38 protein-coding genes are annotated in these 42234 nt (G+C 71.1%); 22 read left to right on the forward strand and 16 right to left on the reverse strand.

Going from position 1 to position 42234, the window contains the following annotated elements; translation table 11 throughout:
• The first annotated feature begins 76 nt into the window (after positions 1 to 76).
• From pstC to ACK4UM_RS15440, 10 genes are all read left to right on the forward strand, one after another.
• Complete coding sequence (gene pstC / locus ACK4UM_RS15395) at positions 77 to 1459, forward strand: phosphate ABC transporter permease subunit PstC (RefSeq protein ID WP_409800747.1); 1383 nt, start codon at positions 77 to 79, stop codon at positions 1457 to 1459.
• Positions 1452 to 2735, forward strand: coding sequence for a phosphate ABC transporter permease PstA (gene pstA / locus ACK4UM_RS15400; RefSeq protein ID WP_409800749.1), 1284 nt, complete (start codon positions 1452 to 1454; stop codon positions 2733 to 2735). Before pstC ends, pstA begins: the two co-directional genes overlap by 8 nt.
• Positions 2736 to 2764: 29 nt before the next feature.
• The gene (pstB, locus tag ACK4UM_RS15405; protein ID WP_409800750.1) at positions 2765 to 3628 is read left to right on the forward strand and encodes a phosphate ABC transporter ATP-binding protein PstB; all 864 of its coding nucleotides are present in this window, start codon (positions 2765 to 2767) and stop codon (positions 3626 to 3628) included.
• 13 nt (positions 3629 to 3641) lie between these two features.
• The gene (phoU, locus tag ACK4UM_RS15410; protein ID WP_409800752.1) at positions 3642 to 4346 is read left to right on the forward strand and encodes a phosphate signaling complex protein PhoU; all 705 of its coding nucleotides are present in this window, start codon (positions 3642 to 3644) and stop codon (positions 4344 to 4346) included.
• Between the two features lie 312 nt (positions 4347 to 4658).
• Entirely contained in the window at positions 4659 to 5189 is a 531-nt protein-coding gene (gene nikR, locus ACK4UM_RS15415) for a nickel-responsive transcriptional regulator NikR (RefSeq protein ID WP_409800753.1), read from the forward strand.
• Positions 5190 to 5280: 91 nt separating this feature from the next.
• A complete protein-coding gene (locus tag ACK4UM_RS15420) occupies positions 5281 to 6000 on the forward strand; it encodes a hypothetical protein (protein ID WP_409800755.1) in 720 nt (239 codons plus the stop codon).
• Positions 5984 to 6511, forward strand: a complete 528-nt coding sequence (locus ACK4UM_RS15425) for a hypothetical protein (protein ID WP_409800756.1) — start codon at positions 5984 to 5986, stop codon at positions 6509 to 6511. The genes ACK4UM_RS15420 and ACK4UM_RS15425 overlap by 17 nt, the downstream gene beginning before the upstream one ends.
• Positions 6498 to 7121, forward strand: a complete 624-nt coding sequence (gene cbiM, locus ACK4UM_RS15430) for a cobalt transporter CbiM (protein WP_409800758.1) — start codon at positions 6498 to 6500, stop codon at positions 7119 to 7121. The genes ACK4UM_RS15425 and cbiM overlap by 14 nt, the downstream gene beginning before the upstream one ends.
• Positions 7114 to 7836, forward strand: coding sequence for an energy-coupling factor transporter transmembrane component T family protein (locus tag ACK4UM_RS15435; RefSeq protein ID WP_409800760.1), 723 nt, complete (start codon positions 7114 to 7116; stop codon positions 7834 to 7836). The genes cbiM and ACK4UM_RS15435 overlap by 8 nt, the downstream gene beginning before the upstream one ends.
• On the forward strand, positions 7833 to 8600 hold the full coding sequence (locus ACK4UM_RS15440; protein WP_409800762.1) for an energy-coupling factor ABC transporter ATP-binding protein: 768 nt from the start codon (positions 7833 to 7835) through the stop codon (positions 8598 to 8600). The genes ACK4UM_RS15435 and ACK4UM_RS15440 overlap by 4 nt, the downstream gene beginning before the upstream one ends.
• A 494-nt stretch (positions 8601 to 9094) precedes the next feature.
• Here ACK4UM_RS15440 and ACK4UM_RS15445 read toward each other — a convergent pair whose 3' ends face one another.
• From ACK4UM_RS15445 to ACK4UM_RS15470, 6 genes are all read right to left on the reverse strand, one after another.
• Positions 9095 to 10405 (reverse strand): putative bifunctional diguanylate cyclase/phosphodiesterase, encoded by a 1311-nt coding sequence (locus ACK4UM_RS15445; protein ID WP_409800814.1) that lies wholly within the window; start codon positions 10403 to 10405, stop codon positions 9095 to 9097.
• Positions 10406 to 10408: 3 nt separating this feature from the next.
• Positions 10409 to 11617: a PAS domain-containing protein gene (locus ACK4UM_RS15450; RefSeq protein ID WP_409800763.1), complete on the reverse strand. Its 1209-nt coding sequence runs from the start codon at positions 11615 to 11617 to the stop codon at positions 10409 to 10411.
• Between the two features lie 220 nt (positions 11618 to 11837).
• Positions 11838 to 12638, reverse strand: a complete 801-nt coding sequence (gene fliP / locus ACK4UM_RS15455; protein ID WP_409800765.1) for a flagellar type III secretion system pore protein FliP — start codon at positions 12636 to 12638, stop codon at positions 11838 to 11840.
• Positions 12635 to 13126, reverse strand: coding sequence for a flagellar basal body-associated FliL family protein (locus ACK4UM_RS15460; protein WP_409800766.1), 492 nt, complete (start codon positions 13124 to 13126; stop codon positions 12635 to 12637). The genes fliP and ACK4UM_RS15460 overlap by 4 nt, the downstream gene beginning before the upstream one ends.
• Positions 13127 to 13142: 16 nt before the next feature.
• A complete protein-coding gene (flgH, locus tag ACK4UM_RS15465) occupies positions 13143 to 13841 on the reverse strand; it encodes a flagellar basal body L-ring protein FlgH (RefSeq protein ID WP_409800768.1) in 699 nt (232 codons plus the stop codon).
• Positions 13838 to 14362, reverse strand: coding sequence for a MotE family protein (locus tag ACK4UM_RS15470; protein WP_409800770.1), 525 nt, complete (start codon positions 14360 to 14362; stop codon positions 13838 to 13840). The genes flgH and ACK4UM_RS15470 overlap by 4 nt, the downstream gene beginning before the upstream one ends.
• A 206-nt stretch (positions 14363 to 14568) precedes the next feature.
• On the opposite strand from ACK4UM_RS15470, the gene ACK4UM_RS15475 reads away from it, so the two are divergent.
• The 5 genes from ACK4UM_RS15475 to ACK4UM_RS15495 all read left to right on the forward strand — a co-directional run bounded on the left by ACK4UM_RS15475 (position 14569) and on the right by ACK4UM_RS15495 (position 20288).
• Positions 14569 to 15603 (forward strand): DctP family TRAP transporter solute-binding subunit, encoded by a 1035-nt coding sequence (locus tag ACK4UM_RS15475; protein ID WP_409800772.1) that lies wholly within the window; start codon positions 14569 to 14571, stop codon positions 15601 to 15603.
• Positions 15604 to 15839: 236 nt separating this feature from the next.
• A complete protein-coding gene (radA, locus tag ACK4UM_RS15480) occupies positions 15840 to 17246 on the forward strand; it encodes a DNA repair protein RadA (protein ID WP_409800774.1) in 1407 nt (468 codons plus the stop codon).
• Between the two features lie 112 nt (positions 17247 to 17358).
• On the forward strand, positions 17359 to 17922 hold the full coding sequence (locus tag ACK4UM_RS15485) for a CvpA family protein (RefSeq protein WP_409800776.1): 564 nt from the start codon (positions 17359 to 17361) through the stop codon (positions 17920 to 17922).
• A gap of 105 nt (positions 17923 to 18027) precedes the next feature.
• The gene (gene purF / locus ACK4UM_RS15490) at positions 18028 to 19500 is read left to right on the forward strand and encodes an amidophosphoribosyltransferase (protein WP_409800778.1); all 1473 of its coding nucleotides are present in this window, start codon (positions 18028 to 18030) and stop codon (positions 19498 to 19500) included.
• Between the two features lie 44 nt (positions 19501 to 19544).
• Positions 19545 to 20288, forward strand: a complete 744-nt coding sequence (locus tag ACK4UM_RS15495; RefSeq protein ID WP_409800779.1) for an SDR family NAD(P)-dependent oxidoreductase — start codon at positions 19545 to 19547, stop codon at positions 20286 to 20288.
• Positions 20289 to 20336: 48 nt separating this feature from the next.
• Here the strand turns inward: ACK4UM_RS15495 and thrS are convergent, their stop codons facing one another.
• From thrS to prfB, 4 genes are all read right to left on the reverse strand, one after another.
• The gene (gene thrS, locus ACK4UM_RS15500; protein ID WP_409800781.1) at positions 20337 to 22346 is read right to left on the reverse strand and encodes a threonine--tRNA ligase; all 2010 of its coding nucleotides are present in this window, start codon (positions 22344 to 22346) and stop codon (positions 20337 to 20339) included.
• Between the two features lie 64 nt (positions 22347 to 22410).
• Entirely contained in the window at positions 22411 to 22800 is a 390-nt protein-coding gene (yidD, locus tag ACK4UM_RS15505; RefSeq protein WP_409800783.1) for a membrane protein insertion efficiency factor YidD, read from the reverse strand.
• A 52-nt stretch (positions 22801 to 22852) separates the two neighbouring features.
• Positions 22853 to 24388, reverse strand: coding sequence for an acyl-CoA carboxylase subunit beta (locus ACK4UM_RS15510; protein ID WP_409800785.1), 1536 nt, complete (start codon positions 24386 to 24388; stop codon positions 22853 to 22855).
• Positions 24389 to 24960: 572 nt separating this feature from the next.
• Positions 24961 to 26089 (reverse strand): peptide chain release factor 2 gene (gene prfB / locus ACK4UM_RS15515; protein WP_409800787.1). Its coding sequence is split into 2 segments (ribosomal slippage): positions 24961 to 26019 and positions 26021 to 26089, totalling 1128 coding nucleotides; the frame shifts between segments, so codons are not numbered across the junction.
• Between the two features lie 248 nt (positions 26090 to 26337).
• Here prfB and ACK4UM_RS15520 point away from each other — a divergent pair.
• The 4 genes from ACK4UM_RS15520 (at position 26338) to ACK4UM_RS15535 (ending at position 30499) form a co-directional block, all read left to right on the forward strand.
• Positions 26338 to 27543: a GNAT family N-acetyltransferase gene (locus tag ACK4UM_RS15520; RefSeq protein ID WP_409800789.1), complete on the forward strand. Its 1206-nt coding sequence runs from the start codon at positions 26338 to 26340 to the stop codon at positions 27541 to 27543.
• A 47-nt stretch (positions 27544 to 27590) separates the two neighbouring features.
• On the forward strand, positions 27591 to 28487 hold the full coding sequence (locus ACK4UM_RS15525) for an alpha/beta fold hydrolase (RefSeq protein WP_409800791.1): 897 nt from the start codon (positions 27591 to 27593) through the stop codon (positions 28485 to 28487).
• 80 nt (positions 28488 to 28567) lie between these two features.
• Positions 28568 to 29050: an SH3 domain-containing protein gene (locus ACK4UM_RS15530; RefSeq protein ID WP_409800793.1), complete on the forward strand. Its 483-nt coding sequence runs from the start codon at positions 28568 to 28570 to the stop codon at positions 29048 to 29050.
• A 99-nt stretch (positions 29051 to 29149) separates the two neighbouring features.
• Positions 29150 to 30499, forward strand: coding sequence for a replication-associated recombination protein A (locus tag ACK4UM_RS15535; RefSeq protein WP_409800795.1), 1350 nt, complete (start codon positions 29150 to 29152; stop codon positions 30497 to 30499).
• A gap of 69 nt (positions 30500 to 30568) precedes the next feature.
• Here ACK4UM_RS15535 and ACK4UM_RS15540 read toward each other — a convergent pair whose 3' ends face one another.
• Positions 30569 to 31840, reverse strand: a complete 1272-nt coding sequence (locus tag ACK4UM_RS15540) for an FAD-dependent monooxygenase (RefSeq protein WP_409800797.1) — start codon at positions 31838 to 31840, stop codon at positions 30569 to 30571.
• A 119-nt stretch (positions 31841 to 31959) separates the two neighbouring features.
• Between ACK4UM_RS15540 and tesB the strand changes: the two genes are divergently transcribed.
• A complete protein-coding gene (gene tesB / locus ACK4UM_RS15545) occupies positions 31960 to 32847 on the forward strand; it encodes an acyl-CoA thioesterase II (RefSeq protein WP_409800799.1) in 888 nt (295 codons plus the stop codon).
• 94 nt (positions 32848 to 32941) lie between these two features.
• Complete coding sequence (locus tag ACK4UM_RS15550) at positions 32942 to 34186, forward strand: Coenzyme F420 hydrogenase/dehydrogenase, beta subunit C-terminal domain (RefSeq protein ID WP_409800800.1); 1245 nt, start codon at positions 32942 to 32944, stop codon at positions 34184 to 34186.
• Between the two features lie 478 nt (positions 34187 to 34664).
• On the opposite strand, the gene ACK4UM_RS15555 is transcribed toward ACK4UM_RS15550, so the two are convergent.
• From ACK4UM_RS15555 to cobA, 4 genes are all read right to left on the reverse strand, one after another.
• Positions 34665 to 35591 (reverse strand): N-carbamoyl-D-amino-acid hydrolase, encoded by a 927-nt coding sequence (locus ACK4UM_RS15555; RefSeq protein WP_409800802.1) that lies wholly within the window; start codon positions 35589 to 35591, stop codon positions 34665 to 34667.
• A gap of 176 nt (positions 35592 to 35767) precedes the next feature.
• Complete coding sequence (locus ACK4UM_RS15560) at positions 35768 to 37312, reverse strand: acetolactate synthase large subunit (RefSeq protein WP_409800804.1); 1545 nt, start codon at positions 37310 to 37312, stop codon at positions 35768 to 35770.
• A 570-nt stretch (positions 37313 to 37882) separates the two neighbouring features.
• On the reverse strand, positions 37883 to 39214 hold the full coding sequence (locus ACK4UM_RS15565) for a cobyrinate a,c-diamide synthase (protein WP_409800806.1): 1332 nt from the start codon (positions 39212 to 39214) through the stop codon (positions 37883 to 37885).
• Complete coding sequence (gene cobA, locus ACK4UM_RS15570; RefSeq protein ID WP_409800808.1) at positions 39211 to 40008, reverse strand: uroporphyrinogen-III C-methyltransferase; 798 nt, start codon at positions 40006 to 40008, stop codon at positions 39211 to 39213. Before cobA ends, ACK4UM_RS15565 begins: the two co-directional genes overlap by 4 nt.
• Positions 40009 to 40058: 50 nt before the next feature.
• On the opposite strand from cobA, the gene ACK4UM_RS15575 reads away from it, so the two are divergent.
• Complete coding sequence (locus ACK4UM_RS15575; protein ID WP_409800810.1) at positions 40059 to 41180, forward strand: cobalt-precorrin-5B (C(1))-methyltransferase; 1122 nt, start codon at positions 40059 to 40061, stop codon at positions 41178 to 41180.
• Positions 41181 to 41182: 2 nt separating this feature from the next.
• Here ACK4UM_RS15575 and cobM read toward each other — a convergent pair whose 3' ends face one another.
• Positions 41183 to 41956, reverse strand: a complete 774-nt coding sequence (gene cobM, locus ACK4UM_RS15580; protein ID WP_409800812.1) for a precorrin-4 C(11)-methyltransferase — start codon at positions 41954 to 41956, stop codon at positions 41183 to 41185.
• Positions 41957 to 42234 lie beyond the last annotated feature (278 nt).

Here is a 42234-nt window from a genome sequence, read left to right on the forward strand (position 1 = left end):
CGGGGGCGGGGGCCCCCCGCCCCCCCCGCCACTTCTCTTTACCCGAACAGATGCGCCTCGCGCGAAAGACGAGAGCATGGCCGGCAATCTGATCCTCGCGATCCTCTTCCTGTCTCTCGTCGCCTATTTCGTGGGGCAGACGCAGGGGCGTCGCTTCGCGTATGCGGGGACCGACGTCCAGGTCCACTCGCGCTCGGTCTATCACGGCGCGTTCGTGGCGATCTGGGTGGGCGTGCCCGCGCTCATCCTCGTCCTCCTGTGGCTCCTGATGCAGGGGGCGGTGGTCGACAGGCTCGTGATCGCCTCGCTGCCGGACACGATGACGGAGGGGGCGAGCCCGGCGCAGCTCTCGCTCTGGCTCTCCGAGATCAAGAACGTCGCCGTCGGCCAGGTGTTCTCCGAGCCGACCCCCGAGATCCGCGCCGCCGCGGAGCGCTACGCCGCCTGGACGCAGATCGCGCGGCTCGCGATGGTGGTCGTCGGGCTCGGCGTCGCGATCCTCGCGCTTCTCGCCGCGCGCGCGCGCCTCGCCCCCGCCTTCCGCGCCCGCCAGGGTTTCGAGCGGGCGGTTTCGGCCATGATGGTCGCCTGCTCTGTGATCGCGATCCTCACGACGATCGGGATCATCGGCGCGCTGCTCTACGAGGCCTGGCTGTTCTTCCGCCTCGTGCCGGTCGCCGAATTCCTGTTCGGCCTGCGCTGGGAGCCGCAGATCGCCATCCGCCCGGACCAGATCGCCGGCGCTGGCGCCTTCGGCGCGATCCCCGTTTTCGTCGGCACGCTCCTGATCGCCACGATCGCGATGAGCGTCGCCGTGCCGATCGGCCTCTTCTCGGCGATCTATCTCAGCGAATTCGCGAGCGACCGCACGCGCGCGATCGTCAAGCCTCTGCTCGAGATCCTCGCGGGCATCCCCACCGTCGTCTACGGCTTCTTCGCCGTGATCGTGGTGGCGCCGGCGGTGCGCTCCTTCGGCCTGTCGCTCGGCATTCCGGTCGCGCCCAACACCGCGCTCGTCGCGGGCGGCGTGATGGGCATCATGATCATCCCATTCATCTCCTCGATGACCGACGACGCGCTCAACGCCGTGCCGCGCTCCATGCGCGACGGCTCGCTCGCCATGGGGGCGACGCAGGGCGAGACGATCATGAAGGTGCTCCTGCCCGCGGCCCTGCCGGGCATCGCGGGCGGCATCCTGCTCGCGGTCTCCCGCGCGATCGGCGAGACCATGATCGTGGTGATGGCGGCTGGCCTGATCGCGACCCTCACCTTCAACCCGCTCGACTCGGTGACCACGGTCACGGTGCAGATCGTCACGCTGCTCATCGGCGACACGGCCTTCGACAGCGCCAAGACGCTCGCGGCCTTCGCGCTCGGCCTCGTGCTCTTCCTCGTGACGCTCGGCCTCAACGTCGTCGCCTTGCGCATCGTCCAGAAATATCGAGAGAAGTATGACTGACGCCACGAGCCTCGCGCCGGCGCGCCCGATCGACTGGGCCTCGTCGGACATGGAAGCCCGCCGCCGCCGTCGGCGCGCGAGCGAATCGCGGCTGAGGCTCTACGGTCTCGCGGCGATCTGCATCGCGCTCGGCCTCCTCGGCCTGCTCGTCTCGAGCCTCGTCGCGACGGGGACGCAGGCGTTCACGCAGACCCATCTCGCGCTCGATCTCGAGATCGACGTCGATCCGGCCAACCCCGCCCAGGGCAATTACCGCAACATCGTGCGCGACGCGGTGGATCGGCTGGTCCCGGGGGCGAACGAGGCCGCGCAGAGGATCCTGCAGACGATCCCGACGCGCAACACGCACTTCATCGTGCGCGACTACGTCGTCGCCAATCCGGGCGTGATCGGCTCGACGATCCGCCTCGAGGTGCCGGTCTCCGACCCGTTCGACCAGCTCGAGAAGGGCAACGTCTCGCGCGACACGCCCGAGGCGCTCCGGCGCGTGAACGATCTCGGGGTCGCCCTGTTCGACGAATTGGCGGCGCAGGGCCGCATCAGCCGGCCGTTCAATTGGGGCCTGTTCTTCAATTCGGACAGCCGTTTCCCCGAGCTCGCGGGCCTCTCGGGGGCGATCGTCGGCTCGTTCTTCGCGATCCTGGTCTGCTTCCTGCTCAGCTTCCCCGTCGGGATCGCGGCGGCGGTCTATCTCGAGGAATTCGCGCCGAAGAACAAATGGACCGACCTGATCGAGGTGAACATCAACAACCTCGCGGCCGTGCCCTCGATCGTGTTCGGCCTCCTCGGGCTCGCGGTGTTCCTCGGCTATTTCGGCATGCCGCGCTCGGCGCCGCTCGTCGGCGGCATGGTGCTCTCGCTGATGACGCTGCCGACGATCATCATCGTCACCCGCGCCGCGCTCAAGGCGGTTCCGCCCTCGATCCGCGAGGCGGCGCTCGGGGTGGGCGCGTCGCGGCACGAGGTCGTCATGCACCACGTCCTGCCGCTCGCGCTGCCGGGCATCCTCACGGGCACGATCATCGGGCTCGCGCAGGCGCTCGGCGAGACGGCGCCGCTCCTCCTCATCGGCATGAACGCCTTCATCACGAGCCCGCCGGGCGGCCTCCTCGACGCCTCGACGGCGCTGCCGACGCAGATCTTCATCTGGGCCGACAGCCCCGAGCGCGGATTCGTGGCGCGCACCTCCGCGGGCATTCTCGTGCTCCTCGGATTTCTGATACTCATGAACCTGATCGCCGTCCTCCTGCGCAATCGGCTCGAGCGCAAGTGGTGAGCCCGAGCGAAGCAGCCGAAGGAAAAGCCATGAACGCAGCCCTCTCCCAAGCCGCTCCCGGTGCCGTCGAGCGCCCCGAGGCGACCGTCCATGCGGGCGGCCGCGCCACCGTCCGCGCGCCGCTTCCCGGCGCGCCGGCGAGCAAGGTCGAGGCCCAGGACGTCAGCGTCTTCTACGGCCAGAAGCAGGCGCTCTACGACGTCGCGCTGGGGATCCCCGAGCGGGCCGTGACCGCCTTCATCGGTCCCTCCGGCTGCGGCAAGTCGACCTTCCTGCGCTGCCTCAACCGGATGAACGACACGATCGAGGGTTCGAAGGTCGTCGGGCGCATCACGCTCGACGGCAAGGACGTCTACGACCCCTCGCTCGACGTCGTGACGCTGCGCGCGCGCGTCGGCATGGTCTTCCAGAAGCCGAACCCGTTCCCGAAGTCGATCTTCGAGAACGTCGCCTACGGCCCGCGCATCCACGGCCTCGCCCGCAAGAAGGCGGATCTCGCGGTCATCGTCGAGGCCGCTCTGCGCAAGGCCGGCCTCTGGGACGAGGTCAAGGACCGGCTCGACGAGACCGGGACGGGCCTCTCGGGCGGCCAGCAGCAGCGCCTGTGCATCGCGCGCGCGATCGCCGTCTCGCCGGAGGTGATCCTGATGGACGAGCCCTGCTCGGCGCTCGACCCGATCGCGACCGCGCGCATCGAGGATCTCATCGACGAGCTGCGGCGCAACTACACGATCGTGATCGTCACCCACTCGATGCAGCAGGCGGCGCGCGTCTCCCAGAAGACCTGCTTCTTCCACCTCGGCTATCTCGTCGAGGAGGGGCCGACGCAGGAGATCTTCACCAATCCGCGCGACAAGCTCACGCAGGACTACATCACCGGCCGCTTCGGCTGATCGGGGGAGAGCCATGTCCCAACACACCGTCGCCTCCTTCGACCAGGAGCTCGAGGAGCTGCGCCGCTGCATCGCCGAGATGGGCGGGCACGTGGAGAAGATGCTCGCGGACGCCGTCGGCGCCCTGGTGCGGCGCGACGTCGAACTCGCCCAGATCGTCGTCGCCTCCGACGTGCGGGTCGACGCGCTCCAGCGCGAGATCGAGGAGCGGGCGGTGCTGACGATCGCCCGGCGCCAGCCGATGGCGATCGACCTGCGCGAGGTGATCTCCGCGATCCGCGTCGCGAGCGACATCGAGCGGATCGGCGACATGGCCAAGAACATCGGCAAGCGCACGATCGCCGTGTCGGGGCAGTTCGAGCCTCAGCGCGTGGTGCTCGGCATCGAGCGGATGTCCGACAAGGTGCTCGTCCAGCTCAAGGCCGTGCTCGACGCCTACATGCAGAAGGACGTCGAGGCTGCGCTCGAAGTCTGGCGCCGCGACGGCGAGACGGACAGCCATTACAACTCGATCTTCCGCGAGCTCCTCACCTACATGATGGAGGATCCGCGCAACATCACCTTCTGCACGCATCTCCTGTTCTGCGCCAAGAACGTCGAGCGCATCGGCGATCACGCGACCAACATCGCCGAGACGATCCATTACCTCGTCACCGGCCAGACGATCGCCGCCGAGCGCCCGAAGCTCGACCGCACGGCTTTCGAGACCGGGGAGTGAGGGCGTACGAGGCGCTGCGCTCTCCTTCCCCTGAGGCTGATAGTCGGTGAATCTCTCAGAGGTTGTCATCCCGGGCCGCGAAGCGGACCCGGGACCCATAACCTCGACGACAAGTCCGAGCGCGCATGCCGCGCTCGCTGCACCACCGTGCAGCTTGTTCGATCGTCGCAGAAACGCAGCCTATAGGCTGCGACTGATGCGTCGCGGGTATGGGTCCCGGATCGCCTTCGGCGTCCGGGATGACAGCGGCGCTCTTCCCGAGCGTTGAGCACGCCGCGTAAACGCGATAGCTTCCCGCAAGGGGAGGGGCGTATGCGGCGCATCACCATCACGATCGACGACGCGCTCCTCGCCCGGCTCGACGCCCTGATGGCGGCGTCGGGGGCGAGCAATCGCTCGGAGACGCTGCGCGAGCTCGTCCGCAGGGCCCTCGCCGATGCCGCCCCCGCGCAGGCGGAGTGCCTCGGAATCGTCAGCTGCGTCGTCGAGACGGCCCAGCGGGACCTCGCCCGGCGCCTGCCGGCCCATCTCCACGCGCATCACGACAGCACCATCGCGGCGCTCTCCGTGCCGGTCGACCACGCGGCCTCGCTCGAGGTGATCGTCGCGCGCGGGCGGGCCGAGGGCGTCGAGCGCTTCGCCAACGCGCTCTTCCTCGAGCGCGGCGTGCGCCACGGCGCGCTCGCGCTGGTACCGGTGGAGCGGCGGGTCGAACGCCATGCGCATGGCGGCTCGGAACATGCCCACGAGCACCTGCGCGTCCGCGACAGCTTCGCCGAAGCCAAGGGCGAGGGGACGATCCACGCCGATTCGCCCCACGCGAGCCGCGGCTCGGACGGGTAGCAGGGGTCCCCTCCGAAGGGCGGCTTGCGGCGTCCGGGCGGGCGTGTATGAATCGCGGGAGCATTTCTCATACCCTGACGGGAGCGCCCGCATGAAACGTCACGCCCTCCTCGTCTGCGCCGCGCTCGTCCTTCCGGCGAGCGCGCAGGCGGGCGGCCTGACGCTGTTCGCCTCCGGCGAGGCGCTCGCGACCGAAGGGTTCGCCGATCCCGTGACGACCCGCGACGGCTGGGCGCTCTCCTTCACGCGCATCCTCGTCACCATCGCCGACGCGACCGCGTGGCGCACCGATCCGCCCTTCGCCGCCGACGGCCCGACGATCGCGGGCGAGCCGCTCGCCTTCGGCGGCCCGTTCACCGTCGATCTCGTCGACGCCGACGAGGACGACCGGGTCGCGATCGTCACGGTGGAGGCGGCGCCGGGCCATTGGAACGCGCTCTCCTTCACGCTCGCGCCGGCGACGGAGGGTCCGTTTCCGGGCCGGTCGCTCGTGTTCGAGGGGGTCGCGACGCGGGCGGGGGAGACGGTCGCCTTCACCCTCGTCAGCGCCGATGCGATCGCCCATGCCTGCGGCGAGTATATGGGGGACGAGCGCAAGGGCTTCGTCGCGGCGGGCGCGCCGGGCGATCTCGAGATCACGCTGCATCTCGATCACCTGTTCGGCCGCGCCGACCTCCCCTCCGACGACCCGACGAATCAGGAGGCGCTCGGCTTCGACCGCTTCGCGGCGGGCGGGGAGCAGGAATTCACGCTCGCGGGCCTGCATCTCGGCCATGTCGGCGAGGGGCATTGCCATGTCGCGCCGCGCTAGCCGCGCCCGCGCGCTCGGCGCGGGTCTGGCGTCGATCCTCCTGGCGTCGTTTCTCCTGGCGACGGCGCTCTCGCCCGCGCCGGCCCTCGCCCATGCCGCGCTCGTGGAGGCGCACATGCTCGCGGCGATCCGCATCGTCGCCGTCTACGACACGGGCGAGCCGATGGCGCAGGCGCAGGTGATCGTCTACGCGCCCGACGCGCCCGCGTCCGCATGGTCGCGCGGCGTGACGGACGACGAGGGCCGCTTCGATTTCGTGCCCGATCCCGCCCTTCCGGGCCGCTGGAGCGTCCAGGTCCGCCAGGCGGGGCACGGCGCGATCGCCCATGTCGACATCCCCTCCGCGACGGAGGGGGCGCGCGTCGAGACGGCGGTCCTGATCGCCACCGACGGGAGCGCCGGCCTCACGCTCCTCCAGCGCCTGACGATGGTCGCGCTCGTCGCCTGGGGGGCGCTCGGCACGGGGCTCTTCTTCCTGCGGCGCAGGGGCGGCGGCGATGCACCTGCCTGACGGCATCCTGCCCGTCGAGATGGCGGTCGCGGGCTATGTCGCGAGCGCCGGCCTCGCCGCGATCTGCCTTCGGCGGGTGGCGCGCCTGCCCGATCCGCGCGCCGGCATCCCGCGCGCGGCGATGATGACGGCGTGCTTCTTCGCGGCCTCGCTCGCGGCGGTGCCGGTGCCGCCGACCTCCGTCCACCTGATGCTCGCCGGCCTGATGGGGGTGATGCTCGGCTGGCTCGCCCCGCCCGCGATCCTCGTCGGGCTCTTCCTGCAGGCGGTCCTGTTCGGCCATGGCGGGCTCACGACGATCGGCCTCAACGGTCTCGTGCTCGGCCCGCCCGCGCTCCTCGCCTACGCGACCTGGCGGCTCCTCGCGCCGCGCCTGCCGACGCTCGCAGCCCTTCTCGCGGGCGCAGGGAGCGTCCTCGCCGCGCTCGCGATCTTCGCGGCGCTGGTGCTGATCGGCCTGCCGGCGGAGATCGATGCGGCGGCCGAGCGGGCGGCTCTGGCGGTCTTCCTCCTCGCCCACCTGCCGCTCGTGATCGCCGAGGGCGCGATCGTCCTCGCGGTCCTCTCGGTGCTGCGCCGGGTCGAGCCGGGATTGCTGCCCCGTGCGTGAGGCCGCCGCCCGTCTCCTGCCGAGCGACCCGCGCGCGCGCCTCACCTGCGCCCTCGCGCTCGCCTTCGGCTTCGCCTCGGTGCGGGACGTGGCTCTGGTGCCCGCGATCGCCGCGCTGGCGCTCGGGGTGACGCTCGCGGCCGGGGAGCCGCGCGAGACGCTGCGGCGGATGCGCGGGCCCGCGCTCCTCGCGCTCGCCTTCGTGGCGATCCTGCCCCTCGTCTCGGGATCGACGGTCCTGTGGGAGGCGGGGCCGGTGCGCCTGCGCGCGGAGGGGCTCGAGGCGGGGCTCCTGATCGGCGGGCGGCTCGTCTCGATCGTCGCGGTGACGCTCGCGCTCCTCGCTCCCGTCTCGCCTATGCGCCTCGCGGCGGCTTTGCGCGGGCTCGGCGTGCCGGCGGCGATGGCCGATCTCGCGCTCCTGACGCTGCGCTATGTGGAGGAGCTGCGCGGCGAGATCGCGCGGGTGCGCCTCGCGCGGCGCCTGCGCGGCGGGCGCGACGGCTGGCGGGGCGTCGGCGAGCACGGGCTGATGCTCGCCGCGCTCGTGATCCGCAGCCAGCGACGCTCCGAGCGGATCTGGGCGGCGATGCGGCTGCGCGGCTACGACGCGATCGCGGCGCCACCGCCCGCTCTCGGCGCGCGCGACCGGGCGGCGACGGCGCTCGCCGCGGCGATCGGCATCGTTATCTTCCTCATGGGCGCGAGCCCGTGAGCGCGCTCCTCGAGATCGATGGGCTCGGCGTCGGCTGGCCCGGAGCGGAGCCCGTCCTCGAGGCGGTCTCGTTCGCGATCGCCGCCGGCGAGCGGGTCGGGCTCGTCGCGCCGAACGGGGCCGGCAAGAGCAGCCTGTTCCTCACGATCGCCGGGGTGCTGGAGCCGCGCGCGGGCCATGTGCGGATCGACGGGCGCCCGGTGCGGCCCGGCGCCTTCCTGCCCGACGTGGCGCTCGTCTTCCAGCAGGCCGAGGATCAGCTCTTCTGCCCGACCGTCGCGGAAGACGTCGCCTTCGGGCCCCGCAATATGGGGCTCTCGGGCGCCGAGCTCGAGGCGCGCGTTGCGCAGGCGCTCGAGGCCTGCGGGCTCGCCGGGCTCGCCGACCGGCCGGTCCATCGGCTCTCGGGCGGCGAGAAGCGGCGGGCCTGCATCGCGGGCGCGCTCGCGATGCGGCCGCGGCTGATGCTCCTCGACGAGCCGAGCGCCGCGCTCGACCTGCGCAGCCGGCGCCGGCTGATCGAGCTCCTCGCGCGCACCGACCAGGCGCTCCTCGTCGCGAGCCACGATCTGGAACTCGTGCTGGAATTGTGCCCGCGCGTCCTCCTGATCGACGAGGGCCGGATCTGCGCCGACGGGCCGGCGCGCCAAACCCTCGGCGACGCGGATCTCATGGCGGCCCACGGCCAGGAGGTGCCCCACTCGCTCACCCCCCACGACCCGCCGAGCCATCGCCACGAGCGTTCGGCTTCGGTCGAGGGGTGATGGTGTCGGATAACGACGCCGCAGCGCTCTCCTCCCCCTCAAAGTTTGAAAATCTTTCGCCGAATACCCCACCGCCGTCATTCCGGGGCGGCGAAGCCGAGCCCGGAACCCAGAACCCCGACGCTGGTTCGAGCGCGCATGCGCGCTCGCTCCGCAACTCACGTCCGCGGATGCGTCGAAGGACGCAGCCTACAGGCTGCTCATCATAGGTCGGGAGTCTGGGTTCCGGGCTCGCTTCGCGCCCCGGAATGACGGGTAGGCGAAGATTTTTGAACTCTCAGTGGAAGGTAGTTCCTTCGCAGGATGTCATCCCGGGCCGCGAAGCGGACCCGGGACCCATAACCTCGACGACCGTTCGAGCGCGCATGCCGCGCTCGCTCCGCCGCCGAGAGGCGACGACGATCGGAAATACGCAGCCTATAGGCTGCGAAACAAGGGTCGTGGTTATGGGTCCCGGATCGCCTTCGTCGTCCGGGATGACAACCTCGGGAATGCTACCGGCTCACCACTTTCGGCGCCTTCGCGAGGAGCGTCGGGACCGCCTCCGACGCGACCGCGGGGGCGAAGAGGAAGCCTTGGGCGTAATCGCAGCCGGCGGCGCGCAGGGCGTCGGCCTGGGCGCGCGTCTCGACGCCCTCCGCCGTGACCTTCAGCCCGAGATGGCGGCCGAGATCGACGACCGAGCGGACGATCGCCGCATCGCCGGGGCTCTCCGCCATCCGCGCGACGAAGCTGCGGTCGATCTTGATGTGGTCGACGGGGTAGAGCCGCAGATGCGACAGGGAGGCGAAGCCGGTGCCGAAATCGTCGAGCGCGATGGCGATCCCGGTGCGGTGGAGGCGCTCGAGGGTCAGCGCCGCGGTGTCGTCCGCGCGATCGAGGAGGACCGTCTCCGTCACCTCGATCTCGAGGCGATCGAGGGGCAGGCGGGCTCGGCTCGCGGTCTCGAGGATTCGCTCGGCGAGGCCGCGATCGGAGAATTCGGCCGCCGAGAGGTTCACCGCCACGCGGCCGACGGACAGCCCGCGGTCGAGCCAGTCGCGCATGTCGCGCCCGACCGCCTCGAGCATCGTGCGACCGATGCGCGGTGCGAGGTCGGGGTCGGAGAGGGCGGCGGCGAAGGCGGCGGGGCCCACCACCGTCCCGTCCTCCTCGCGCCGACGCACCAGAGCCTCGAAGCCGACGATCTCGCCGGTGCGCAGGCAGGTCTTGGGCTGGTAGAAGGGAACGAAGGCGTTGCGGTCGAGCCCGCGTCGCACGGAGACGGCGATGCGCAGCCGCTCCTCGACGGCGTCGCGATGCTCGCTCGCGAAGACCACCACGCGCCGCCGGCCGAGCGTCTTGGCGCGGGCGAGGGCGATGCGGGCATTGGTCAGGAGCGCCTCGGCCCGCTCGCCGTGAATGGGTCCGAGCGCGATCCCGATGCAGGCGGAGGGCTCGACGGTGCGGCCCTCGACGACGAAGTCTCGCGAGAGCACCCGAAGCGCCTCGGCGGCGCGCGCGGCGACCTGCTCGACCCCGCAGCGCGGCTGGACGATCGCGAACTCGTCGCCGCCGAGCCGCCCGGCAAAACCGCTCGTCGCGCACAGGTCCCGCAGGCGGCGCGCGAATTCGGCGAGGAGCGCGTCGCCGACGTCCTGCCCCATCACGTCTTTGACTTCGCGGAAACCGTCGATCCCGATCGCGAGGACGGCGAGATCGCCGCCGGCGTGGCCCGCCTCGTCGATCAGCTCGCCGAGGCTGCGGTGCAGGAAGACGCGGTTCGGCAGGCCGGTGAGCGCATCGTGGTTGGCGGCCGCCCACAGCTGCTATTCGGCGCGCTTGCGGTCGGTCATGTCGAAGGTGACGCCGACGAGCTTGCGCCGTCCCTCCTCCTCGATTTCCATCGAGCGGGCGGCGAGCCAGAGCTCCTGACCGTCCGCGCGGACGAAGCGGAGCTGACCGTCCGACGTGTTCTGCACCGGTCGCCGGGTCGTGCGGGCCGCGCGCTCGCGGTCGTCGGGATGGACGCGGGCCAGGAATTCGGAGAAGGGGCCGGAGCCGAGGCCGATGAGCTCGCGCGCATTCTCGCAGCGCGTCACCTCGTCCGTCTCGAGATCGCGTTCCCAGGCGAACATGCGCCCGGCCTTGAGCGCGAGCCGCAGGCGCTGCTCGGCCGCCCGGACGGCGCGCTCCTGCTCGCGCCGCGCCGTGACGTCCTGGACGATGCCGATGCGCCGGATCGGCCGGCCCTCGGCATCGTAGACCGTCCGCGCGCTCGTCTCGAGCCAACGCACCGTGCCGTCGTCGGCTCGCCTGATCCGGAACTCGGTTCGCGTGTCGGGAAAGGCGAGGATGCCGTCGTTCTCGAGAGAGGCGGCGACGCGCGCGCGGTCCTCCGGATGGATGGTCGCGAGCACCGCCTCGATCCGTGCGGGCGTGTCCGGGGGAAAGCCGAGGATGCGGCGGGTCTCCTCCGACCAGTCGCGCGCGCCCGCCGTCAGATCGACGTCCCAGGTACCGAGCCCGCCGACCTCGAGCGCGAGGCGCAGCCGCTCCTCGCTGATGCGCACGCCGTCGAGGGCGGTGCGGCTGTCGTGGACGTCGACGATGGTGCCGACCCATTCGTCGATCCGCCCCGGAACCGAGCCGATCGGCGCGGCGCGCACCTCGACCCAGCGCCAATCGCCGGAGCGGGTCCGCTTGCGCTCCAGGATCACGACGCGCTCGCCCGCGAAGAGGGCCCGCGTCCACGCCGCCGCCGAGGCCGCTCGATCGTCCGGATGCACGGCGTCGAGCCAGCGGTCGCCCGTGATCTCCTCGACGTCGAAATGGGGAGAGGAGCCCACCGCCCGCATGGAGGTCGCCCGCCCGAAGGCATCGGCGCTCCAGACCGCCACCGCGCTCGCCTCGACGAGCGCCCGCAGGCGGGCCTCGCTGCGACGCAGCTCGTCGAGGTCCTGGGCTCGCGTATCGTCGACGTGGACTTCGGTCGTCGTCGTCTTTCGCGCGGGTCGTCCGGTCCGCAAAGCTGTCATCGCCAACTCCCGTAACGTCGGGTACTTTACGTAAGGCCATTTTACGGAGCGTAAACGCGCGAGAGCACGTGAAAGTCTAAGTCGGCAGGATCTTTGTCCTAGGGTGGATAACGAATAGTTGCTCGCCAGAAGCTTGGCCGTAAAGCGCAGCCGCGCGCGCCCCTTCTCGAACCATCGTCGAGGGGACGCGCGCGGGATTACGAGGCGTGAACGAGGGTCGCTAGAAATACGATCGCACGAGCCCTCCGATGAGGATGTTCCAGCCGTCGATGAGGACGAAGAACAGGATCTTGAAGGGCAGCGAGATCACGGTGGGGGGCATCATCATCATGCCCATCGACATGACGATCGTCGCCACCATGATGTCGATGACGAGGAAGGGGAGCGCGATCAGGAAGCCGATCTCGAATCCGCGGCGCAGCTCCGAGATCATGAAGGCGGGGATCAGCGTGCGCAGGTCGACGTCGTCGGGATCGATCGGGCCCGCGACCGCGCCGGGCTCGGCCGCGATCGCCGCGCCGGGGCCGAAGCTCGTCGCCGCGAGGTCCTGGAACATCGCGAGGTCCTGCTCGCGGACATGGGCGAGCATGAACTCGCGGAAGGGCTGGACCGTGCGGCGGAAGGCCTCCTCCTCGGAGATCTCGTTGCGCATCAAGGGCTCGATGCCCTCCGCCCAGGCGCGGTCGAAGGTCGGCGCCATGACGTAGAAGGTCATGAACAAAGCGAGCGAGATGAGGACGAGGTTCGCCGGCGTCGATTGCAGGCCGATGCCCGCGCGCAGGAAGGAGAGGGCCACGACGAAGCGCACGAAGCTCGTGACCATGATCATCAGGCCGGGCGCGATCGACAAGACGGTCAGGATCGCGACGAGCTGCACGATGCGGCCCGTGGTCGAGCCCTCGCCCTCGGGGAGGAGGGCGGAGAGGTCGAAGCCCTGCGCGGCGGCGGGCGCGGCCACGAGGAGGAGGCCGGCGGCGGCGAGGCCGGCGCCGAGAAGGGCGAGCGCTGTCTTGCGGCTCATTGGACGACCAGCGTCTCGATCACCACCTCGCGCACGCGCCCGTCGGTGCGGCTGCGCGCGCGCTCCTCGACGTCCTCGCGCAGATGGGCGAGGCCCGCCGCGCCCTCGATCTGCGCCAGCGTGAGCGTCCGCAGGTAGCCGAGGAGATCGCCGGAGACGGCCGACGCCATCGTCTCGGCCTGGGCGCGCTCGGTCCCCTCGAAGACGAGGGACGCGTCGAGCCGCACCCAGGTGTCGGCGGGGGCCGCGAGATTCGTCACGATCGAGGGCAGCCGCACCAGGGAGACGTTCTCGCCGTAGCGGCTCTCGATGCTGCGCTCGGCGGCGGGGGGCTCCGGCAGCTTGATCTCGCCCAGCGTGAAGCCGAGGCCGATGCCCGTCGCCGCGCCGAGCGCGGTGAGGAGGATGCCGCCGCCGATCGAGCCGGCGGAGGAGGAGCGCTCGCGCGTCTTGCGCGCGGCGGGGGAGGGGAGGAGCGCGGTCGCCATGGCTCGGGCGCTCCGATCAGAACGGGGTCACGCGGTTGAAGAGCTGCTGGCCCCAGCCGGGCTGCTGCACTTCCGTTCCGCGTCCGGCGCCGCCATAGGAGATGCGCGCCTCCGCGATCTGGTCGTAGCGGATGGTGTTGCGAGGCGAGATGTCGCGCGGGCGCACGATGCCGGCGACGGAGAGCACCCGCAGCTCGTAGTTCACCCGCACTTCCTGCGAGCCGGAGATGAGGAGGTTGCCGTTCGGCAGGACGCCCGTCACCACCGCCGCGACCGAGACCGCGATGCGCTCCGAGCGCCCGACCGAGCCGCGCCCGCGCGTCGAGGTGTTGCCGGACGCGTTGACGCCGAAATTGCCCTGGCTGCCGGAGCCGTTGAGACCGAAGCCGAAATCGAGGCCGAGACCGGCGCCCGATTGACGCGAGCGCGTGGATTGATTGTCGAGCTCGGCCTCGTCGTCGATCTCGATGCGCACCGTGACGACGTCGCCGACGCGCATGGCGCGGGGATCGCTGAAGAGGTTGTCGCGGCTCTCGCCCCAGATCGAATGATAGGCGCGCTGCTCGGGGATCGGCGCGCCGGCGGGCAGCGCGGCATGCGTCGTGACGAGCCCGGCGCCGACGGGCGTGAGGCCCGGCGCCTGGTTGATCTCGCTCAGCGTGTTCGAGCAGGCCGACAGGAAGGTCAGGCCGAGGATGCCGATGGCTCTCTTCATAGTGCTTGCTCCTCGCGCGCGTCCTCATGACGCGCGGTCTCCGTTGCCGTCCGGGCGAGCTGCGCGGCGCGCCCGGGCTCCATCTCGTTGAGGATCGCGCTCGCCTGCCGCGGCCCGAGCCGGGCGATGACGGCGCTCGCCATCTCGTCGTCGAGCGCGGCGAGCTGGGCGGCGGCCGCGTCGGGGCGCATGCGGGCGTAGATCGCGACGATGCCGTCCTGCGCCTGGCGCAGGTGCTCCTCGCGCCGCGCGAGCGCCGCCTCGAGTTCGACGCGCATCCGCGCGAGCTCGACGAGCCGCGCCTCGATGCGCGTCTCGATCTCGAGGAGCGCCTGGGTCTGCCAGGCCGCGCGTGCCTCGAGCGCGGGATCCGCGATCGCCGCGCAATAGAGCGCGATGTCGCCGGGCTGTTCCGAATCGGCATGGACGAGGTCGCGCGCCTCCTCGGCGAGGAGGTCGCCCTCGAGCGCGCCGGCCGCCTGCGGCACCGCGAGCGTTGCGACGAGCGCGATCGCCGCCACCCCCGCCCAAGATCCTCTGCCCCTCGACGCCGTCATCCCATGCCCCCGGCTCCGCCATGCGATCGGGGGATTGGTAGAGGCGCAAGCTTGCACCGGGCTGGAGCGGCGGGAGAGTGCTTGCCGCCGGGCGGTGCCCGCGTCTAGGCTCGGCTCGAATCTCGCCGGACGCGCGAGACGAGAAGAGAAGACCGGGAGGACAGGACAGGATGTCGATCTTCAAGCCGATCGCCACGCTCGCCGCAGCGGCGGCGCTGGTGGCGCCGCTCGCGCTGAGCGGGCCGGCCGCCGCGCAGGCCTACAAGGAGGAATACCGCGTCTCCACCGTGCTGCCGGTGCCCTTCCCCTGGGGCGTCGCGGCCCAGCGCTGGGCCGATCTCGTCGCGGAGCGGACGGACGGGCGCATCAACATGCAGCTCTATCCGGGCGCCCAGCTCGTGCAGGGCGAGCAGACGCGCGAGTTCACGGCTCTGCGCCGCGGCATCATCGACATGGCGGTCGGCTCGACGATCAATTGGTCGCCGCAGATCCCGCAGCTCAACATCTTCGCGCTGCCCTTCCTGATGCCCGATTACGCGGCGCTCGACGCGCTGACGCAGGGGCCCGTCGGCGAGCGGCTGTTCGAGATCATCGAGGAGAACGGCGTCGTGCCGCTCGGCTGGGCCGAGAACGGCTTCCGCGAGGTCACGAATTCGGTGCGCCCGATCCGCACCCCCGCCGACATGGAGGGGCTCAAGCTGCGCGTCGTCGGCTCGCCGATCTTCAACGACGTCATGACCGCGCTCGGCGCCAACCCGACGCAGATGAGCTGGGCCGACGCGCAGCCCGCTCTGACCACCGGCGCGGTGGACGGGCAGGAGAACCCGCTCACCATCTACTACAATCTCAAAATGCACGAACTCGGCCAGACCTACATCACCCAATGGGGCTATGTGGCCGATCCCCTGATCTTCGCCGTCAATCGCGAGGTGTGGGAGAGCTTCACCGAGGAGGATCGCGAGATCGTCCGCCAGGCGGCGATCGACGCCGGCGCCCACGGCATCGAGGTCGCCCGCAAGGGCCTGACCGAGGACGACCAGAGCCTGGTGCAGGAGATCGAGGGCTTCGGCGCGACGGTCGTCCGGCTCACCGACGAGGGCCGCGCCGCCTTCGTCGAGGCGACCCGGCCGGTCTACGAGGCCTGGCGCGAGCGCATCGGCGGCGATCTCGTCGACCTGGCCGAGGACTCGATCGCCAACCGGTGACGGCGTTTCGTCCTTCCCCGGCCCCTTTGCGGCCGTCGTCGATCGGTGGCGATCGTGCGGAAGCGGAATGCAGCTTTTGTCCTTCCCCCTCGTGGGGAAGGTGGCTCCGGGCGGGGTCAGCCGACCGGAGACGGATGGGGGTCGTCGAGGCGGCACCGATACGCCAAATCCTGCACCACCCCTCACCCCCGACCCCTCTCCCGTCCGGGAGAGGGGAGACCAGCGAGAAAACCCCGATGGCCAAGCGCAATGCCGTCTTCGTCTGCCAGTCCTGCGGGGCGGTGTACAATCGCTGGAAGGGCAAGTGCGAGGCCTGCGGCGGGTGGAACACGGTCGTCGAGGAGGTCTCCGAGGCGGCTCCGATGGCCGGGCCAGGGCCGCGGCTCGCGCGGGCGGGCAAGGGGCGCGTGTTCGCGCTCGAAGGCCTCACCGGCGACGCCAAGGAGCCGCCGCGCACGCCCGCGCGGATCGGCGAGCTCGATCGGGTGACCGGCGGCGGCTTCGTGCGCGGCTCGGTGATCCTCATCGGCGGCGATCCCGGCATCGGCAAGTCGACGCTCCTGATGCAGGCCTCCGCGGCGCTCGCGCGCGCGGGCGAGCGGGTCTGCTACATCTCCGGCGAGGAGGCGGTCGGCCAGGTGCGGCTGCGCGCCGAGCGGCTCGGCCTCGCGGACAGCCCGGTCGAGCTCGCGGCTCAGACGAACGTGGAAGACATCGTCGCAACCCTCTCGCAGGGCAGGCAGCCCGCGCTCGCCGTGATCGATTCGATCCAGACCATGTGGACGGAGACCGTCGAATCCGCGCCCGGCACCGTCACCCAGGTCCGCGCCTCGGCCCAGGCGCTGATCCGCTTCGCCAAGACGACGGGGACCGCGGTGATCCTCGTCGGCCACGTCACCAAGGACGGACAGATCGCCGGCCCGCGCGTCGTCGAGCACATGGTCGACGCGGTGGTCTCGTTCGAGGGCGATTCGGCCCATCATTTCCGGATCCTGCGCGCGAACAAGAACCGCTTCGGCCCCACCGACGAGATCGGCGTCTTCGAGATGACCGGCAAGGGCCTCGCCGAGGTCGTCAACCCCTCCGCGCTCTTCCTCGAGGGGCGCGACATGTCGGCGCCGGGCACGGCGGTGTTCGCGGGGATGGAGGGCACCCGCCCGCTCCTCGTCGAGGTGCAGGCGCTCGTCGCGCCGACATCGCTCGGCACGCCGCGGCGCGCCGTCGTCGGCTGGGATCCGGCGCGGCTGTCGATGGTGGTCGCGGTGCTCGAGGCCCATGGCGGGCTCAAGCTCGGCATGCACGACATCTACCTCAACATTGCGGGCGGGCTGAAGATCGCCGAGCCCGCGGCCGACCTCGCGGCGGCGGCTGCCCTCGTCTCCTCGCTCTCGGGCGCGCCGCTTCCGGCGGATGCGGTCTATTTCGGCGAGATCGCGCTCTCGGGCGGGGTGCGGCCGGTGTCGCAGGCGCCCGCGCGCATGAAGGAGGCGGCGAAGCTCGGCTTCTCGAGCGCCGTCGCCCCCTCCGCGCGCCGGGAGGGGATCGAGACGCCGCCGCTCGAAGCGCGCGAGATCGGCCATATCGGCGACCTCGTCGCGACGATCGCCGCGCGCTCCCCGCGCCGCCGCGAGCCGATCTCGTGAGGACGACCGCCGCGCGGTCGCAACAACTTGATGACGGCGGGCCTGTCCTCGTCTATAGGGAGCCGGCACGCGTCGCGAAAACGCCCTTTTTCGCGTTCAGGCCCGCGAGACCATGCCAGTACCCATCCTAGACCTCGTCGTCATCGGTGTCGTGCTCATCTCGGCGCTCCTCGCCATGGTGCGCGGCCTCACCCGTGAGGTTCTCGCCATCATCGCCTGGGTCGCCGCCGGCGCGGCCGCCTGGTTCTTCCATCCGCTCGCGCTGCCCTATGCGCAGGCGCACATCACGAACGGCACCGTCGCGCTCGTCGCGGCGATCGGCGGCATCTTCCTGGTGACGCTGATCGTGGTGTCGCTGATCACCGTGAAGATCTCCGACTTCGTGCTCGATTCGCGCATCGGCCCGCTCGACCGCACGCTGGGCTTCGTCTTCGGCGCGGCCCGCGGCTTCCTGATCTGCGTGATCGGCTGGATCTTCTTCGCCTGGCTCGTGCAGGGCCAGATGCCGGATTGGGCGGCCGAGGCCCGCACCCGCGGTCTCCTGCAATCGACCGGCGATTCGCTCATCGCGATGATGCCGGAGGACCCGGAAGGCGTCCTGCGGCAGTTCCGCTCGGTCGGCCCGGGCGATCCCGGGGAGCCGGCGGAGCCGTCGCTCACGCCGGGCCGGACCTGACGCCGGACTCCGGCGACCGGCCCTTTCGAGAGCCGCCCTCGCGCCCCATGTGACGGGCGCGGGGAGATCATCGGGATCGGCCGCGCGCCGCACGAGGACGACAGCATGACCCCCCGCGCTCATGGTACGGACGACGATTTCGACCTCGACGGCGACACGCTGCGCGAGGAATGCGGCGTCTTCGGCATCTTCGGCCATCCGGACGCGGCGGCGATCACCGCGCTCGGCCTGCACGCCCTCCAGCATCGCGGCCAGGAGGCGGCCGGCATCGTCACCTATGACGGCCTGCGCTTCCACGCCGAGCGCAAGCTCGGCCTCGTCGGCGACAGCTTCTCCGAGGCCGCGGTGATCGAGCGGCTCGCAGGCGCGAGCGCCATCGGCCACGTGCGCTATTCCACCACCGGCGAGACGGTGATGCGCAACGTGCAGCCGCTCTTCGCCGAGCTCGACGCCGGCGGCTTCGCGGTCGCCCACAACGGCAACCTGACGAACGGCCTCTCGCTGCGGCGCGAGCTGATCCGCGCCGGCGCGATCTGCCAGTCGACGACCGACACCGAGGTGATCCTCCACCTCCTCGCCCGCTCCCGCAAGCCGCGCATCGTCGAGCGCTTCCTCGACGCCATCCGCGCGCTGGAGGGCGCCTTCGCGCTCGTCTGCCTCTCCAACAAGAAGCTCATCGGCGCGCGCGATCCGCTCGGCATCCGGCCGCTCGTCATCGGCGAGCTCGACGGCCGCTACATCCTCGCCTCCGAGACCTGCGCGCTCGACATCATCGGCGCGCGCTTCGTCCGCGACGTCGAGAACGGCGAGGTGGTGGTGATCACGGAGGAGGGGATCGAGAGCCTGCGCCCGTTCCCCGACCTGCCCGAGCGCCCCTGCGTGTTCGAATACATCTACTTCGCCCGGCCCGATTCCATCGTGAACGGGCGCAGCGTCTACCAGATGCGCAAGAATTTCGGCGCCGAACTCGCGACCGCGTCCCCGGCGGACGCGGACGTCGTCGTACCGGTGCCCGATTCGGGCGTGCCCGCCGCGATCGGCTTCGCCCAGGCGTCGGGCATCCCCTACGAGATGGGCATCATCCGCAACCATTACGTGGGCCGTACCTTCATCCAGCCCACCCAATCCGTGCGCGAGCTCGGCGTGCGGATGAAGCACTCGGCCAATCGCGGCGTGATCGCCGGCAAGCGCATCGTGCTCGTCGACGACAGCCTCGTGCGCGGCACGACCTCGGTGAAGATCGTGCGCATGATGCGCGAGGCCGGCGCGCGCGAGGTGCATTTCCGCATCGCGAGCCCGCCGATCAAGCATCCCGACTTCTACGGCATCGACACGCCCGAGCGCGAGAAGCTGCTCGCCGCCACCCACGATCTCGAGGGCATGCGCGCCTATATCGGCGCCGACAGCCTCGCCTTCCTCTCAATCGATGGGCTCTACCGCGCGCTCGGCTACGAGCGGCGCGATCCGGCGCGCCCGCAGCTGACCGACCATTGCTTCACCGGCGATTATCCGACGGGGCTCACCGATCTCGCGATCGAGACGCCCAAGCGCCTGTCGATCCTCGCCGAAGCGGATTGAGACCGAGAGACGGGGAGGGGGACTTGGTGGGGGAGAGTTCGGCCGTGGACAAGCCGCTCGAGGGCAGGATCGCCGTCGTCACCGGCGCCTCGCGGGGGATCGGCCGGGCGGCTGCGCTCGCATTCGCCGGCGCCGGCGCCCATGTCGTCGCGCTCGCCCGCACCCAGGGGGCGCTCGAGGAGCTCGACGACGAGATCCGCGCCGCCGGTTCCACCGCGACGCTCGTCCCCGTCGACATGAAGGATCTCGACGCGCTGGACCGCCTGGGTGCGGCGCTCTACGAGCGCTTCGGCCGGGTCGACGTGCTCCTCGGCAATGCCGGCACGCTCGGGCCGATCGCGCCGATCACGCAGATCGACCAGCAGACCTGGGATCAGGTGATCGCGGTCAATCTCACCGCGAATTGGCGGCTCGTGCGCTCGATGGACCCGCTGCTTCGCGCCTCCGATGCCGGGCGGGCGCTGTTCGTGACCTCGGGTGCCGCGCACACCGCCAAGCCGTATTGGGGCCCCTACGCGATCTCCAAGGCGGGGCTCGAGATCCTGGCGCGGACCTATGCGGCCGAGGTGCAGAACATCTCGAAGATCCGCGTGATGCTCGTCAATCCGGGCCCGCTGCGCACCCGCATGCGCGCCTCCGCCATGCCCGGCGAGGACCCGATGACGCTGCGCACGCCCGAGGACCTCGCCCCGGAGATCCTGCGCCTCGCGCTGCCGTCCTGGAGCGAGACGGGGAAGGTCTTCGACTTCCCGACGGGACGCGTTCTCGGCGATCTCGGGCTCGGCTGATCCGTGCGGAACGCGCGGCGCCCTCCGGGGACGCCGCGCCCGCCACCCTCACCGCATCGCGTGCTCGTGGTGCCCGTCGAGTTCGACGGCGAGCGTCGGCTCGCCGGCTTCGCTCGCGTGCCGGCCGGCGAGATCGGGCGCCACCGCCTCGGCGACGAGGGCGGCGATCGCCGCGTCGAGGCGCATCGGGTGCTGGTCCTGCGAGCCGAGGCGGCGCATGTTGACCGTTCCCTCCGCCGCCTCGCGACGGCCGACGACCAGGATCACCGGCACCTTGGCGAGCGAGTGCTCGCGCACCTTGTAGGTGATCTTCTCGTTGCGCAGGTCCGCCTCGACGCGCAAGCCCGCCTTCTTCGCCGCCGCCGCCACCGCGCGGGCGTAATCGTCCGCCTCGGAGGTGATGGTGCACACGACGAGCTGGCGCGGCGCGAGCCAGAGCGGGAAATGGCCCGCATAATGCTCGATCAGGATGCCGAGGAAGCGCTCCATCGAGCCGCAGATCGCGCGGTGGACCATCACGGGCGTCTTCTTCTGCCCGTCCGCGTCGACATAGAACGCGCCGAAGCGCTCGGGCAGGTTGAAGTCGACCTGCGTCGTGCCGCATTGCCAGTCGCGGCCGATCGCGTCGCGCAGGACGTATTCGAACTTCGGCCCGTAGAAGGCGCCTTCGCCAGGGTTGATCGCGGTCTTGACGCGCCCGCCCGACTTCTCCGCGATCTCCGCGAGCACGCGGCTCATCACCTCTTCCGCATGATCCCACATCGCGTCCGTGCCGACGCGCTTCTCGGGGCGGGTCGAGAGCTTGACGACGATCTCCTCGAAGCCGAAATCGGCATAGGTCGAGAGGATCAGATCGTTGATCTTCAGGCACTCGTCCGCGAGCTGGTCCTCGGTGCAGAACACGTGCGCGTCGTCCTGCGTGAAGGCGCGCACGCGCATCAGGCCGTGCAGCGCGCCCGAGGGCTCGTAGCGCGAAACCGAGCCGAATTCCGCCATGCGCAGCGGCAGATCGCGGTAGGACTTCAAGCCGTGCTTGAAGATCTGGACGTGGCCCGGGCAGTTCATCGGCTTGATCGCGAACACGCGCTCGTCCTCGGTCTTCGTGACGAACATGTTCTCGCGATACCATCCCCAATGGCCCGAGGTCTCCCACAGGGCCTTGTCGAGGATCTGCGGGGCGTTCACCTCCTCGTAGTCCTGCGCCAGGCGCCGGCGCATGTAGGAGACGAGGTTCTGGAACATGGTCCAGCCCTTGGCGTGCCAGAACACGACGCCCGGCCCCTCCTCCTGGAAGTGGAAGAGGTCCATCTCGCGCCCCAGACGGCGATGGTCGCGCTTCTCGGCCTCGGCGAGCTGGTGGAGGTAGTGCTCGAGATCCTCCTTCGAGGCGAAGGCGGTGCCGTAGATGCGCGTCAGCATCGGGTTCTTGGCGTCGCCCCGCCAATAGGCGCCCGCCACCTTCATCAGCTTGAAGGCGTCGCCGATGCGGCCCGTCGAGGGCATGTGCGGCCCGCGGCAGAGGTCGAACCAATCGCCCTGATGGTAGATCTTCAGGTCTTGGCCCTCGGGGATCGCGTCCACGAGCTCGACCTTGAAGTGCTCGCCCTTGTCGGCGAACACCGCGCGCGCGCGCTCGCGCGGCCACACTTCCTTGGTGAAGGGCCGGTCCGCCTTGACGATCTCGCGCATCTTCGCCTCGATCGCCTCGAAATCGTCGGGCGTGAAGGGCGTCTCGCGGTGGAAATCGTAATAGAAGCCGTTCTCGATCACCGGCCCGATCGTCACCTGCGTCCCCGGATAGAGGCTCTGCACGGCTTCCGCCAGCACGTGGGCGCAATCGTGGCGGATGAGCTCGAGCGCGCGCGGGTCCTCGCGGGTGACGAACTCGATCTTCGCGTCGCGATCGATCGGATCGGCGAGGTCGGCGAGCTCGCCGTCGAGCGCCATCGCGACGGCCTTCTTGGCGAGCGACTTCGCGATCGATTCCGCGACCGCCCGGCCGGTCGTGCCGGCCTCGAATTCGCGACGCGCGCCATCGGGAAAGGTGAGGGTGATCATCGGCTTGTTCTCCAGGCTCACTCCTGCGAACGAGGCAGGTAAGCGTTTGGCGGACGGGGAGAGGTCAGGGCCGCGAGCCGCCGCCGTCCGACGGCGTCTCGACGCAGGTGGGCACAGGCGCGTTCGTGCCGCGCCAACGGCCATAGGCCCAGGGCTTATACCAACGACCTTGCCCGGGCAATGCGTCGGGCACGTTGTCGATGCCGTGCGTGCCGAACGGGCCGCATCGGCAGATCCGCGCCACGCCCATCCAGCCCCCCGCCCAGAGCCCGTACCGCCCGATCGCCTCGGACGTGTATTCCGAGCACGACGGCAGGTGGCGGCAATTGCGGCCGATCAAGCTCGACAGAGTGAGCTGGTAGACGCGGATCGCCCCCCGCGCGGCATCCGCCGGCGCGCGCGAGGCCCGCGCGCGGGCGGCATCGAAGAGGTCGTCGAGGGATCGTCTCGCCATTCCCCGGATGTGGGCGCCGGCCCGGGAGCGGGCAATGGGCGAGGCCGCCCCCTCAGAGCGGCAGATTATCGTGCTTCTTCCACGGCCGCTCCTCCTTCTTCGTGCGCAGGAGGGCAAGCGCGCGGGCGATGCGGCGGCGGGTGGAGTGGGGCATGATCACCTCGTCGACATAGCCGCGCTCGGCGGCGACGAAGGGGCTCATGAAGCGGTCCTCGTATTCCTTGGTGCGCGCGGCGATCTTCTCCGGGTCGCCGAGATCCTGGCGGAAGATGATCTCCACCGCGCCCTTGGCGCCCATCACCGCGATCTGCGCGGTCGGCCAGGCATAGTTCACGTCCCCGCCGATATGTTTCGAGGCCATGACCACGTAGGCGCCGCCGAAGGCCTTGCGGGTGATCACGGTGACCATCGGCACCGAGGTCTCGGTGAAGGCGAAGAGCAGCTTCGCGCCGTGCTTGATGAGACCGCCATATTCCTGCGCGGTGCCCGGCAGGAAGCCCGGCACGTCGACGAAGGTGACGATCGGGATCGAGAAGGCGTCGCAGAAGCGCACGAAGCGCGCGGCCTTGCGCGAGGCGTCCGCGTCGAGCACGCCCGCGAGCACCATCGGCTGGTTGGCGACGACGCCCACCGTCCGGCCCTCGATGCGGGCGAAGCCCGTGATCATGTTCTTGGCGAAGGCTTCCTGGATCTCGAAGAAATCGCCCTCGTCGACGACCTTCAGGATCAGCTCCTTCATGTCGTAGGGCTTGTTCGGATTGTCCGGGATCAGCGTGTCGAGGGAATGGTCGATGCGCTCGGGATCGTCGAAGGAGGGCCATTCCGGCACGCCGTCGATGTTGTTGGCGGGCAGGAAGTCGATCAGGCGGCGGATCTGCTGGAGGCATTCGACGTCGTTGTCGAAGGCGCCGTCGGCGACGGAGGACTTCGTCGTGTGCACCTTGGCGCCGCCGAGCTCTTCTGCCGTGACGCTCTCGTTGGTCACCGTCTTCACCACTTCCGGGCCGGTGACGAACATGTAGCTCGTGTCGCGCACCATGAAGATGAAGTCCGTCATCGCGGGCGAATAGACGTCGCCGCCCGCGCAGGGCCCCATGATCACCGAGATCTGCGGGATGACGCCGGACGCGATGACGTTGCGCCGGAACACTTCGCCATAGCCGCCGAGCGCCGCGACGCCCTCCTGGATGCGCGCGCCGCCGGCGTCGAACAGGCCGATCACGGGGGCGCGCATCTTGAGCGCCATGTCCTGGATCTTGACCATCTTCTCGGCATGCGCCTCCGACAGCGAGCCGCCGAACACGGTGAAGTCCTTCGAGAAGACGAAGACCGGCCGCCCGTTGACCGTGCCCCAGCCGGTGACGACGCCGTCGCCGGGGATCTTCTCGGCCTTGTCCATGCCGAAATCGACGCAGCGATGCTGGACGAACATGTCGAGCTCCTCGAAGGAGCCCTCGTCCAGCAGCAGCGCGATGCGCTCGCGTGCCGTCAGCTTGCCGCGCTTGTGCTGCGCCTCGATGCGCCGCTCGCCCCCGCCGAGCCGCGCCTGCGCGCGCCGCTTCTCGAGCAGATCCAGCATGTCCTTCATGGGGCGCCCTCGCTCCTCGCGCTCGTTCACGTCGTGATGCGGCTTAGCATGGGCGCGCGACGGGACAAATGGGAAGAAAGGTGGGCGGGGGAGGAGGAGGAAGGGAGCATCCCTCCCCGGAGGGGAGGGTGGCCTCCGAGCGAAGCGAAGGAGGTCGGGTGGGGCCCGGCCGTCGGAATTCGCACGACGGGCACCTGGCTCTCCGCACGCAGGCGTTTCGACGAAGCGCCGCCCTTCTCCTTCCCCTTAGAGTTTGAAAATCTTTCGTTGCGGTGTCATCCCGGACGCCGAAGGCGATCCGGGACCCAGATCCACGACGTGCCAGTCGCAGCCTGTAGGCTGCGTATCTCCGACGAAAGTTGCCCAAAGGTAGCGGAACGAGCGCGGCATGCGCGCTCGGACGATCCTCGAGGATATGGGTCCCGGGTCCGCTTCGCGGCCCGGGATGACAACCTCCGAACGATTCACAGGCTCTCAGGGGAAGGAAAGGGAGCGCCATTGGCGTCGTGCTCATCCAGGATCCACCGCGTGTGCACTCGGTGGCCCTCCGGGGAGGGACGAGCTTTGCGGCCCTAGTCGATATCCTCGACCTCGGCCGTCGTCCCGTACACCCGCTGCGCGAGCGCGGCCTCCATGAAGGGGGAGAGCTCGCCGTCGAGGACGTCTGAGGGGCTCGTCGATTGCACGCCCGTGCGCAGGTCCTTCACGAGCTGATAGGGCTGCAGCACGTAGGAGCGGATCTGGTGGCCCCAGCCGATGTCGGTCTTCGACGCGGCCTCGGCATTGGCCTTCTCCTCGCGGATCTTCAACTCGCGCTCGTAGAGGCGCGCGCGCAGCATGTCCCAGGCCTTGGCGCGGTTCTTGTGCTGCGAGCGCTCCTGCTGGCAGGCGACCACGATGCCGGTGGGGATGTGCGTGATGCGCACGGCCGAATCGGTCGTGTTGACGTGCTGGCCGCCCGCGCCCGACGCGCGATACGTGTCGATCCGGCAATCGCTCTCGTTGACCTGGATGTCGATGCGGTCGTCGATGACCGGATAGACCCAGATCGAGGCGAAGCTCGTGTGGCGGCGCGCGTTCGAATCGAAGGGCGAGATGCGCACGAGGCGGTGCACGCCCGATTCGGTCTTGAGCCAGCCATAGGCGTTGTGGCCCTTGATCAGGAGCGTCGCGCCCTTGATGCCGGCCTCCTCGCCGTCGGTGACCTCCATCACCTCCACCTTGAAGCCCTGGCGCTCGGCCCAGCGCGCGTACATGCGCTGGAGCATCATCGCCCAGTCCTGGCTCTCGGTGCCGCCGGCGCCGGAATGGACCTCGAGATAGGTGTCGTTCTGGTCCGCCTCGCCCGAGAGCAGGGTCTCGACCTGGCGGCGCTGCGCCTCCTTCTCGATGGCGCGGATCGCCGCCTCGCCTTCGGCGATCGAGCCCTCGTCGTCCTCGGCCTCGCCGAGCTCGATGAGGGTGAGCGCGTCGTCGAGCTCCTGCTCGAGACGGCCGATCCCGGCGATCTGATCCTCGAGCGAGGTCCGCTCGCGCATCAGCTTCTGCGCGGCCTCGGGATCGTTCCAGAATTCGGGGCTCTCGGAGAGCGCGTTCAGCTCGGCGAGACGTCGTTGGGCCTTGTCCCAGTCAAAGATGCCTCCTCAGCAGCCCTATGGACTGCTTGGCGGTCTCGACCAGCGATTCGATCTCGGCGCGCATGGCTCGGGCTCGGCTCTCGCTCGTGGCGTTGCAGGGGGAGGGGCGCTCGCGCGCGGCCCTCGCGTGGACGAGGCGGTGATATAGGGATCGTGGGGGGCGTGTCAAAAGGTGATCCGCGGCCGTCGCCCGAAGGAGCCGATGACTGCCCTACACCCTTTCTTAGCCCCTTTGCGCCATTCCTCCATTGTGGGCTCCCCACCGGAGACACGCACGCGGCTCCCGTCTGCCGCGGCGACGCGAGGATGGATATGACCCGACCCCTGCCCGCCGAGACGGCCGAGGCGCACGAGATCGCGAGCCTGCCCGGGCTCGCTTTCGTGGTGCACGGCTCGCTCGCCGCGTGCGAGGCCGATTGGCGGCGCCTCGAGCGGCGCGCGTGCCCGAGCACGTTCCAGACCTTCGCCTGGGCGAGCGCCTGGGTCGCGGCTTTTGCCGACGAGGGCGTCGATCTGCGGATCGTCGTCGGCCGGCGCGCGGGCGAGCCGTGCCTGATCGTGCCGCTCGCGCTCGAGCGGCGTTTCGGCGCGCGCGTGCTCGGTTGGCTCGGTGGCTGCTGGAACGATTACAACGCCCCCCTCGTCGCCGCCGATCTCGCGCTCCCGGAGGGGCCCGCGGCGGTCGCGCGGCTTTGGCGGGAGATCGCGGCGCTCGCCGGGCCCGCCGATCTCGTCGAGCTCGCCAAGGAGGCGCCCAGCCTCGGCGGCGGGCGCACCAACGTGCTGCGCCACCCCACCTCGACGGCCGAGGACAACAGCGCCTTCGCGCTCGACCTGACGCCCGACATGGCGCACGGCCTGCGCTTCGGCGGTCGCACGCTGAGCGGCCTCGATCGCAAGTGGCGCAAGCTCGCGCGCGAGGGGGCGCTCGCGATCGAGCGATTGCCGCGCGGGCATGCGGCAGCGGAGGCGGTGCGGGCGATGCTCGACTGGAAGGAGCGCACGCTGCACGAGCGCGGCGCCTCCAATCCCTTCGCCGACCCCCGCAGCCGCACCTTCCTCGCGGGCTTCGCGCAGGACCCGCAGGCGCGCTCGCGCACCGTGGCGCTCTTCCTCGACGGGGAGCCGATCGCGGTGACCCTATGCCTCGAGGAGGAGGACGAGCTCCTCATCTACCAGACGGCCTACGACCGCCGCTTCGCGCGCGGCTCGCCCGGCGCTCAGCTCCTGAGCCATCTCATCCGAACGGCGGCGGCGGAGGGCCTGCGGCGCCTCGACTTCGCCTTCGGCGAGGACGGCTACAAGAACGAGATCTGCAATCGCCGGACCGTGCTCACCCGCGCGCTCGTGCCCTTGAGCCCGCTCGGCGGGCTCGTCGCGGCCGGCAGCCGCGCGCGCCTGTCGCTGCGCCGCGCGGTGAAGGGCAACGACCTCGTCTACCGCACGGCTCTGCGCGTCAGCCGCGCCCTGCGCAACGCGCGCGCCCCCGCCGCGCCGCCGCAGCCCGAGCGCGTCTGACGCCGCGGCGCCTTCATCTCGCCACCGCCCGCGGGCAACCTGCGAGGATGGAACCGATCGCGACCACGATTCTGGTCGACGGGCGCGCCGCGAGGGTCTTCTCGGCCGGGGAGGGTGGGGGAACGCCCGTCCTCCTCCTTCACGGCGGCTCGATCGACCATGCGCTTCTCTCCTGGGGCCCGGTGATCCCGCGCCTCGCCGAACGCCGCCGCGTCGTCGCACCGGACTGGCCGGGCTACGGGGGCAGCGAGGGTTTGGGGCGTCCCCACGGGGTCCACGATCTCGTCGTCTGGCTGCGCGGGCTCCTCGACGCGCTCGACATCGCCCGCGCGGACCTCGTCGGCATCTCCATGGGCGGGGCGGCGGCGCTCGGCAGCGCGCTCGCGACGCCCGAGCGCGTGCGCGGGCTCGTCCTCGTCGATGCCTACGGGCTCCAGTCCCGCATCGCGGCCCATCGCCTCGCTTACGTCGCGACGCGCGTCCCCGGTCTCGCGCGGCTCGCCTATGCCGCGATGCGGCGCAGCCGTCGGCTGACGCGCAGCGCCGTCGGGACCATGCTGCGCGACCGCCGCCGGCTCGACGACGCCCTCGTGGACGAGGCCTGGGCCGCCGTGCGGCTCGCCCATGCCGGCGAGGGCTTCCGCGCCTTCCTGCGCCACGAGGTGGGGCCGAGCGGGCTCGCGAGCTGCTACATCGGGCGCTTCGCGGAGGTCGCCGCGCCCACCCTCGTGATCCACGGGCGACACGATCACCTCGTGCCGCTCGCCTGCGCCGAGCGCGCCGCCCGGCGCATCCCGGATGCGCGCCTGCACGTCATGGAGACCGGCCATTGGCCGACGCGCGAGGATCCCGAGGGCATCGCGCGCTGCATCGAGGGCTTCCTCGCCGCGATCGACGGTCCGCGCACCGTTCAGGCGGGGTTCAGCCCCGAGGCGTCAGGCTGACCGCTCGAACCAGGAAGACCGGGGGCGGTTGTCGTGCGAGGAGCTCTTGCTTTTCGCACGTCCGAACGAGGAAGAAAGCCATGAAGAAAATCCTGTCCGCAATCGCGCGCCGCGTCCCCGTGATCGCGGCCGCGTGCCTGATCGGCGGGGCGGCCTATGCCTATCCGGCGGCGTCGACGACCGATCTCAACCTGCGCGCCGGGCCCGGCACGAATCACCGCGTCGTCGGCGGCATCCCCGCGGGCGGCGTCGTCGACGTCCGGACCTGCCACGGCAATTGGTGCCAGGTCACCTATCGCGGCCGCGTCGGCTGGGCGAGCGCGCGCTTCCTGACGACCCGCGTCGCGCACGCGCCGCGCCATCGCGTCCGCCCGGCGGCTCCGGTGGTGCCCGTCGTCCCTGTGGTGCCCTTCGCCCAGCCGGGCGTGAGCATCCAGCTCGGCTTCGGCACCGCGCCGCGTTATCACGAGCACCGCCGCTATCAGCCGCCGCGCCACCACCGCGTGCAGCGCGATCGTCATTGGCGCGATCGCCATTGGCGCGAGGGCCGTCGCCATTGGTGACGCGAGCGCGTCGCGCTTGACGCGAGCGGCGCTCGGGCGCACTTGCAGAGCGTGCCCGGCTCACCCGAGCCGGGCCGCTTCACGAGGCTCCCGGCGCGCATGAGCGGCTCCGCTAACGACCTCTTCGGCGAGACCCCTCGCGACCGCGAGGGCCCGGCACAAGGCGCAGACGCGCCGCGCCCGCTCGCCGACCGGCTGCGCCCGAGCCGCCTCGAGGAGGTGGTGGGGCAGGATCATCTCGTCGGCGAGAACGGCGCGCTCACGCGCCTGATCGCCTCGGGCTCGATCGGCTCGCTCGTCTTCTGGGGGCCGCCCGGCACGGGCAAGACCACGGTCGCGCGCCTCCTCGCCGGCACGACGAGCCTCGCCTTCGAGCAGATCTCTGCGATCTTCACCGGCGTCGCCGACCTGAAGAAGGTCTTCGAGGCGGCGCGGCTGCGACGCGCGAACGGGCGCGGCACGCTGCTCTTCGTCGACGAGATCCACCGCTTCAACCGCGCCCAGCTCGACGCCTTCCTGCCCGTGATGGAGGACGGCACCATCACGCTCGTCGGCGCGACGACCGAGAATCCGAGCTTCGAGCTCAACGCCGCGCTCCTCTCGCGCGCCCGCGTCCTCACCTTCCGTGCGCTCGACGAGGCGGCGATCGAGAAGCTGCTTTCCCGCGCCGAGGCGGTGACGGGGCAGGCGCTGCCCCTCGACGCGGGCGCGCGCGCCGCGCTCCTGCGCATGGCGGACGGGGACGGTCGCGCCGCGCTCACGCTGGCGGAGGAGATCTGGCGCGCCGCCCGGCCCGGCGAGGTGCTCGATGCGGGCGGCCTCGCGGAGATCGTGCAGCGCCGCGCGCCGATCTACGACAAGGCGCAGGAGGGGCACTACAATCTCATCTCCGCGCTCCACAAGACGATCCGCGGCTCGGATCCGGACGCCGCGCTCTACTATCTCGCCCGCATGCTCGATGCCGGCGAGGACCCGCTCTTCCTCGCGCGCCGGCTCGTGCGGATGGCGGTGGAGGATATCGGGCTCGCCGATCCGCAGGCGCTCGTCGTCGCCAACGCGGCGAAGGACGCCTACGATTTCCTCGGCAGCCCAGAGGGCGAGCTCGCGCTCGCGCAAGCCGCGGTCTATCTCGCGACCGCGCCGAAATCGAACGCGCTCTACGTCGCCTACAAGGCCTCCGCGCGCACGGCGAAGGAGCACGGCTCCCTGATGCCGCCCAAGGCCATCCTCAACGCGCCGACGAAGCTGATGCGCCAGGAGGGCTACGGCTCGGGCTACCGCTACGACCACGACGAGCCGGACGCCTTCTCGGGCCAGGATTACTGGCCCGAGGCGCTCGGCCGCCAGCGCTTCTACGAGCCCGTCGACCGCGGCTTCGAGCGCGAGGTGAGAAAGCGCCTCGACTGGTGGGAGCGCCTGCGCCGCGAGCGGCGAGGGGAGGGGGGCTGAGGCCTTCGGCCCCGTCGTTCCGGGGCGCGAACCAGCCCCGGAATAACGGGTCACGGGAGTCACGCAAACTCAAAGCGCGTCGCCCCGCAGGAGGCGGGGACCCTCCGGACCGGGCACGCCGGCCGCTTCCCGCACGAAGAAGCGCTTCGCGAAACCCATCCGGTCGACGAGGCCGAGCCCGACGTCGCGCAGGAGGCGCACCGGGGCGATGTCGTTCGAGAACAGCCGGTTGAGCCCGTCCGTCACGAGGCCCATCGCCAGCGTGTCGGCGCGGCGCGCGCGCTGGTAGCGGGCGAGGGCGTCGGCGCCGCCGGGATCCATGCCGAGCCGCACGCGCTCGACCACGATCTCCGCGAGCACGGCCGCGTCGCGAAGCCCGAGATTGACGCCCTGGCCGGCGATCGGATGGACGACGTGGGCGGCGTCGCCCGCGAGCGCGAGACGCTCGCCGACGAAGGCGCGCGCCATGCCGAACTCGAGCGGGAAGGCTTCGAGCGGGCTCTCGAGCGCGATCTCGCCGAGCTCGAGCCCGAACCGGCGCTCGATCTCCTCGATGAGATCCTCCGGGTGCAGCGCGAGGATGTGGGCGACATTCGCCCGCCGCTCGCTCCAGACGATCGATGAGCGGTGGCCGAGGCTGCCGCCCGGCGGCAGCGGCAGGATCGCGAAGGGGCCGGAGGGCAGGAAATGCTGGGTCGCGCGGCCCTCGTGGTCGCGAGCATGGCCGATCGTCGCGACGAGGCCCGATTGCGGGTAGGTCCAACCGGTCCAGCCGATGCCGGCGACCTCGCGCAGGCGCGAGCGCTTGCCGTCGGCGGCGATCGCGAGGGCGGCGTCGAGCCGCTCCCCGTCGGCGAGGCGCACGCGCATGGTGCCGTCCTCCGGCGTGGCGCGGCGCACGCCGATCGCGCGAAGTTCGACGCCGGCGGAAGCGCAGGCCTCGCGCAGCGCGCCCGCGAGCGCGGCGCTCTCGACCATGTGCGCGAAAGGCTCGCCCGGCTCGGCTTCCCCGCCGAATTCGAGGAAGACCGGCCGCACCGGATCGGCGAGGTGGCTGTCGGTGATCACCATCTCGCGCATGGGCTGCGCCCGATCGGCGATCTGCGCCCACACCCCGAGCGCCGAGAGCATGCGCCGCGAGGCCGCCGCGATCGCGTAGGCGCGCCGGTCGCTCGCGGGGTCCCGCGCGAGCGCCGGGTCGCAGACGACCACCTCGACCGCGCGGGCGCCGCCGCGGGCGATCGCGAGCGCCAGCGCGAGGCCGACGAGGCCGCCGCCCGCCACCACCACCCGCCAGGGCGTCGCGCCCGAAGGCCGAGCCGTTCCGTTCTCGCGCGCCATCACGCCACTCCTGTTCTTTCGTCCTCGAACCGCGCCGCGGGCTCGCCCGTTCCCCGCGAGCCCGGCCGATTTCTGCTACAGATGGCCGGACCCGCGAATCCCGAGGAGCTTCCTAGCACATGGCACGCGCCGTCGAAGAGCTGTTGTCGATCCTCGACCTCGAGCAGCTCGAGCACAATCTGTTCCGTGGCCGCAGCCCCCAGGTCGGCTGGCAGCGAGTCTTCGGCGGCCAGGTGATCGGCCAGGCGCTGATCGCCGCCTGCCGCACCGTCGAGGAGCCGCGCCGGCCCCACTCGCTCCACGCCTATTTCCTGCTCGGCGGCGACCCGAAGACGCCGATCATCTACGAGGTGGACCGCATCCGCGACGGGCGCTCCTTCGCGACGCGCCGCGTGGTCGCGATCCAGCACGGGCGCGCGATCTTCTCGATGTCGGCCTCCTTCCAGCACGACGAGCCGGGCCTCGACCACGCCGCGACCATGCCCGACGTGCCCGATCCCGAGACCCTGCCCGGCGAGGAGGAGATGCGCGCGCGCATCATGCCGATGATGCCGCCCGCCGCGCGCGCCTATTTCGAGCGCGAGCGCCCGATCGAGCTGCGCCCGGTCGAGCTCGAGCGCTACCTCCCCCGCGAGGCCGGCGCCGCACCGCTGCCGCCGCGCTTCCACGTCTGGATCCGCACGACGGGGCCGCTTCCGGACGATCCGGCCATCCATCGCTGCGTGCTCGCCTACGCCTCCGACATGACGCTGCTCGATTCCTCGCTCATTCCGCACGGGCGCACCGTCTTCCAGCGGTCGATCCAGGCCGCGAGCCTCGATCACGCGCTGTGGCTCCACCGCCCGTTCCGCGCCGACGAATGGCTCCTCTACGCGCAGGAGAGCCCCTCCGCCTCCGGCGCGCGCGGGTTTTCGCGCGGGCTGATCTTCACGCGCGACGGCCGCCTCGTCGCCTCGGTGGCCCAGGAGGGGCTCGTGCGCGACATCGGGGAGGAGGGCGGTCGCTAATCCAGGCCGAGGCATCCGCAATCCTGCGAAGCCGACGCGGCAGCCGCGCCGCGCTACCGTTCCATCCGCTAGACACACGCAAGAGGGCGGGTACGTGGACGGTGGAGTGGTCGCCAAGAGCGAGTTCGGGGCGCCGTCGAGCGCGCCGCCCGCGCGCGACCTGTGCACCGATTGCGGCATCTCGCGCTCGTCGGACCCGAAGCGCTGCGGGCGCGCCTGTCAGTTCATCAAGCCGGATTACCCCGCCCTCGAAGCGCAGGTGCACGGCCGCGCGCGCGACCCCGAGCGTCCGGACGAGCTGCATTTCGGCCCCTTCCGCCGCATGGTCCGCGCCTCCTTGAAGGCGCCGCGCGAGGGTGCGCAATGGACCGGGATCACGACGCGCATCGCCGAGCGGCTTCTCGAGACGAAGGCGGTCGAGGCCGTGCTGACGATGGCCCCCGATCCGGAGGATCGCTGGCGCCCCGTCCCCGTCCTCGTCACGGACGCGGCCGACCTCGCCGCCTGCCGCGGCATGCGGATGGGCTACGCGCCGCTGCTCTCCCTGCTCGAGCCCGCCCGCGCGCGCGGCATCACGCGGCTCGCCGTGATCGGCATCCCCTGCCAGGTCTACGCGCTGCGGGCGCTCGAGCGGGAGCTCGGCTTCGAGCGGCTTTACGTCATCGGCACGCCCTGCTCGGACAACACGACCACCGAGCGTTTCCACGAATTCCTCGCGCTCCTCGACGCGGCGCCGCAGACGATCTCCTATCTCGAGTTCCGCGCCGATTACCGGGTCGAGATCCGCCACGACGACGGGCGGGTGCGCACGATCCCGTTCCTGAAGCTTCCGATCTCCAAGCTCCCGGGCGATTTCTTCCCGCTCACCTGCCGCACCTGCGTCGACTACACGAACGTGCTCGCGGACGTGACGGTGGGCTATATGGGCGGGGAGGGGCAGCAATGGCTGATCGTGCGCAACGGGCGCGGCGAGGAGCTGGTCTCGCTCCTCGGCGAGGAGGTCGCGCTCTCCCAATGCGGGTCGAAGGGCAAGCGCCGCTCGGCGGTCGCGGGCTTCGTCGCCAACGTCGCGCGCGCGGCCGGCGGGCTCCCCTTGCGCGCGATGCCCGATTGGGCGCGTCCGATCGTGGCCTTCCTGCAACCCCGCATCGGCCCCCGCGGCCTCGAATTCGCCCGCGCCCGCGTCGAGATGAAGGCCGCCGAGACCGTGCTCCACCTGCGCCGCGCGAGGCGCAAGCGCATGCGCGCGATGATCCCCGCCCATGTCTGGCGCCTCGTCGCGCCCTACGGCCTCGCGCCCGAGGCGGGGGAGGGGGGCTCGGGCGGGGAGGGCCCGTGATCGGGCTCTGGGAATGCTATCAGGGGTGTCATCAAGTCAGTCGCGCCGGGTCAGTGCTCCACCGGTGTCATCCCCGGCCGGAGGTCGCTTGCGACCGGAGGGGAAGGGGACGAGAGCACGAGAATCGCTTGCGAAGCAAGCACTTGCTTGCGGCGACCAGCCGCCTGGTCGGCGGCGCGAGCGCTTGCTCCGCAAGCTTCTTCCTGTGCTGGGTCCCCTTCCCCTGCGCACGCTAAGCGTGCTCCGGCCGGGGATGACACGGGGGAGCTGCCCCGACGATGTCATCCCGGACGCCGAAGGCGATCCGGGACCCATACCCTCGACGGTTCGGTCGCAGCCTATAGGCTGCGTCCCGCCGAGGTTCGATGCTCCTCGGGAGTGAAGCGAGCGCGGCAAGCGCGCTCGGATCGTCGTCGAGGATATGGGTCCCGGGTCCGCTTCGCGGCCCGGGATGACACCATCACTGCATTCGCACACCTCACTCCGGCGCCACCGCCCCCGTGCGCTGCGTGATCAACCCGTAATGCTCCACCCGGCGGTGGCGGGCGAAGTCGAAGACCGTCTCCTTGCCGAAGCGGGTCGCGTCGAGGTCGCAATCGCGCACCAGGATGCCGTCGTCCTCGTGGGGGATCTCGCCCAGGATGACGCCGTCGGGGTCGACGATGCAGGTGCCGCCCATGAGGTGGTGCCCGTCCTCGGTGCCCGCCTTGGCCACCGCGACGACGAAGGTCGAGTTCTGGTAGGCGCCGGCCTGGACGGAGAGGCGGTGATGGAACATCCGCTGATCGTGCGCCTCGGCGCCCTTCTGCGAATTGACCGACGGCGTGTTGAAGCCGAGCAGCACCATCTCGACCCCCTGCAGCCCCAGCACGCGATAGGTCTCGGGCCAGCGGCGATCGTTGCAGATGCACATGCCGAAGACGCCGCCCATCGTGCGCCAGACGGGAAAACCGAGGTCTCCGGGCTCGAAATAGCGTTTTTCGAGATGCTGATGGGTGCGCTCGGGGTCGAATTCGTCGTGGCCGGGCAGGTGGATCTTGCGGTAGGTCCCGACGATCGCGCCCGCCTTGTCGACGAGGATCGCGGTGTTGAAGTGCCGCCCCTCGGGGGTCAACTCGGCATAGCCGAAGCTCATGCCCATCCCGTGCTCCCGCGCCCGCGCGAAGAGGGGGGCGGTGGCCTCGTTCGGCATCGCGCGCTCGAACCAGACGTCGGCCTCGGCCCGATCCTCGTGATACCAGCGCGGGAAGAAGGTGGTGAGCGCGAGCTCCGGGTAGACGACGAGGTCGGCGCCTTCGCGCGCGGCCTCGTCCATCAGCGCGATCATGCGCGCGACGACGGCCTCGCGCTTCTCGTCTCTCTGAATGGGCCCGAGCTGGGCTGCGGCGACGCGGATCTTGCGCATGGTCTCTCGTCTCTCGGTTGCAAATCCCTCCCCGTAGGGGAGGGCGGACTGGCGAGCGCGAGCGAGACAGGCCGGGTGGGGCACGGGTGGAGGTAATTCTGCGAACGTCGTGCCCCACCCGACCCCAGTCGCGTCGCTCCCGGGGCCACCCTCCCCTACGGGGAGGGATCACCCTCTCACATCACGGCCTCGATCAGAAACGGACCGCGCTCCGCATTCGCCTCGCGGATCGCGCGCATGAGATCGCGCGCGCAGGCGACGCGGCGGCCCGGCACACCCATGCCGCGGGCGAGGGCCACGAAATCGAGCTCGGGGCGGTCGAGATCGAGCATGTCGAGCGCGCTGCGGCCGGGATTGGCGCCGACCGCATACAGCTCCTGCTTGAGGATCTCGTAGGAGCGGTTGGCGAAGATCACGGTCGTCACGTCGAGCTTTTCGCGCGCCTGCGTCCAGAGCGCCTGGATCGTGTACATCGCCGAGCCGTCCGCCTGGAGCGCCAGCACCCGGCGGTCCGGGCAGGCGATCGCGGCTCCCGTGGCGAGCGGCGGGCCGATGCCGATCGCGCCGCCGGTGAGCGCGAGCCACGAGGTCGGCGGCGCGCCGGCGCAGGTGGGGTAGATCTGCCGGCCGGCGGTGATGCTCTCCTCGGTGATCACCGCGTTCTCGGGGATCGCATTGGCGATCGCCGCGGCGAGACTGTCGTGGGTGATCGCCCCCGCGCGGGGCTCCTCGGGCAGGGGAGCGTTTGCGATCGCGACCGGCTTGGCGCCGATCCGGTCGGCGAGCGCGGCGATCGCAGCCGGCCCGTCGCCGTCGAACCCCGCGAGGCGGATCTCCGCGCAGCCCTCCGGCAGGAGCAGGCTCGGTCGGCCGGGATAGGCGAAGAACGCCACCGGCGGCTGTGCCTCGATCAGGATCGCGTGGGAATAGGGCGCCAGCCGCTCGAGGGCGATCGCGATGGGATAGGGGATCTTCTCGATCGCGCCGCGACCGCGCCCGCGCTCGATGCGCCGGTTCGAGGTCGGCGCGAGGAGACCCGCGCCGGTTCGCGCGCAGATCGCATGAAGGGACGCGATCGCCTCCACGCTCTCCAGCACCGCGCCGCCCGCGATGATCAGCGTCCGCGCCCCGTCCCGCTCGAGCGCCGCGACCGCCGCCGACAGCGCGTCCGCGTCGAGCGCGGCCGGCGGGGCGGGCGCGATCGGTGCGGCGACGATCCCGCCCTCGTCCCAACCGAGATCGGCGGGGGCTATCAGCGTCGCGGCCCGTCCCGGCTTGCCCGTCGCGATCGCGAGCGCCTGCATCGCCTGCGCCGCGAAGCTCTCGGCGGAGCGCGCGGTGTCGACGTAGTCACTGAAGGGGGCGGCCGCGCCCGCGCAATCGGCGGTCAGCGGCGCGTCGTAGACGCGGTGGCGCACGGCGTGATCGCCGAGCAGCGTCAGCATGGGCGTGCGCGCCTTGCGGGCATTGTGCAGGTTCGCCCCGGCATTGGCGAAACCCGGCGCGAGGTGGAGCAGGCTCACCGCCGGCTTGCCCGCCATGCGCGCATAGCCGTCGGCCGCTCCGGTCACCACGCCCTCGAACAGGCCGAGCACGCAGCGCATCAGATTCGTGCGGTCGAGCGCATCGACGAATTGCATCTCGGAGGTGCCGGGATTGGCGAAGCAAACATCTATGCCGGCTTGGTGCAGGCTGCGGACGACGCTTTCGGCTCCGTTCATCGCGTTCTCCGGCGCGAGGACCGGGCCCGCGCGATTCGGTTTCATCGGCCGCCATTGTGGGACGATGCGCAGCCCCACGCCAACACCGGATGCCGCCCCTTCGGGATGGGGGAAACACGCAAAGGGGGAGGGGCGCGTGTCATCCCTCCCCGGAGGGGAGGGTGGACGCTCGAGCGTGAGCGAGAAAGGCCGGGCGCCACCTCTTCCGATGGGAGCCGCCGAGGCGGCACCAAGACGCGGCATCCTGCACGCCCCCCACCCCCGACCGCTCCCCAACGAAGCTCCCGAGTGCTCATATCGGCGGTCGTCCATGCGTTCGAAGAAAGCGATGCGGCCGCTGTCCTTCCCCTCAGGGGAAGGTGGCTCCGACCCCGAACAGGGGTCGGAGACGGATGGGGTTATTCGCTCCGAAGGAGCGAAGGGGCGTCGAGAGCCGCCGTACGTAAGGAGCTTTACGACAACGCCCCTTCGCCGCTTTCGCGGCGAATGACCCCATCCGACCCGTCGGCTTCGCCGCCGGGCCACCTTCCCCTGAGGGGAAGGACAGCGGCGGCGCCTCGTTGCGACAGCTCAAGGGGAGGGATGCGCCGCGATCGCGTGGAAGAACGTCCCGCTCACGCGGCCGACCCGGTGGCCGGCGGGGCCGAGATCGGCGCCTTCGGCATCCCGATGCGTGGCGAAGGCGTGTTCGCGGCTGTCGTCGCGCCAGGTGATCGCGGCATAGTGGAATTCGTGGCCGACGAGCCGCTCGCCCGCACGCCCGAGCGGCCCGTCTGCGAGGAGGGTCGCGACGCGGTAGCCCAAATTCATCCGGCGCTTGGCGAAACTCGTCTCTACCGGCAGGAGCCCGAGCATCGGGTGGACGATCCCGTCCGCATCCTCGATCGCGCGGCCGAGCGTCATATAGCCCCCGCATTCGCCGTGGACGGGCTTGTCCCGCGCGAAAGCGCGCGTGCCCGCACGGAAAACCTCGCAGGCGGAGAGCCGGCCCGCATGGAGCTCGGGATAGCCGCCCGGCAACCAGAGCGCGTCGCAACCCTCCGGCGGCTTTTCGTCGGCGAGCGGAGAGAAGGGCACGATCTCGGCGCCCGCCGCGCGCCAGCCGGCGATCACGTGCGGATAGACGAAGGAGAAGGCCGCGTCCTGCGCGAGCGCGATCCGCTGGCCCGGCGGCCGCAGGCGTGCCGCGGGCTCCGCCGAAGGCAGAACGGTCTCGCGCGCGGCCGCTATCACGGCATCGAGGTCGAGCCCGGCTTCCACCGTGTCCGCGAGGCGCTCGATGCGGGCCTCGAGATCGGCCGTCTCGCCCGCCTGGACGAGGCCGAGATGGCGCTCGGGCAGAGCGAGCTCCGCCTCGCGGGCGAGCGCGCCGAGCACCGGGATGCCGGTGCGCGACAGGCCGTCCTCCGCCAGCCGGCGATGGCGCGCGCTCGCGACCTTGTTGAGGATCACCCCCGCGATCGCGATCCGCTCGTCGAAGGCGCGGCAGCCGAGCGCGACCGCACCCGCCGATTGCGCATGGCCCGAGACGTCGAGGACGAGGAGCACCGGCCAGCCCATCAGAGCGGCGAGGTCGGCGCTCGCGCCGGTGCGCCCGCGCGGGCCGCGGATGCCGTCGAAGAGCCCCATCGAACCCTCCGCGATCACGATGTCCGCCCCCGCGACCGCCTCGCCGACCACGCTCGCGATGAGCCCGTCCGACATCGCGAAACTGTCCGCGTTGACGGAGGGCGCGCCGGTCGCGGCGGCGTGGAAGGCGGGGTCGATGTAATCGGGACCGGATTTCACGCCCCGCACCACGAGTCCGCGTCGCACCAGCGCCCGTTGCAGCCCGAGCGCGAGCGTCGTCTTGCCCGATCCCGAGCGCGGGGCGGCGACGAGGAGGCCGCGCGGCGCCCTCATGCGCTCGCCGCCTGCCGATAGGCGAGGAGGTGCTCGGCGAGCGCGGCGCGCACCCGCGCGATGGCGCCGATCGCGACGATGGCGGGCGAGGCGATGCGGCCGGCCTGCGCGAGCGCCGGCAGCTCGGCGAGCGACGCCTCGATGATCTCCTCGCGCGTGCTGGTGGCGGCGTGAACGACGAGCACGGGCGTCGTCGCGGCAAGCCCGCCTTCGATCAGCCCGGCCGCGATCGAGGGCAGCGTCGACACCGCCATGTAGAGCACGATCGGCGCGCCGGTGCGCGCGAGCGCCGCCCAATCGGTGCCCCCGGCGCCTTCCGCGGCATGGCCTGTCGCGAGGACGACGGCGTGGTTCGTGTCGCGCGTCGTCGCGGGCACGCCGTGGATCGCGAGCGCGGCGAGCCCACTCGAGACGCCGGGCACGATCCGGAAGCGGATGCCGGCCTGCGCCAACGCCAAAGCCTCCTCGCCGCCGCGGCCGAAGACGAAGGGATCGCCGCCTTTGAGCCGCACGACGCGCTTGCCCGCCCGCGCGAGCGCGATCAGCCGCTCGCAGATGTCGCGCTGGACGGCAGACGGCTTGCCGCCGCGCTTGCCCGCATACTCGAGCACCGCCCCCTCGCGCGCGAGCGCCAGCACGCCCTCGCCGATCAGCGCGTCGTGGACGACGACGTCCGCCTGCGCGAGCGCGTTCGCGGCATGGACCGTGAGGAGCCCCGGATCGCCGGGGCCGGCGCCGACGAGCCAGACGGTCCCCGGCTCGATCGCCGGCGTGAGACGTGACAGCGCGCTCATGCGGGCTCCCGATGATGAAATTGCGCGACACTCGGCGTATAGACACGGGAATGGACGAGGCAAGCCGCGATATCGACGAGAAACCCGCCCCGGCTCTGCGCCGCGGCTGGACGACCGGCAGCTGCGCGACCGCGGCCGCGCGGGCGGCCTATGGCGCGCTCGTCACGGGCGCCTTCGCCGATCCGGTCGAGATCGTCCTGCCGAACGGCGCGCGCGTCGCCTTCACCCTCGCCCGCGAGGAGATCGGTCCGGATTTCGCCCGGGCCGGCGTGGTCAAGGACGCGGGAGACGATCCCGACGTCACCCACGGCGCGCTCGTGATCGCCACCGTTCGGCGCGCGCCTCTCGGCGCCGGCATCGTCTTCGAGGCAGGGGAGGGGGTCGGCACGGTGACGCTCCCCGGCCTTCCGCTGCCCGTCGGCGAGCCCGCGATCAACCCGGTGCCGCGGCAGATGATCCGCGAGAATCTGGCCGAGGCCGCATCCATGCTTGGCGGGCCGCAGGATCTCGTCGTCGAGATCGCGATCCCCGGCGGGGAGGCGCTCGCCGAGCGCACCCTCAATCCGCGGCTCGGCATCGTCGGCGGCTTGTCCGTGCTCGGCACGACCGGGATCGTGGTGCCCTATTCCTGCGCGGCCTGGATCCACTCGATCCATCGCGGCATCGACGTCGCTCGCGCGGGCGGGATCGCGCATGTCGCGGGCGCGACGGGGGCGACCTCCGAGGCCGCCGTGCAGATGCTCTACGGGCTGCCGGACCAGGCGCTGATCGACATGGGCGATTTCTGCGGCGGCATGCTCAAGTATATCCGCAAGAACCCCGTCCAACGCGTGACGATCGCGGGCGGAATCGCCAAGATGACGAAGCTCGGCCAGGGCCTCCTCGATCTCCATTCCCGCGCGGGCGCCGTCGACAAGGACTGGCTCGCCGAGCGCCTCGCGGAAGCCGGCGCCGATGCCGCGACCGCCGAGGCCGCGCGCTCGGCGAACACCGCGCTCGCGGTGCTCGACGGCGCCAAGGCGGCGGGCCTCCCGCTCGGCGACGTCGTCGCCCGCCACGCCTGGGCGCATGCGGCCAAGGCCCTGCGCGGGGCGCAGGTCGCGCTCGAGATCGTGGTGTTCGACCGCGAGGGCCGCCTCGTCGGGCGCGCCCCATTCCATCCCGTCGCGTGATTTCATCGCTCGCCCTCCGGAATGGCGCGGGGGCGGAAGCGGCGGTCGTAGCCGGTCGAATAGAGCGCGCTGCGGGCCTCCCCCGCCCCCGCGAGCGCCGGGCCGACCAGGATGAGCGCCGTGCGCTCGAAGGCGCCGCCTGCTTCCTCGGCCAGCCGGGCGAGGGGCGCGCGCAAAACCGTCTCGTCCGGCCAGGAGGCGCGGTAGACGATCGCGGCGGGGCAATCGGCGCCGTAGAAGGGCACGAGTTCGGCGACCACCTCGCCGAGCTTGTGAATGGAGAGGTGGATCGCCAGCGTCGCGCCGGTCGCGGCGAAGGCGGCGAGCCGCTCGCGCTCGGGCATTTTGGAGGCGCGTCCGGGCGTGCGGGTGAGGACGACGCTCTGGGCGATCTCGGGCACGGTCAGCTCGCGTCCCAAAGCCGCCGCGGCGGCCGCGAAGGAGGGCACGCCGGGGGTCACCGTATAGGGGATTGCGAGCGCATCGAGCCGCGCGATCTGCTCGCCCATCGCGCTCCACACCGACAGATCGCCCGAATGCAGCCGCGCGACGTCCTCGCCGCGGGCGGTCGCGCCGATCATCTCCTCGAGGATGGCGTCGAGATCGAGCGGGGCCGTGTCGACGATCCGCGCGCCGGGCGGGCACCAGGAGAGGATTTCAGGCGGGACGATCGAGCCGGCATAGAGGCAGACGGGGCATGCTTCGACGAGCGTGCGCCCCCGCACCGTGATCAGATCCGCCGCCCCGGGCCCCGCGCCGATGAAATGGATCGTCATGGGAAGCCCCCGCGAAATCCCTCCCCGGAGGGGAGGGTGGCCCCCGGAGCGTCAGCGACAGGGGTCGGGTGGGGCCCGAGGTTTGAAGCAAATCCTCCACCCGGGCCCCGCCCGGCCTTTCTCGCTCCGCTCGAAAGTCCACCCTCCCCTCCGGGGAGGGAGGGGCGCGAGCATCCCTCCCCGGAGGGGAGGGTGGCCCCTGGAGCGTCAGCGACAGGGGTCGGGTGGGGCCCGAGGTTTGAAGCAAATCCTCCACCCGGGCCCCGCCCGGCCTTTCT

It is taken from the genome of Salinarimonas sp., from assembly GCF_046292825.1.
Taxonomy (GTDB): Bacteria; Pseudomonadota; Alphaproteobacteria; order Rhizobiales; family Beijerinckiaceae; genus Salinarimonas.

Excerpts from the sequence above, each read along its gene's own strand:
- pstC (WP_409800747.1), top strand. The coding sequence starts at position 77 with ATGGCCGGCAATCTGATCCTCGCGATCCTCTTCCTGTCTCTCGTCGCC.
- pstA (WP_409800749.1), top strand. The coding sequence starts at position 1,452 with ATGACTGACGCCACGAGCCTCGCGCCGGCGCGCCCGATCGACTGGGCC.
- pstB (WP_409800750.1), top strand. The coding sequence starts at position 2,765 with ATGAACGCAGCCCTCTCCCAAGCCGCTCCCGGTGCCGTCGAGCGCCCC.
- phoU (WP_409800752.1), top strand. The coding sequence starts at position 3,642 with ATGTCCCAACACACCGTCGCCTCCTTCGACCAGGAGCTCGAGGAGCTG.
- nikR (WP_409800753.1), top strand. The coding sequence starts at position 4,659 with ATGCGGCGCATCACCATCACGATCGACGACGCGCTCCTCGCCCGGCTC.
- ACK4UM_RS15420 (WP_409800755.1), top strand. The coding sequence starts at position 5,281 with ATGAAACGTCACGCCCTCCTCGTCTGCGCCGCGCTCGTCCTTCCGGCG.
- ACK4UM_RS15425 (WP_409800756.1), top strand. The coding sequence starts at position 5,984 with ATGTCGCGCCGCGCTAGCCGCGCCCGCGCGCTCGGCGCGGGTCTGGCG.
- cbiM (WP_409800758.1), top strand. The coding sequence starts at position 6,498 with ATGCACCTGCCTGACGGCATCCTGCCCGTCGAGATGGCGGTCGCGGGC.
- ACK4UM_RS15450 (WP_409800763.1), bottom strand. The coding sequence starts at position 11,617 with ATGACAGCTTTGCGGACCGGACGACCCGCGCGAAAGACGACGACGACC.
- fliP (WP_409800765.1), bottom strand. The coding sequence starts at position 12,638 with ATGAGCCGCAAGACAGCGCTCGCCCTTCTCGGCGCCGGCCTCGCCGCC.
- ACK4UM_RS15460 (WP_409800766.1), bottom strand. The coding sequence starts at position 13,126 with ATGGCGACCGCGCTCCTCCCCTCCCCCGCCGCGCGCAAGACGCGCGAG.
- flgH (WP_409800768.1), bottom strand. The coding sequence starts at position 13,841 with ATGAAGAGAGCCATCGGCATCCTCGGCCTGACCTTCCTGTCGGCCTGC.
- ACK4UM_RS15475 (WP_409800772.1), top strand. The coding sequence starts at position 14,569 with ATGTCGATCTTCAAGCCGATCGCCACGCTCGCCGCAGCGGCGGCGCTG.
- radA (WP_409800774.1), top strand. The coding sequence starts at position 15,840 with ATGGCCAAGCGCAATGCCGTCTTCGTCTGCCAGTCCTGCGGGGCGGTG.
- ACK4UM_RS15485 (WP_409800776.1), top strand. The coding sequence starts at position 17,359 with ATGCCAGTACCCATCCTAGACCTCGTCGTCATCGGTGTCGTGCTCATC.
- purF (WP_409800778.1), top strand. The coding sequence starts at position 18,028 with ATGACCCCCCGCGCTCATGGTACGGACGACGATTTCGACCTCGACGGC.
- thrS (WP_409800781.1), bottom strand. The coding sequence starts at position 22,346 with ATGATCACCCTCACCTTTCCCGATGGCGCGCGTCGCGAATTCGAGGCC.
- yidD (WP_409800783.1), bottom strand. The coding sequence starts at position 22,800 with ATGGCGAGACGATCCCTCGACGACCTCTTCGATGCCGCCCGCGCGCGG.
- ACK4UM_RS15510 (WP_409800785.1), bottom strand. The coding sequence starts at position 24,388 with ATGAAGGACATGCTGGATCTGCTCGAGAAGCGGCGCGCGCAGGCGCGG.
- ACK4UM_RS15520 (WP_409800789.1), top strand. The coding sequence starts at position 26,338 with ATGACCCGACCCCTGCCCGCCGAGACGGCCGAGGCGCACGAGATCGCG.
- ACK4UM_RS15525 (WP_409800791.1), top strand. The coding sequence starts at position 27,591 with ATGGAACCGATCGCGACCACGATTCTGGTCGACGGGCGCGCCGCGAGG.
- ACK4UM_RS15530 (WP_409800793.1), top strand. The coding sequence starts at position 28,568 with ATGAAGAAAATCCTGTCCGCAATCGCGCGCCGCGTCCCCGTGATCGCG.
- ACK4UM_RS15535 (WP_409800795.1), top strand. The coding sequence starts at position 29,150 with ATGAGCGGCTCCGCTAACGACCTCTTCGGCGAGACCCCTCGCGACCGC.
- ACK4UM_RS15540 (WP_409800797.1), bottom strand. The coding sequence starts at position 31,840 with ATGGCGCGCGAGAACGGAACGGCTCGGCCTTCGGGCGCGACGCCCTGG.
- tesB (WP_409800799.1), top strand. The coding sequence starts at position 31,960 with ATGGCACGCGCCGTCGAAGAGCTGTTGTCGATCCTCGACCTCGAGCAG.
- ACK4UM_RS15555 (WP_409800802.1), bottom strand. The coding sequence starts at position 35,591 with ATGCGCAAGATCCGCGTCGCCGCAGCCCAGCTCGGGCCCATTCAGAGA.
- ACK4UM_RS15560 (WP_409800804.1), bottom strand. The coding sequence starts at position 37,312 with ATGAACGGAGCCGAAAGCGTCGTCCGCAGCCTGCACCAAGCCGGCATA.
- ACK4UM_RS15565 (WP_409800806.1), bottom strand. The coding sequence starts at position 39,214 with ATGAGGGCGCCGCGCGGCCTCCTCGTCGCCGCCCCGCGCTCGGGATCG.
- cobA (WP_409800808.1), bottom strand. The coding sequence starts at position 40,008 with ATGAGCGCGCTGTCACGTCTCACGCCGGCGATCGAGCCGGGGACCGTC.
- ACK4UM_RS15575 (WP_409800810.1), top strand. The coding sequence starts at position 40,059 with ATGGACGAGGCAAGCCGCGATATCGACGAGAAACCCGCCCCGGCTCTG.
- cobM (WP_409800812.1), bottom strand. The coding sequence starts at position 41,956 with ATGACGATCCATTTCATCGGCGCGGGGCCCGGGGCGGCGGATCTGATC.